Source organism: Thermoactinomyces sp. CICC 23799 (assembly GCF_016055145.1).
Classification (GTDB): domain Bacteria; phylum Bacillota; class Bacilli; order Thermoactinomycetales; family Thermoactinomycetaceae; genus Thermoactinomyces; species Thermoactinomyces intermedius.
In genome coordinates this window covers 173,015-230,685 of the sequence record NZ_JAECVV010000006.1, presented here as the reverse complement: position 1 = coordinate 230,685, position 57,671 = coordinate 173,015, and the positions used below count along the sequence as shown (strand labels likewise).

At 48.0% G+C, this 57,671-nt stretch carries 61 protein-coding genes and 1 riboswitch (2 of these 62 running past the window's edge); of the genes, 13 read left to right on the top strand and 48 right to left on the bottom strand.

Annotation, left to right across the window (positions count from 1 at the left end):
* From scpB to I8U21_RS10010, 26 genes are all read right to left on the bottom strand, one after another.
* On the bottom strand, window positions 1-258 hold the 5' end (the start) of the coding sequence (scpB, locus tag I8U21_RS10135; RefSeq protein ID WP_232337606.1) for an SMC-Scp complex subunit ScpB. Its footprint begins 354 nt before the window's first position; the window shows 258 of its 612 coding nt (coding positions 1-258); the start codon lies at window positions 256-258; the stop codon falls past the left edge of the window.
* Window positions 259-1,014, bottom strand: a complete 756-nt coding sequence (locus I8U21_RS10130; protein ID WP_198053828.1) for a segregation and condensation protein A — start codon at window positions 1,012-1,014, stop codon at window positions 259-261.
* A gap of 18 nt (window positions 1,015-1,032) precedes the next feature.
* Entirely contained in the window at window positions 1,033-1,503 is a 471-nt protein-coding gene (gene ribH / locus I8U21_RS10125; RefSeq protein ID WP_198053827.1) for a 6,7-dimethyl-8-ribityllumazine synthase, read from the bottom strand.
* 18 nt (window positions 1,504-1,521) lie between these two features.
* Window positions 1,522-2,718: a bifunctional 3,4-dihydroxy-2-butanone-4-phosphate synthase/GTP cyclohydrolase II gene (locus I8U21_RS10120; RefSeq protein ID WP_181731638.1), complete on the bottom strand. Its 1,197-nt coding sequence runs from the start codon at window positions 2,716-2,718 to the stop codon at window positions 1,522-1,524.
* Between the two features lie 11 nt (window positions 2,719-2,729).
* Window positions 2,730-3,377 carry a riboflavin synthase gene (gene ribE, locus I8U21_RS10115; protein ID WP_198053826.1) on the bottom strand — a complete coding sequence of 216 codons (648 nt, stop codon included), beginning with the start codon at window positions 3,375-3,377 and terminating at the stop codon, window positions 2,730-2,732.
* Window positions 3,378-3,392: 15 nt separating this feature from the next.
* The gene (gene ribD / locus I8U21_RS10110; protein WP_181731640.1) at window positions 3,393-4,508 is read right to left on the bottom strand and encodes a bifunctional diaminohydroxyphosphoribosylaminopyrimidine deaminase/5-amino-6-(5-phosphoribosylamino)uracil reductase RibD; all 1,116 of its coding nucleotides are present in this window, start codon (window positions 4,506-4,508) and stop codon (window positions 3,393-3,395) included.
* 169 nt (window positions 4,509-4,677) lie between these two features.
* A riboswitch (FMN riboswitch) is annotated at window positions 4,678-4,811 on the bottom strand.
* Window positions 4,812-4,927: 116 nt separating this feature from the next.
* The gene (locus I8U21_RS10105) at window positions 4,928-5,896 is read right to left on the bottom strand and encodes a COX15/CtaA family protein (protein WP_181731641.1); all 969 of its coding nucleotides are present in this window, start codon (window positions 5,894-5,896) and stop codon (window positions 4,928-4,930) included.
* 171 nt (window positions 5,897-6,067) lie between these two features.
* A complete protein-coding gene (spoVAE, locus tag I8U21_RS10100; protein WP_037997515.1) occupies window positions 6,068-6,421 on the bottom strand; it encodes a stage V sporulation protein AE in 354 nt (117 codons plus the stop codon).
* Between the two features lie 27 nt (window positions 6,422-6,448).
* A complete protein-coding gene (locus I8U21_RS10095; protein WP_181731642.1) occupies window positions 6,449-6,865 on the bottom strand; it encodes a stage V sporulation protein AB in 417 nt (138 codons plus the stop codon).
* Window positions 6,849-7,475 (bottom strand): stage V sporulation protein AA, encoded by a 627-nt coding sequence (locus I8U21_RS15220; RefSeq protein WP_181731643.1) that lies wholly within the window; start codon window positions 7,473-7,475, stop codon window positions 6,849-6,851. The genes I8U21_RS10095 and I8U21_RS15220 overlap by 17 nt, the downstream gene beginning before the upstream one ends.
* A 100-nt stretch (window positions 7,476-7,575) precedes the next feature.
* Window positions 7,576-8,346: an RNA polymerase sporulation sigma factor SigF gene (gene sigF / locus I8U21_RS10085; RefSeq protein WP_181731644.1), complete on the bottom strand. Its 771-nt coding sequence runs from the start codon at window positions 8,344-8,346 to the stop codon at window positions 7,576-7,578.
* 9 nt (window positions 8,347-8,355) lie between these two features.
* On the bottom strand, window positions 8,356-8,811 hold the full coding sequence (gene spoIIAB, locus I8U21_RS10080; protein ID WP_198053825.1) for an anti-sigma F factor: 456 nt from the start codon (window positions 8,809-8,811) through the stop codon (window positions 8,356-8,358).
* Window positions 8,808-9,161: an anti-sigma F factor antagonist gene (gene spoIIAA, locus I8U21_RS10075; protein ID WP_037997504.1), complete on the bottom strand. Its 354-nt coding sequence runs from the start codon at window positions 9,159-9,161 to the stop codon at window positions 8,808-8,810. The genes spoIIAB and spoIIAA overlap by 4 nt, the downstream gene beginning before the upstream one ends.
* 122 nt (window positions 9,162-9,283) lie before the next feature.
* Window positions 9,284-10,474 (bottom strand): D-alanyl-D-alanine carboxypeptidase family protein, encoded by a 1,191-nt coding sequence (locus I8U21_RS10070; RefSeq protein ID WP_181731646.1) that lies wholly within the window; start codon window positions 10,472-10,474, stop codon window positions 9,284-9,286.
* A gap of 116 nt (window positions 10,475-10,590) precedes the next feature.
* Window positions 10,591-12,858 carry an immune inhibitor A domain-containing protein gene (locus tag I8U21_RS10065; protein ID WP_198053824.1) on the bottom strand — a complete coding sequence of 756 codons (2,268 nt, stop codon included), beginning with the start codon at window positions 12,856-12,858 and terminating at the stop codon, window positions 10,591-10,593.
* 153 nt (window positions 12,859-13,011) lie between these two features.
* Window positions 13,012-13,836, bottom strand: a complete 825-nt coding sequence (locus I8U21_RS10060; RefSeq protein ID WP_309544789.1) for a purine-nucleoside phosphorylase — start codon at window positions 13,834-13,836, stop codon at window positions 13,012-13,014.
* A gap of 17 nt (window positions 13,837-13,853) precedes the next feature.
* Window positions 13,854-15,035, bottom strand: a complete 1,182-nt coding sequence (gene deoB / locus I8U21_RS10055) for a phosphopentomutase (protein ID WP_181731649.1) — start codon at window positions 15,033-15,035, stop codon at window positions 13,854-13,856.
* 66 nt (window positions 15,036-15,101) lie between these two features.
* Complete coding sequence (locus I8U21_RS10050; protein WP_181731650.1) at window positions 15,102-15,347, bottom strand: DUF4227 family protein; 246 nt, start codon at window positions 15,345-15,347, stop codon at window positions 15,102-15,104.
* An 85-nt stretch (window positions 15,348-15,432) separates the two neighbouring features.
* Window positions 15,433-16,554, bottom strand: a complete 1,122-nt coding sequence (gene ald / locus I8U21_RS10045; RefSeq protein WP_181731651.1) for an alanine dehydrogenase — start codon at window positions 16,552-16,554, stop codon at window positions 15,433-15,435.
* Between the two features lie 93 nt (window positions 16,555-16,647).
* Entirely contained in the window at window positions 16,648-17,127 is a 480-nt protein-coding gene (gene fur / locus I8U21_RS10040; RefSeq protein ID WP_037997491.1) for a ferric iron uptake transcriptional regulator, read from the bottom strand.
* Window positions 17,128-17,224: 97 nt separating this feature from the next.
* On the bottom strand, window positions 17,225-17,887 hold the full coding sequence (gene spoIIM / locus I8U21_RS10035; RefSeq protein WP_181731652.1) for a stage II sporulation protein M: 663 nt from the start codon (window positions 17,885-17,887) through the stop codon (window positions 17,225-17,227).
* Between the two features lie 90 nt (window positions 17,888-17,977).
* Window positions 17,978-18,430 (bottom strand): hypothetical protein, encoded by a 453-nt coding sequence (locus tag I8U21_RS10030; protein ID WP_181731653.1) that lies wholly within the window; start codon window positions 18,428-18,430, stop codon window positions 17,978-17,980.
* 108 nt (window positions 18,431-18,538) lie between these two features.
* Window positions 18,539-19,714 (bottom strand): endonuclease Q family protein, encoded by a 1,176-nt coding sequence (locus I8U21_RS10025; protein ID WP_181731654.1) that lies wholly within the window; start codon window positions 19,712-19,714, stop codon window positions 18,539-18,541.
* The gene (locus tag I8U21_RS10020) at window positions 19,707-20,258 is read right to left on the bottom strand and encodes an NUDIX hydrolase (protein ID WP_181731655.1); all 552 of its coding nucleotides are present in this window, start codon (window positions 20,256-20,258) and stop codon (window positions 19,707-19,709) included. Before I8U21_RS10020 ends, I8U21_RS10025 begins: the two co-directional genes overlap by 8 nt.
* Window positions 20,259-20,361: 103 nt before the next feature.
* Window positions 20,362-21,252 carry a manganese catalase family protein gene (locus tag I8U21_RS10015; protein WP_181731656.1) on the bottom strand — a complete coding sequence of 297 codons (891 nt, stop codon included), beginning with the start codon at window positions 21,250-21,252 and terminating at the stop codon, window positions 20,362-20,364.
* 57 nt (window positions 21,253-21,309) lie between these two features.
* Window positions 21,310-21,564: a DUF2642 domain-containing protein gene (locus tag I8U21_RS10010; RefSeq protein ID WP_232333871.1), complete on the bottom strand. Its 255-nt coding sequence runs from the start codon at window positions 21,562-21,564 to the stop codon at window positions 21,310-21,312.
* Window positions 21,565-21,884: 320 nt separating this feature from the next.
* On the opposite strand from I8U21_RS10010, the gene I8U21_RS10005 reads away from it, so the two are divergent.
* Genes I8U21_RS10005 through I8U21_RS09995 form a run of 3 tightly spaced genes read left to right on the top strand, consistent with a single transcriptional unit; the run spans window position 21,885 to window position 23,832 of the window.
* Window positions 21,885-22,040, top strand: a complete 156-nt coding sequence (locus tag I8U21_RS10005) for a Z-ring formation inhibitor MciZ (RefSeq protein WP_181731657.1) — start codon at window positions 21,885-21,887, stop codon at window positions 22,038-22,040.
* Between the two features lie 45 nt (window positions 22,041-22,085).
* Complete coding sequence (locus I8U21_RS10000) at window positions 22,086-22,955, top strand: fructosamine kinase family protein (RefSeq protein ID WP_181731658.1); 870 nt, start codon at window positions 22,086-22,088, stop codon at window positions 22,953-22,955.
* 31 nt (window positions 22,956-22,986) lie between these two features.
* Window positions 22,987-23,832, top strand: coding sequence for an EcsC family protein (locus I8U21_RS09995; protein WP_198053823.1), 846 nt, complete (start codon window positions 22,987-22,989; stop codon window positions 23,830-23,832).
* A 103-nt stretch (window positions 23,833-23,935) separates the two neighbouring features.
* On the opposite strand, the gene I8U21_RS09990 is transcribed toward I8U21_RS09995, so the two are convergent.
* The 5 genes from I8U21_RS09990 to I8U21_RS09970 all read right to left on the bottom strand — a co-directional run bounded on the left by I8U21_RS09990 (window position 23,936) and on the right by I8U21_RS09970 (window position 29,380).
* Complete coding sequence (locus tag I8U21_RS09990; RefSeq protein ID WP_181731660.1) at window positions 23,936-25,081, bottom strand: M20/M25/M40 family metallo-hydrolase; 1,146 nt, start codon at window positions 25,079-25,081, stop codon at window positions 23,936-23,938.
* Between the two features lie 253 nt (window positions 25,082-25,334).
* Window positions 25,335-26,876: an acyl-CoA carboxylase subunit beta gene (locus I8U21_RS09985; protein ID WP_181731836.1), complete on the bottom strand. Its 1,542-nt coding sequence runs from the start codon at window positions 26,874-26,876 to the stop codon at window positions 25,335-25,337.
* A 12-nt stretch (window positions 26,877-26,888) separates the two neighbouring features.
* Window positions 26,889-27,314: a methylmalonyl-CoA epimerase gene (mce, locus tag I8U21_RS09980; RefSeq protein ID WP_181731661.1), complete on the bottom strand. Its 426-nt coding sequence runs from the start codon at window positions 27,312-27,314 to the stop codon at window positions 26,889-26,891.
* Complete coding sequence (locus I8U21_RS09975) at window positions 27,307-27,723, bottom strand: cobalamin B12-binding domain-containing protein (protein WP_181731662.1); 417 nt, start codon at window positions 27,721-27,723, stop codon at window positions 27,307-27,309. Before I8U21_RS09975 ends, mce begins: the two co-directional genes overlap by 8 nt.
* Before the next feature lie 16 nt (window positions 27,724-27,739).
* Window positions 27,740-29,380 carry an acyl-CoA mutase large subunit family protein gene (locus I8U21_RS09970; RefSeq protein ID WP_198053822.1) on the bottom strand — a complete coding sequence of 547 codons (1,641 nt, stop codon included), beginning with the start codon at window positions 29,378-29,380 and terminating at the stop codon, window positions 27,740-27,742.
* 316 nt (window positions 29,381-29,696) lie between these two features.
* Here I8U21_RS09970 and I8U21_RS09965 point away from each other — a divergent pair, with 316 nt between their 5' ends.
* Entirely contained in the window at window positions 29,697-29,873 is a 177-nt protein-coding gene (locus I8U21_RS09965) for a hypothetical protein (RefSeq protein ID WP_156097763.1), read from the top strand.
* A gap of 99 nt (window positions 29,874-29,972) precedes the next feature.
* Here the strand turns inward: I8U21_RS09965 and I8U21_RS09960 are convergent, their stop codons facing one another.
* The 8 genes from I8U21_RS09960 to I8U21_RS09925 form a co-directional block, all read right to left on the bottom strand.
* Entirely contained in the window at window positions 29,973-31,277 is a 1,305-nt protein-coding gene (locus tag I8U21_RS09960; protein ID WP_181731664.1) for a dihydrolipoamide acetyltransferase family protein, read from the bottom strand.
* A 24-nt stretch (window positions 31,278-31,301) separates the two neighbouring features.
* A complete protein-coding gene (locus I8U21_RS09955; RefSeq protein ID WP_181731665.1) occupies window positions 31,302-32,288 on the bottom strand; it encodes an alpha-ketoacid dehydrogenase subunit beta in 987 nt (328 codons plus the stop codon).
* 20 nt (window positions 32,289-32,308) lie between these two features.
* On the bottom strand, window positions 32,309-33,298 hold the full coding sequence (locus tag I8U21_RS09950; RefSeq protein ID WP_037997459.1) for a thiamine pyrophosphate-dependent dehydrogenase E1 component subunit alpha: 990 nt from the start codon (window positions 33,296-33,298) through the stop codon (window positions 32,309-32,311).
* An 18-nt stretch (window positions 33,299-33,316) separates the two neighbouring features.
* Entirely contained in the window at window positions 33,317-34,744 is a 1,428-nt protein-coding gene (gene lpdA / locus I8U21_RS09945; protein WP_181731666.1) for a dihydrolipoyl dehydrogenase, read from the bottom strand.
* Window positions 34,737-35,849 carry a butyrate kinase gene (gene buk / locus I8U21_RS09940; RefSeq protein ID WP_181731837.1) on the bottom strand — a complete coding sequence of 371 codons (1,113 nt, stop codon included), beginning with the start codon at window positions 35,847-35,849 and terminating at the stop codon, window positions 34,737-34,739. The genes lpdA and buk overlap by 8 nt, the downstream gene beginning before the upstream one ends.
* A gap of 35 nt (window positions 35,850-35,884) precedes the next feature.
* Window positions 35,885-36,985 (bottom strand): Leu/Phe/Val dehydrogenase, encoded by a 1,101-nt coding sequence (locus I8U21_RS09935; protein WP_181731667.1) that lies wholly within the window; start codon window positions 36,983-36,985, stop codon window positions 35,885-35,887.
* A 22-nt stretch (window positions 36,986-37,007) separates the two neighbouring features.
* Window positions 37,008-37,913 carry a phosphate butyryltransferase gene (gene ptb, locus I8U21_RS09930; RefSeq protein WP_198053821.1) on the bottom strand — a complete coding sequence of 302 codons (906 nt, stop codon included), beginning with the start codon at window positions 37,911-37,913 and terminating at the stop codon, window positions 37,008-37,010.
* A gap of 227 nt (window positions 37,914-38,140) precedes the next feature.
* Window positions 38,141-40,201, bottom strand: coding sequence for a sigma-54 interaction domain-containing protein (locus I8U21_RS09925; RefSeq protein WP_181731669.1), 2,061 nt, complete (start codon window positions 40,199-40,201; stop codon window positions 38,141-38,143).
* A gap of 124 nt (window positions 40,202-40,325) precedes the next feature.
* Between I8U21_RS09925 and I8U21_RS09920 the strand changes: the two genes are divergently transcribed.
* Complete coding sequence (locus tag I8U21_RS09920) at window positions 40,326-40,586, top strand: DUF2627 domain-containing protein (protein ID WP_181731670.1); 261 nt, start codon at window positions 40,326-40,328, stop codon at window positions 40,584-40,586.
* Window positions 40,587-40,661: 75 nt separating this feature from the next.
* On the opposite strand, the gene I8U21_RS09915 is transcribed toward I8U21_RS09920, so the two are convergent.
* On the bottom strand, window positions 40,662-42,815 hold the full coding sequence (locus I8U21_RS09915) for an MMPL family transporter (RefSeq protein WP_198053820.1): 2,154 nt from the start codon (window positions 42,813-42,815) through the stop codon (window positions 40,662-40,664).
* Between the two features lie 133 nt (window positions 42,816-42,948).
* Window positions 42,949-43,515: a TetR/AcrR family transcriptional regulator gene (locus I8U21_RS09910; RefSeq protein ID WP_198053819.1), complete on the bottom strand. Its 567-nt coding sequence runs from the start codon at window positions 43,513-43,515 to the stop codon at window positions 42,949-42,951.
* 149 nt (window positions 43,516-43,664) lie between these two features.
* On the opposite strand from I8U21_RS09910, the gene I8U21_RS09905 reads away from it, so the two are divergent.
* Window positions 43,665-44,606 carry a superoxide dismutase gene (locus I8U21_RS09905; RefSeq protein WP_232337604.1) on the top strand — a complete coding sequence of 314 codons (942 nt, stop codon included), beginning with the start codon at window positions 43,665-43,667 and terminating at the stop codon, window positions 44,604-44,606.
* Window positions 44,607-44,624: 18 nt separating this feature from the next.
* Window positions 44,625-44,864 carry a hypothetical protein gene (locus I8U21_RS09900; RefSeq protein ID WP_181731674.1) on the top strand — a complete coding sequence of 80 codons (240 nt, stop codon included), beginning with the start codon at window positions 44,625-44,627 and terminating at the stop codon, window positions 44,862-44,864.
* Window positions 44,865-44,893: 29 nt separating this feature from the next.
* Here the strand turns inward: I8U21_RS09900 and spo0A are convergent, their stop codons facing one another.
* On the bottom strand, window positions 44,894-45,694 hold the full coding sequence (spo0A, locus tag I8U21_RS09895; RefSeq protein ID WP_181731675.1) for a sporulation transcription factor Spo0A: 801 nt from the start codon (window positions 45,692-45,694) through the stop codon (window positions 44,894-44,896).
* Window positions 45,695-45,884: 190 nt separating this feature from the next.
* Here spo0A and I8U21_RS09890 point away from each other — a divergent pair, with 190 nt between their 5' ends.
* The 6 genes from I8U21_RS09890 to I8U21_RS09865 all read left to right on the top strand — a co-directional run bounded on the left by I8U21_RS09890 (window position 45,885) and on the right by I8U21_RS09865 (window position 51,329).
* Complete coding sequence (locus tag I8U21_RS09890) at window positions 45,885-46,022, top strand: hypothetical protein (RefSeq protein WP_181731852.1); 138 nt, start codon at window positions 45,885-45,887, stop codon at window positions 46,020-46,022.
* Between the two features lie 217 nt (window positions 46,023-46,239).
* Entirely contained in the window at window positions 46,240-47,511 is a 1,272-nt protein-coding gene (gltP, locus tag I8U21_RS09885) for a glutamate/aspartate:proton symporter GltP (RefSeq protein WP_198053817.1), read from the top strand.
* 609 nt (window positions 47,512-48,120) lie between these two features.
* Window positions 48,121-49,095, top strand: coding sequence for a hypothetical protein (locus I8U21_RS09880; RefSeq protein WP_198053816.1), 975 nt, complete (start codon window positions 48,121-48,123; stop codon window positions 49,093-49,095).
* Between the two features lie 19 nt (window positions 49,096-49,114).
* Window positions 49,115-49,942 carry a BAR domain-containing protein gene (locus I8U21_RS09875; RefSeq protein WP_121874033.1) on the top strand — a complete coding sequence of 276 codons (828 nt, stop codon included), beginning with the start codon at window positions 49,115-49,117 and terminating at the stop codon, window positions 49,940-49,942.
* A gap of 18 nt (window positions 49,943-49,960) precedes the next feature.
* Window positions 49,961-50,641, top strand: coding sequence for a DUF7847 domain-containing protein (locus I8U21_RS09870; RefSeq protein ID WP_198053815.1), 681 nt, complete (start codon window positions 49,961-49,963; stop codon window positions 50,639-50,641).
* A 175-nt stretch (window positions 50,642-50,816) separates the two neighbouring features.
* Entirely contained in the window at window positions 50,817-51,329 is a 513-nt protein-coding gene (locus I8U21_RS09865; RefSeq protein ID WP_049719950.1) for a M57 family metalloprotease, read from the top strand.
* 371 nt (window positions 51,330-51,700) lie between these two features.
* Here I8U21_RS09865 and spoIVB read toward each other — a convergent pair whose 3' ends face one another.
* The 6 genes from spoIVB to I8U21_RS09835 form a co-directional block, all read right to left on the bottom strand.
* A complete protein-coding gene (spoIVB, locus tag I8U21_RS09860; protein ID WP_370527062.1) occupies window positions 51,701-53,242 on the bottom strand; it encodes a SpoIVB peptidase in 1,542 nt (513 codons plus the stop codon).
* Between the two features lie 180 nt (window positions 53,243-53,422).
* A complete protein-coding gene (recN, locus tag I8U21_RS09855; protein ID WP_198053813.1) occupies window positions 53,423-55,129 on the bottom strand; it encodes a DNA repair protein RecN in 1,707 nt (568 codons plus the stop codon).
* Window positions 55,130-55,142: 13 nt separating this feature from the next.
* Window positions 55,143-55,592: a transcriptional regulator AhrC/ArgR gene (gene ahrC, locus I8U21_RS09850; protein ID WP_181731682.1), complete on the bottom strand. Its 450-nt coding sequence runs from the start codon at window positions 55,590-55,592 to the stop codon at window positions 55,143-55,145.
* Entirely contained in the window at window positions 55,570-56,472 is a 903-nt protein-coding gene (locus tag I8U21_RS09845; RefSeq protein ID WP_181731683.1) for an NAD(+)/NADH kinase, read from the bottom strand. The genes ahrC and I8U21_RS09845 overlap by 23 nt, the downstream gene beginning before the upstream one ends.
* A 29-nt stretch (window positions 56,473-56,501) precedes the next feature.
* Window positions 56,502-57,017, bottom strand: a complete 516-nt coding sequence (locus tag I8U21_RS09840) for a hypothetical protein (RefSeq protein ID WP_181731684.1) — start codon at window positions 57,015-57,017, stop codon at window positions 56,502-56,504.
* 58 nt (window positions 57,018-57,075) lie between these two features.
* Window positions 57,076-57,671, bottom strand: the 3' portion of a protein-coding gene (locus I8U21_RS09835) for a TlyA family RNA methyltransferase (protein ID WP_181731685.1). Its footprint extends 217 nt past the window's final position; the window shows 596 of its 813 coding nt (coding positions 218-813); its start codon lies off the right edge, out of view — the gene reads right to left on this strand; its stop codon occupies window positions 57,076-57,078.

Sequence of the window (57,671 nt, the reverse complement as noted above, 5' to 3'; positions counted from 1 at the left end):
CGAACGGTTCGGGGCTTGGGCCATCTTTTCAAAGTAAGGCGCATGTTCGGGCAATGTGGTCATTTGGTAAACCTGGGCCACTTTGACGATCTGAATACCTCTTTGCTGTTCCTTATAGTCGACCCTGAGGTCATGCAAACATTGTTCCACTTCGTGTTTTTCCAAGCCGGTCACATCGGCCAGTTCTTTAATGCTCATTCCTTCTTCTCCGGCTGCAAACAAAAGACCTTCCATCACTGCTTTCATATCCCGGCTCATCTAAGGCTGCACCTCCGACTGCAGTCGTTCCACCCGGATATCCCCGAACATATGCTCCTGATAACAAACGATCCTTTTTAATTTCATCAGTTCCAGAAGTGCCAAAAAGGTCGTGATCACCCGTTCTTTGGTGGCGGTTTTCCAATCAATCAGTTTGGAAAAAAGCAATTGCCCTTTTTCTGTCAAAAGCGCATCAATTTCATTCATCCGGTCACTGACCGAAATCTCTTCCCGGGTCAACTTGGCTTCCGGCTCATGGGTTTCCCGGTTTTTCAGCGCTTCAACAAATGCCTGCAACAAATCGTCCGGAGTCAGCCCTTCAACCGGATTGACTTCCGGCGTGTAGGACGTCAGATCCATCGCCGGACGGGAGTAAATTTTGCTTCTTTCTTCTTCCCGCTGGCGCAACACTTCCCCCAACCGTTTATATTTCTTGTATTCCAGCAACCGTTCGACCAGTTCCGTCCGGGGATCTTCAAACCATTCATCCTCTTCCATCATAAAATCTTCTTCCAAAACCTCTTGCTTGGGCAGAAGCATTCTGCTCTTGATGGCCAAAAGCGTTGCCGCCATGACCAAAAACTCACTGGCCACATCCAGCTTTCTCTCTTTGGCTTCGTTTAACACTTGCATGTATTGTTCGGTGATTTGCGCAATCGGAACCTCATAAATATCCACTTCCGAGGTTTCGATTAAATGCAACAACAAATCAAGAGGCCCTTCAAACATATCCAGCTTAATTTTTACTTCTTCCATATGATAATAGTTACCCCATCAACGATTTAACTGTTTCATCAAATCAGCCATTTCGATGGCCGCCAGTGCACTTTCCCATCCTTTGTTTCCGGCTTTGGTGCCGGCTCTTTCAATGGCTTGCTCAATGTTTTCGGTAGTGATCACTCCAAAAATCACCGGAAGTTGATGGCGCACACCTGCCGCCGCCACTCCTTTCGAAACTTCATTGCATACATAATCATAATGGGTGGTGGCGCCGCGGATCACACAGCCCAACGCAATCACCGCATCGTATTTTTTCGATGCAGCCAATTGATCGGCGATCAGCGGAATTTCAAACGCTCCCGGCACCCAAACAATGTCAATGGCATCGTCTTCGGCTCCATGACGTTTCAAACCGTCTACAGCTCCATTCACCAATTTGCCGGTGATAAATTCGTTAAACCGTCCGGCGACAATCGCAAACCGCATTCCTGTTGCCACAAGTCTTCCTTCATATACATTCGGCATTCTTGTTTCCTCCTCTTTTTACAAATGCAACATGTGACCCAATTTTTCCTTTTTCGTTTCCATATAACGACGATTATTTTTGTTGGCGGGGATTTCCAGAGGAACCACCTCTGTCACTTCCAACCCGTAACCTTTTAAACCGGTGATTTTCCGCGGGTTATTGGTCATCAGGCGCATTTTCCCCACGCCCAAATCGCGCAGGATTTGCGCGCCAATCCCGTATTCACGCAAATCATCGCGGAATCCGAGACGCAGGTTGGCTTCCACCGTATCCAAGCCTTCTTCCTGCAGTTTGTATGCTTTTAATTTATTGATCAACCCGATTCCGCGCCCTTCTTGCCGCATATAGAGAAGCACTCCTTGTCCGGCTTCTTCGATTTTCCGCAGCGCGGCATGCAACTGGGGTCCGCAGTCGCATCGTTTGGATCCGAAAACATCTCCCGTCAAGCATTCGGAATGAACGCGGACCAAGACGGGTTGTTCCGGATCAATCTCTCCTTTGACAAAGGCGACGTGTTCTTTTTCGTCAATTTCATTGGTGTAACCGATCATTTGAAACTCGCCGTATTCAGTCGGCATCCGGACCGACACGACGCGCTCGATCAATGTTTCTTTTTGCCGCCGGTAACGGATGAGATCTTGAATGGTAATCATTTTCAATCCAAATTTCCGGCTCATTTCCTTCAAATCGGGCACACGGGCCATGGTTCCGTCTTCTTTGATCACTTCACAAATCACTCCGGCCGGATATGCCCCGCACAACCGCGCCAAATCAACGGCTGCCTCGGTGTGGCCTGCACGGCGCAACACACCGCCTTCACGGGCAATCAGCGGGAAAATGTGTCCCGGGCGACGGAAGTCTTGGGCTCCCCGATTGGGATCGATCAATTGCATCACGGTAAGTGACCTTTCAAAAGCCGAGATCCCGGTCGAGGTTTCCATGGCGTCCACCGACACGGTAAAGGCCGTTCCGTGCCGGTCTGTATTGTGATGGACCATAAGCGGCAAATCCAATTCCCGTGCACGTTCTTCCGTCATCGGCACACACACCAGACCCCGTCCGTGGGTGATCATAAAATTAATGGCCTCCGGCGTCGCTTTCTCGGCGAGCACCACCAAATCCCCTTCATTTTCGCGGTCTTCGTCATCCACGACAATGATGATTTCTCCTTTTTTCAAAGCAGACAGAGCTTCTTCAATCGTATCAAAAGACATGGTATCCCCCCTTATCCGATAAATCCGTGTTCCTTCAGCATCTCCCGGGTGATCGGCGAACCGGAACCGGTTTTATTCTCAAACCACTTGTGCAGGTATTTTCCGATCATATCCACTTCGATATTCACCATGTCTCCCTGCTTTGCGTCACGCAATTGGGTGTGCTTGTAAGTATGCGGGATCAAGGAAACCGTAAAGTCATGGTCACGGACTTCCACAAGCGTCAAACTGATGCCATTGACGGCCACGGATCCCTTTTCAATCATGTATCGGGTCAATTGCTGGCTGGTTTCAATCCGGTACACGACGGCATTTTCATAAGGGGTCTTCGACAGGATGGTACCGACTCCGTCCACATGCCCCTGAACAAAATGGCCGCCCATTCGCTGCCCGGCGGCAACCGCCCGCTCCAAATTGACCGGATCCGACACATTCAACTTGCCGAGATTGGTCCGTTTCATGGTTTCCGGCATGGCATCGGCCATAAAATAGTCACTGCCCAGCCGGGTAACCGTCAAACAAACCCCGTTGACGGCGATGCTGTCGCCCAGTTGGGTGCCCTCCAAAACCTTCCGGCACTGAATGGTCAATTCCATGGTCAGCGGATTTTTCCGCAATTGCTTGATCCGTCCCACTTCTTCAATGATTCCTGTAAACACATTGACGCCCCCCTTTTAACCTTGTGCCGGCTTTTCATCAGAAATATATCCCGTGAGCAGGAAATCTTCCCCAAAGCGCCGGATCTCCGTGTGTTTCAAAGAAACAGCCTCCTGCATCCGTTCGGGATTGTCTCCCGCAATGGCACTTTTGCTGTCTTTGCCGCCCAATAATTTGGGGGCCAGATAAGCCATCACCTTTTGCACGTGGCCGCCCCGCAAAAAGGATGCATTGACCTGGCTGCCTCCTTCCACGATCAACGATAAAATCCCCTGCTGCCCCAAGTAAACCAACACTTCATCGATATCAACCCGGTCTTCGCTTTGGGTCACGATCACTTTGACCCCTTTTTCAATCAACCGGTCCACTTTGCTCCGGTCACAGCGGGGCGTTGTAAAAATCCAGGTCGGAGCATCTTCCGTGTTCACGATTTGCGCATCCAGCGGGGTGCGAAGCCGGCTGTCCAACACGATCCGCACCGGTTGCCGGACCGGCTCTCCGTCGATCCGTGCGGTCAATTGCGGGTCATCTGCCAAAACCGTTCCCACGCCCACAAGGATCGCATCGCTTTTTTTGCGGATTTGATGCACATGCGCCCTCGACTCACGACCTGTGACCCACCGGCTATCCCCGTTGTATGCCGCGATCTTACCGTCCAAGGTGGTTGCCATCTTGAGCGTGACAAAAGGTTTTTTGGTTTTCCGGTGGTGAAAGTATGCTTCATTCAACCGCAAACATTCTTCACGCAAGATCCCTTCCACCACTTCGATTCCGGACTCGCGCAGCCGCTTGATCCCCTCGCCGGACACTTTTTCATCCGGGTCCACACACCCCACGACCACACGCCGGACCCCGGCTTCGATGATGCGCCCGGTGCAAGGCGGCGTGCGCCCGTAATGATTGCACGGCTCCAATGTCACATAAAGCGTGCTGCCTCTGGCATCATCCCCGGCCATGTTTAATGCATGGACTTCAGCGTGCGGTGTGCCGGCCTTTAAATGGGCTCCGGATCCGACAATCTGCCCGTCCTTGACCACGACGGCCCCGACCATCGGATTTGGGGAAGTTTGGCCCTCCGCCGCTTCAGCCAGTTGCAATGCCAAACGCATCCAGGTTTCGTGTGTCGTCAGCATCCTTCTCTCCTTATTCTTTATTGTCGAAGCAAATAAAAAACCTCGAATCTTTAATAATTCGAGGCAGTCACGGAAGAAACAGCTGTGTATCCTGAATGTAATAATTTTGCATACGGAAATAAGCCTTTAACAAATGTGAAAAAATTCACAGGTTAAAGGTACACATCTGTTCATCCTTCTCCCATCCAGACTTTCACTGTCGGTTTCGGAATTGCACCGAATCCACCGCCAAAGCGGGTCACGGACTGAGGCAAACGAGCCATCACCGCCGGTCGGGAATTTCACCCTGCCCCGAAGGATGTGAAAAATCCATATCCAATTTTCACACCTTACCAATGAGTATAGCTTATCTTCATCAGATTGTCGATATCTCTTCTTTTTAAACAAAAAAGAATGAAGGTAAATTCCACCTTCATTCTTTAGCTTGTCTGCCCGACTTCCGTCGACACATCGGGCAAATGCGTTTTTTTGCTCCAGGGCAAGCCGATTTGCATGCACATATACGAAAGGACGGCAAAGAACCCTGAAATAATGGTGGTATGCAACAACTCGGCCATTAATTTTCCGCCTGTCCAGACAATAATCGCACCGCTTAATGCCTGGAGCGTGATCAAAAGAAACGCAAGCCAACCCCCGCGCACCAAATCTTTCCGGTCCCGATGCTTCTTCAAAATGAAAATCAATGTGCCAAGGACAAGGAAAAAGAGCAAAAAGGCAAAATAACGGTGAAGCAAATGAATCTCCGCCAGGGAAGAAAAGCCGGGGAAAACGGTCGGGCCGCACAACGGGAAGGAATAGCCGCATCCCATCGTCGCCTCGGAATGGCGCACCAAAGCTCCCGTATACACCACGATATAAGTGTAGGCAGCCAAGCCCCAAAGCCATTTGGCAAGCGGGGTGTTTCGCATATCCATGAGCCCGTTCTTCTTTTCGGGATTGGACAATTGAAACAGATAAACCGTCAGCAAAATGACACTGGCAAAAGAAATAAGGGAAAAGCCGAAATGCAAAGCCAGCGAGAAGTTTTTGGCAAACGTGCCTTCAAAAACAACCGTCAATGCTCCGAGAACTCCTTGAAACACGACAAAAAACAAGCTTAAAAAACCCAAAACCTTTACTCGTTTATTCTCTTTAAACGCCATCCAGGACCAGACCGTCAAAATCAGGATCAACAACCCGTCCACTCCCGAGACGATCCGGTGGCTGTATTCAATCACGGTCTCCATCGGCAAACTTTCAGGGATCAGTTTTCCATGACAAAACGGCCAGGTGTTGCCGCAACCTTTCCCTGATTCCGTAGCGCTTACAATGGCTCCGATTGCCAACATGAAGTAAGCACCAATCGAAGTGATGATTCCGAATATCTGCAATGCGCGCAGTTGCTTCATCTGTTGATTCCCTCCCTCCGATGAGGAAAAATGTTCACAACTGATCATACCACAAATTTTGGTGAAAAGCCGCACAGGGACAAAAACGGCAAAAACTTATCACAACTCCGTAAAAAAAAGAGTGGAAACCCCCACTCATTTATGATTAGAATATACTTTTATGTGTTTTTATCATCCTTTGGGTTTAAAAATCGCCGCCGTCAAAAAGCCAAAGATGATGGCCGCAGAAATACCGGAACTCGTGATTTGAAAAATCCCTGACAACACCCCGATAAATCCGTTGCGATGCGCTTCCGACAATGCCCCGTGCACCAATGAATTGCCAAAGCTTGTAATCGGAACCGTTGCGCCGGCTCCGGCAAACTGGATCAACGGATCGTACAATCCGAATCCGTCCAACACCGCACCGGCCACCACCAATAAACTGAGGACGTGCGCCGGCGTCAAATTGGTTAAATCAATCAACAACTGTCCAATCACGCAAATTAATCCACCCACCAGAAAAGCAGCCCAATAAGAACCCATATTGCATACATCCTTTCTTGATCAATATCAAAAAAACATCCATTCCACAATGGAACCGGCCACTTTGCCGAGTGCCATTGCCAACAGAAAATAAACCATATAACCTTCCAGGTTCAAACGCCTTGCCATAATCGGGATGACGTTGACCACCTCTGTCAGCGCCGCCGCCAAAAGGCCGACAAACACCCCCATGAAAAGGCCGACGATCAGGGTGAAACCGCCGGGCATCGAAAGCGACAGCGAACGAAAGTCCAACCAGGTAAAAAACAAAACGCCAAGTCCGATGCTGTACTCATAGAGGGCGATCATTTGCGGGGTCCTGGTCACTTGCGCCAGTCTCGGAACAATGTCAAGCACTGTGATAAAGGCGACAAAACCGCCACCGACCACCGTCCCTCCCGCCAGACCGATGAGGATGAGAAGCAAGTCATGGAACAGATTCATGACGACCGGAATCCTCTTTCCGCTTTTCATGATCGATCATGTATTGTTCAATGTTTTCCTGATACATGAACATCTCCAGTTCCAACGGACTTGGTTCTTCCTTCAACCGTTTTTTGATCAGGCGGTTAAAAAATACAAAAATGCCGATCCCGATTCCCAACGAATAAGGAATTTGCATGATCAAGGGGGATGATTTGTGTTCCCCGGTCACCAGATAATAAATACGTTCATGAACTTGTGGCATGCTGACGTCCATGTGGAAATTCATGATGGCCAATCCGGAACCGATAAATAAAAGAATCATCACCAACAGGACAAGAATAACCGAAGGCGGGCGGGAATGGCCGGAGATCTCAACCAATGTTTGCGGCGGCCCCGCATGGCGAACATCCAGTTCCGGAAAATGTTTGTGGATGATGTTCATGACATCCACCACATCGATCACATAAAAATTCCCATGCTGTACCTGCGGGTCATAAATGATCAAATCTTTGACTTTGCATGCAATTTCCTCTTTAGAATCCAACCGGGAAATATCTTTCAGATACAATGGTTGCCCGGGTTTTGTAACGGCCTTCTTTTTGAGGCGGATGGTTAACATGTCTTTCATCAGCGGGCAACTCCTTTAAACATCACTTAAGGTCATCCGTTAGTATGTGCAGAACCGGTCAAATATAAAAAAGCACCGTCAAGGTGCTTGAAGCCTGAAATTACCGGTTTTCTTTCTGGATATCCAGCTCCTGTCGCATTTTGGCAATAATTTTTTTTTCCAACCGCGAGACCTGAACTTGGGAAATGCCCAACCGGTTTGCCACTTCGGACTGTGTCTGGTCTTTGTAATAACGAAGATAAACGATTAACTTTTCACGATCGCTCAAACGGTGAATCGCTTCTTTGATGGCCAGCTTGTCAAACCAGGTGGTCACCGGCTCGTCGGCAATCTGGTCCATCAAGGTAATCGGGTCGCCGTCGTTTTCATATACCGTTTCGTGGATCGAAGCTGGAGCCCGGTTGGCTTCCTGAGCAAAAACAATCTCCTCGGGATCCACTCCCATCTCATTGGCGATTTCCTGAATGGTGGGCAAACGCCCGTATTTTTTGGACAAATGGTCTTTCGTTTTGCGGACGCGATTGGCCATCTCCTTTAACGACCGACTCACTTTCACCATGCCATCATCGCGTAAAAATCGCTGTATTTCGCCAATAATCATCGGAACGGCATAAGTGGAAAATTTCACGTCATAGTTTAAGTCAAATTTATCCACCGCTTTCAACAAACCGATACAACCGATCTGGAACAAATCCTCCGCCTCGTATCCGCGGTTCAAAAATCGTTGCACCACCGACCAAACCAACCGAATATTATGACGAATCAAACGGTTCCGGGACTCCATGTCCCCGTTTTGACTGGCCTGAATCAGTTCTTTCACTTCTTCATCCGACAAATGGCTGTGCCTGTTGTTGTATACATCCGGTTCCATAGGCATCCCTCAATGAGCCAACGTCTGCTGACGGCTTTTCAAGTATTTCACCATGTGAACGGTTGTGCCTTTTCCCGGTTTGGAATGAATCATCACTTCATCCATGAAATTTTCCATGATCGTAAATCCCATGCCCGACCGTTCCAATTCCGGTTTAGATGTGTAAAGCGGTTGTCTGGCTTCGTTGATATCTTCAATGCCGATACCCTGATCGGAGATGGTGATGCTGACCTTTTGTCCCTCGATATCCGTCCGGATATAGATGATCCCATCCTCTTTTTCTTCATATCCGTGAATCACCGCATTGGTCACCGCTTCGGAAACCACCGTCTTGATCTCGGTCAATTCCTCCACCGTCGGATCCAATTGAGAGATAAACGAAGCCACCGTCACTCTGGCAAACGCTTCATTTTCCGAACGACTGCTGAATTTCAGTTCCATGAAATTTTTTCCTGTTTCGCTCATGACGCCACCCCGCAAGCTGAAATTGCATGCTTTTCATTTTCGTATGTAGGCAAAATTTTAAATAACCCCGACATTTCCATCAAGCGGTATACCGGCGGCTGAATGGAACAAAGAATCATTTTTCCCCCCAACTGGGAAACTTTTTTATAACGTCCCAAAATCACACCCAATCCCGAACTGTCCATAAATTCCAAACGGGCCAGATTCAACACCAGGTGGCGAAACTCCCCTTTTTCCAATTCCGCTTCAATCGAAGCACGCACTTTTTCGGCATGATGATGGTCAAGCTCTCCGGCCAGCCGGACAATCAAAACCTGACGGTCGGAATCCATTTGCAGGGATAAACTCATCTCTCCCGCCCCTTTCTTTTTTTCCCATATCTTCTATGATTTTTCGGCCCTTTCCTTCTGTCTGCAAAAAATAACCAAAAAATGAGGATTCCTGACAAGATTGTCCAGAATCCCCTTTTCTTTTACATCTGTGTATTCACATTATCCGGCAAAAAAAGCATTTCTTTCACACTTCGTTTCACAGAGGTCCAGAGATTTGCCTTTTGGATCTCCATGTTGCTGATCAAATTCCACTCGGCAACGACTTTTCCGTCCTTTACAATCTGCAATTTTCCAAGGCGGTCTCCTTTTTTGACGGGAGCCTTTAAATCCTCCCAAATCCATTTCTTTTGATAATCGCGGATGGATTCTCCTTTTTTTATCAACATGTCGATCGGCTGTTTGGCTTCAATGCGGATTTTGTCCGGATTTCCCTTATCGATCCGTTTTTCCGCGATCAAATCCCCTTTGTTGTAAATCCGTTGGCTTGTGTAATGGTTAAAGGCATGATCCAGCATCGAAGAAACTTCCTGGTTCCGCTTCTTGACATCCGGTTCTCCCATCACCACGGCGATAAACCGGAGATTGTTCCTTTTGGCCGTGGCCGTCAAGCAATATTTCGCTTCGGAAGTGAATCCGGTTTTCAGCCCGTCCATTCCCGGATAAAACCGGACCAATTTGTTGGTATTGACCAGCCAGAACGGTTTTTTCGAATCTTTCCTCAGGTAATCTTCGTACAGTCCCGTATAGTTGGTCACTTTGGGATAAGAGAGAAGTTCCCTGGACATCACGGCAATGTCATAAGCTGAAGAGTAATGACGTGATGCCGGCAAGCCGTTGCAATTTTCAAAATGTGTATTTTTCAGTCCCAATTCCCTGGCTTTGTCATTCATCATTTTCACAAAACGCTCTTCCGTGCCTCCCAAATATTCCGCCAGTGCCACTGCCGCATCATTGGCTGATGAAATGGCCATCGCCTTAAACAAGTCATGGACGGTCATTTGTTCTCCCGGTTCGAGGAAAATCTGGCTCCCGCCCATGGAAGCGGCATGTTCACTGACACGCACCGGATCCGACCAGGAAATTTTCCCCTGATCGATCGCCTCCATGACCAGTAACATGGTCATCACTTTGGTGATGCTTGCAGGCGGCAACGGTTGATGGCTGTTTTTTTCGTACAACACTTTCCCCGTCCCGGCATCCAGCAAAATGGCAGAAACGGCTTCCGGCGCCAGATCGGTTTCCGACCCTTCGGCCGAAACCGGTTGTGACGGAATCAATGAAACGGCCATCAAGCCGAGCGGCAGAATTAAACAGCTGAGCTTTTTCAGCATTCCAATTCCCTCCCCAGTAGCAGTATCTATAGTTTGAACCATGAACCGGATAATTATGCCAAAAAAGAAAAGACTTTACCGCTAACAGCAGTAAAGTCTTTATCGATCATTGTTTTTTATTTTTTGGACACTTCCACAATCACTTCTTTTTCCCCTTTTTTCACTTTTTTCAAAGCGATTTCGATTCCGTAATGGGGCAGGATCTTGCCTCCGTCCGGATTAAACGGGCTGGTGTAGTCGTGTCCGTCATAAAACTTCGGAATTCCCGGCAACGAATCATATTTCATGTAGGCTCCGTTGAATTCGATATCAATGGGGGAAGTCTTTTTGAATCCGAAAGCCGCATCATTGATTTGATACCGGGTGTCCGCCACGGTTCCGTCATTCCAGTAATGCCCGCGTTGATGGGCGTCAACCACGCCGAGGAACCCTTCTCCCGGATGGAGGCCCGTCATGTTATCTTCTCCCCAGCGGGCATCATAAAACCAGACCACCATGCCGGGGTCATAACTCAACATGGTTTGTCCGCGGCGAAGATGTTTCAGGGCAAGGTCCATTCCATGATGGGTACGCCATTCCACCAGATAATATTGTTCAAAGGGAATTTTGGATCCGTCAAATACTTTGAACCCATCCAACGCGAATTTCGGATCCCCTTCCGCATCATCGGAAAAGACCGTTTTTCCGTCTGCGGTGACAGCAATATTGTCCACATAGAATCCTTCCATCATCAATCCGATATCCGTGACGTAATTAAATTCGATTTTGATTTTTTTGCCGGTATACGGGGTCAAGTCCAACTCTTCTTCAACCCACTTGCCGTTGGTGTCATCATCGTATTGCCGGATGGTTTCCTTTTGTCCGTCGGCATAAACATTGACATACAAGAAATCATAACCGGCCTCAATCTGACGCCACGATTCAAATTGCAATTTTGCTTCCGAAGCCTGCGTCAAATCAATCTCCGCCGATGTCAGCTTGGTGTTCAGCATATTCCCCTTGTCAGAGAAATACGATTTCTTTCCTTTGGGCTGGGTCGGCGGATTCACCAGTTGTTCCGGCAGGTTGATTTTCAGGACTTTTCCTTTGCTGGATTGCGCCACCGCTTCTTTTAACACCGCCGCTCTTTTTTTGTGCAGGCGGTCGTAATCAATGACCGTGGCGGTCGGCCAGGTTCCGCCGTAGGTTTCCTGGAAATACAGTTTCGCCCACGGGCTGAATCCGGTCGGTTCGGTGCCCGGGATTTTCCCCGTCCAACTGCCGTAGGACATTAAGGACCAGGCTTCGATCGGGGAACCGGCACCGGTATAGCCGGTGTCATATTCATCCGGCAATCCGAGATTATGGCCGTATTCATGGGCAAAAACACCGGCCGCACCGTCTTCCGGCTGAATGATATAGTCAAAAGCCTTTAAACGGGTTCCAGGAATCGGAACCGGCTCCGAACCGATCACCGACCGGTGGGACCAAATCGCGTCCTCACCCAAATCGCCGCCCCCTGCTTCTTCGCCTTCACCGGAATGGACAATGAACAGGTTGTCCAACAAACCGTCCGGTTCCATGACATTGCCGTCATTGTCGAGATCGTACGGATCCCGTTGGTCATACAAGTCCTCTTTCCCGGCAATTTGTTGGCCGACGGAAGCCAAGGTTTCCATCACCAACTCACGGGGCCGGGCATCTTTTAATTCATAATCCCCTTGATCCTGGTGTCCTCCATAATATTTCGCTTCATGCTTTGCTTGAACCCAAGAGGTCACTTCGCCAACCACATTCCAGTACCCGACGGATTGTTCAAGATAATACTGGCGCAGGGATGGAATTTTCTCCCCGTCATCCATGGTAAATCCATCGCGGTTGAACAACAGCTGTTCATAATGTTCCGGATTAAAATCTTTTACCCAAAACTGGTTCTCTTTCTTTTTGATGGAATTGTGCGTAAAATCAGGAAATTCAATCAAGGCCACCACCGCGCGGTCATTAAAAGATTGTTTGCTCTCTTTCAGTGCTTGCACGGTATTTTCATCGATTTTGCTGATTTTGTCGAATACTTTTTGCTGAATCTTTTTCTTCCCTTTGTATGCTTTTTCACCAAATTTGGAAGAAGTGTCGATCCCTTCGGTTTGGCTGAAAGGAACTCTTCCATCCATCACGTATTCTTTCACGGCTTGATTGATTTCCTCAGGGCTTGCATCCTGATCCAGTTTCCCCTTCTCTTTCAAATGCCGAATCAGTGCATTTTCATTCACCAATGACCAGTCAACCCGTGTTTCCGCTTCTTTTGCTTCCACTTTTTTCGTCCATCCCGCCACCGGCGACATGACGATGGATCCGAGCAAAAGTGAAGAAGAAAGAAGGGCAAACACCTTTTTCGTTTTCTTCATCGGTTTCCCCCTTTGATATAAACATAAAAACACATCTATTATTATAAATTATGTTAATTTTTTTTCAACATGGATCTACTCTGTTTATCCCAAAAAACACCATAAAAAAGATGAAACCATGAAAAACCATGGTTCCATCTCCTTCCCTTCCGATTAATCCAACTGTCGCAAAATCCCTTTCACCAGTTTGATAAATTTCCCTTTGACCCGGTTGCCGGTTTCGATCACTTCTTCATGCGAAAGCGGTTGTGGCAAAATGCCCGCCGCCATGTTTGAAATGCAAGAAATACCCAAAACCCGGATTCCCGCATGCCGGGCTGCAATCACTTCCGGCACCGTCGACATGCCGACCGCATCTCCGCCCAGTGTCCGAATCATGCGAATTTCGGCCGGAGTTTCATAAGACGGGCCCAACACGCCGGCATAAACGCCTTCCTGCAGGGAGAATCCTTGTTCTTTCGCGACCTGATGGGCCAACTTGCGCAATTGTTCATCATAGGCCACCGACATATCCGGAAAGCGGTCGCCGAGTTCCGGATCATTCGGACCGACCAAAGGATTCCGGAACATCAGATTAATGTGGTCGCGGATCACCATCAAGTCCCCCGGTTCATAAGACTGGTTGACTCCTCCGGCCGCGTTGGTGACCAAAAGCGTTTCCACTCCCAGCTCTTTCATTACACGGATGGGGAACACCACCGAAGACGGGTCATGTCCTTCATACAAATGGAATCGTCCGGCCATGACCATCACATTTTTATTCTCCAATTTCCCGGAAATCAACTCTCCCGCATGCCCTTCCACCGTGGAAACCGGGAAATGCGGGATATCTTGATAACGACTGGTGACCGGTTCTTGAATTTCCTCGGCCAACACACCCAGTCCGGACCCCAAAATCAATCCGACCTGCGGCTTTTCCTTTATTTGTCCGCGAATTGATTCTGCGGCTTCTTTAATTTGTTCTTTCGTCACACTCACGGTTTCACCGACTCCTTTTATTTCAATTCTTTCAAAAAGCTTTTTCCGATTTTCGGCATGGCCACATCGAAGTTTTCTGCAATGGTGGCTCCCACATCTGCGAAACATTCCCGCACGCCCAACGATTGTCCGGGCTGGGCCAAACGTTTTCCATACACCCAAAGCGGCGTGTATTCCCGGGTGTGATCGGTTCCATGATGGGTTGGATCGTTACCGTGGTCAGCGGTGATGATCAATAAATCATCGTCTTGGAGCGAAGCCAAAATCTCCGGCACCCGCGCATCAAACTCTTCCAACGCTTGTTGGTAACCTTCCGGATCCCGGCGATGGCCATATTTGGCATCAAAGTCCACCAAATTCACAAACGCCAGTCCGTGAAAATCCTCTTTCATGATGTTGAGGAATTGATCCACGCCATCCATATTGGATTTGGTTTTGAGGGAATATGTAATTCCTTCACCGGCATAAATGTCGGAAATCTTCCCTATGGCAATCACATCTTTTCCCGCTTCTTTCAAATGGTTCAACACGGTTTTTTCCGGCGGTTTGACCGAATAGTCCCTGCGGTTGGCCGTCCGGGTGAAGTTTCCGGGTTGCCCCACAAACGGCCGGGCAATCACGCGAATGACGGAATATTTTTCATCCAGGGTCAATTCACGGGCGATTTCACAAATCCGGTACAATTCCTCCAGCGGCACCACTTCTTCATGGGCGGCAATCTGAAACACGCTGTCGGCAGAAGTATAGACAATCAAGGCCCCGGTTTTCATGTGCTCTTCGCCCAATTCTTTGATGATTTCCGTTCCGGAAGCCGGTTTGTTCCCGATCACTTTGCGTCCGGTTCTTTCCTCAAACGCTTGAATCAATTCCGCGGGAAATCCATCCGGATAGGTTTTAAAGGGCTTGTCCGTATAAATCCCCATAAACTCCCAGTGTCCGGTGGTTGTATCTTTTCCTCTGGAGATTTCTTTCATTTTCCCGTACCAGGCCCCCGGTTCGGCAACTGGTTCAATCCCTTTCAAAGTTTCGATATTTCCCAACCCGAGGCTTTGCAGATTCGGCATCTTGAGCCCGTCTCCGTATTCAGCAATATGCCCCAGCGTATGCGCACCTTCATCATTAAATTCACCGGCATCCGGCAAAGCCCCGATTCCGACACTGTCCAGTACAATCAAGGCGACACGTTTAAATCGATTCATCTCTTCATCTCCTTCCGATTCCCATTATAATCAATGAGAAAAAAAAAGAACGCCCACCGTTCTTTTTCATTCCCCCATCCAGTAAAACAAAAGCAACCGTTCTTTCATTTCTTCCAGCATGGATGGGGATTCATGGGTATCTATATTTTGTGCAATCACTTTCACCGCTCCGCCGGATGGCTCTTCATACAAAAAATCCGGTTGGAAATAAGGAGCCAGGATCATGAAAAGCTGATACAACAAAAGCGTAAATAAGGTAAATAATAACAAAAATTTCACCCATTGTTTTACCTTACGCAAAGAAATTACCATAAAAGATCGTCCCTTTTCAAACATTTTTATAAACATTATGTGAAAGACGATCTTTTATGACATCATACGGGAGCAGAACCTCCCTTTATCCCATCAACTCATCAAGCGGCGTATAAGGCAGGTTCAGGCTTTCCGCCACGGCTTTGTAGGTCACGTGCCCGCGGATCACGTTGACTCCTTTGGCAAGCGCCTTATTCTCTTTAATGGCCTGCTCCAACCCTTTATCGGCAATTTCCTTGGCATACGGCATGGTGACATTGGTCAAGGCCATGGTGGAAGTCCGGGGAACCGCACCGGGAATATTGGGAACGGCATAGTGTACCACCCCGTGTTTCTCATAAACGGGATTACTGTGTGTGGTAATCCGGTCGACCGTTTCGATGGATCCACCCTGGTCCACCGCCACGTCGACAATCACGGAACCTTCTTTCATCGTTTGCACCATCTCTTCCGTAACCAGCTTGGGTGCCCGTCTTCCCGGAATCAGAACCGCCCCGATCAATAAATCGGCCTGTTTGACGGCTTCGGCAATATTGAACCGGTTGGACATCAGCGTTTGAATCCGTTGTCCTGCAAACAAATCATCCAGCTGTCTGAGCCGTTCCGCATTAATGTCCAGGATCGTCACATTGGCGCCCATACCCAAGGCCATCTTGGCTGCTTGGGTTCCGACCGTTCCTCCTCCGATAATCACCACATTGCCAGGGGCCACACCGGGCACTCCGCCCAATAACACGCCTGCACCGCTTTGCGGTTTTTCCAAAAAGCGCGCTCCGATTTGCACAGACATCCGGCCGGCCACTTCACTCATCGGGGTTAAAAGCGGCAGGGACCCGTTATCCAATTGCACCGTTTCATAGGCAACGGCGGAAACTTTTTGATCCATCAGCGCCTTCGTCAATTCCGGCTCCGGCGCAAGATGCAAATAAGTAAATAAAATTAAATCCTCGCGAAAATATTGGAACTCCTCTTTCAACGGCTCTTTTACTTTTAAAATCATATCCGCTTTGCCCCACACATCGGCTGCGGAAGGAAGAATGTGGGCACCATGCTCCAAAAATTCTTCATCCTTGAATCCGCTGCCCTCGCCGGCGCCTGACTCCACCATGACTTCATGCCCGGCTTGCACCAAATGGTCGACACCTGCGGGCGTGATGGCGACACGATTCTCATTGTTTTTGATCTCCTTGGGAATTCCGACTTTCAAGATTCAACACCCTCCTTCGGTTTGATCTTCCATTTATAGGATGGAATATATCCCGGATTTTAAACATAAAAAAACGTGAGATCTTCACAGATCTCACGTCACTTTGGATCCCACCAGTTTTTTCAAGTTGGATACTTTTCCTTTACAACGATGGCAAATTCCATGGAATGTCAACCGATGATCCACAATCTGAAAATCAAAATCTTTCTCCACCTGTTCCTCAATCGGGCCTAACAAATCCTCCGTAATTTCATCGACTGTACCACAATGGAGACAGATGAGGTGATGGTGGTGATGTTCCGCCCCTTCAGCTCGAAATTCATATCGTGTTACACCATCTCCGAAATTCAACTTATGGATAATCTGCAATTCACTTAAAAGCTCCAGCGTCCGATACACGGTCGCCAACCCGATTTCCGGAGCTTTTTCCTTCACCAACAGGTAGACATCCTCCGCGCTCAAATGATCTTCCTCATTTTCCAAAAGCACACGGACCGTCGCTTCCCGTTGGGGGGTCAATTTATAGTTATGGGCGGATAATTGTTGTTTAATTTGATTCACCCGATCTTCCAATAACGACACCCCCCTGTCTGTCTTACACCATTATATTTGACCAGAGCAGAGGAGTCAATCCAATCGAGAAATATTATCAGCTAATAATAATTTTAAATTAAAAATTCTGATTCAGAGTGATGTCGGTTGGCACAACCTCTTTCATCATCACCGGGGAAACATAAGCTTCAAAGGCGGAAGAAACCAACATGACCACCGCCATGCCCGTCACCAACAGCGAAAAAGAGACAAAATGCGGATAAATGGCTCCGCGGTGATGAATCAAACGATTTTTGATCAGGGTGATGGAAAACCGGATGCCGGCCATGGTGATGATAATCATCGAGGGAATGATCAGCAAATTTTGCGGCACAATGGAAACAAACGCAAACCACAGCCCCTGCCAGGACAATTTTGAAAAAAGAAACCCCACCGTAAACCCGATAACCAGGCCTTTTAAAAACAAGAGAACCAACAAAACAGGAATCCCGATGACCGACAATCCCAAAATCCACATCAAACCGATCGTTTTCAAATGGTCTCCCAAGGAATGTTGGAAAGCAACCTCCGGCTCGGCAATGGTCCCGTCTTTTAACCCCTGAAAGAAATATCCCAGATAATGCAGCAACCCTTCTTTCTGAGACGGATCCAGGGAGTTGACCAAAACGGCGCCAAAAATCACTCCCATCATAAACAGGGTCGTGACGAAAATATATAACGACTTTTGACTTTGAAAATGGGACCTGAGCGTATGCTCGAGGGGACCCGGTCTTCTTTTCATGTTTTCCGCCTCCTTTGTCCATCACTATGAAACTATGACGGACAAGGCCGAAATATACGAAAAGATTCTGTAGATTTGCCTGCTTCCGATTCATTTGCCCGAATCCCGGTTCCGCTCCGGCAACCCCTCTTCCCCCCACCAGCTTTCAATCACCCAGCCGTCTTTGGAACCACCGGCTGCCTCGGGATGGGTCCGGGTGGCTTTTAATCCCAACATTCCCCGTACGGGGCCGATCCAGAACAAAACCGCCAGACCAAATATGATCAAAGTCATGCCAATCTCCCGGACCGGGTCCCCAAATGACGGATAAATCAGAAATTGATAAATAAATATACAGATCAAACCATAGTAAAGGATAAAAAAGACAGCCCAAATCCCTTTAAAGCAAGCAATGAAAACCGATAATTTTTTGTTTCGGAGAAGGAAAATCAATCCTTTGAACAAGATTAAAAGAATCACACATACAAGAACCCACGACCCGCTCATTTTCAACAACTTCTGAGACCAATCCAAATAAGCCATTCCCATCACTCCAAATTCCATTCCAATCCCTTCTTCACCTTTCATCGCTCAGACAAAACCGGTGCAGATGTTAAATCCATTATACTACGATCTCCTTCTAATAAAAAAAGCCGGCCACCATTTATGTGGTCAGCTTGGTTTCACCCGTCCGTATATGCCTCCCCCTCCTTCTTCGAAAGCCAGTTTTTGTTCCCGGGCCATGAGAATGTGACGGGCGATGTGACTCCCCGCCACGCGTTCAATCGCTTCGACGGGAACTTCATGAAGAATGTTCATTTCGGTGCCAAATGCATCCAGCAGTTTTTCCAGTGTCCTTTTCCCCAGTTTCGGAATAAATTCCAAGGGAACTTGATATTGGTACGGAGGACGGAATGACGGATGGCGGCAGGATTGGTCACTGATTTCCAAAATCCGGTCCAAAACGCCTTTGACTCTTTTTTTGCTTCCGCAATGCAGGCAAACCGGCGTTTCCTCATGAGTCCAAAGCTCACCGCACTCCAAACACCGGGTCCGGTAATATTTTCCCAGCCGCGGGTTCAACCCGTAGTTTTTAAGGATTTTGCGGCCGTCCGTCCCGTTCAACGCCTTGCGGAATTCTTCAAAACTGGCTTCTTTCACCAAAAGCTGGTTGTACTCCCGTCCGATTTTGGGCAGGGAGTGCGCATCCGAATTCGTTAAAAACGGAAATGCATTCAACTCCGAAATCCGGTCCGCCAATTCTGAGTCGGAGCTCAGCCCCAATTCGACTGCAGCCACTTTCTTCAAATCAAAAAGCTCTCCCATGGAATCGGCGGCACTGCCGTAAATGCTTTTAAACGGCGTAAAAATGTGAGCGGGAATGAACAGCCCGTCCAGCTCTTCCACTTTTTCCTGCAACTCTGAAACCGGCTGATAAAGCCTTTGGGTGCTCAACCGGACGTTTTTCATCGACTTTTTCAGCCAAGCCGTCAATTGCTGCATCTTCTCCAATGTCTTGACAAACACCAGCACATGGGCCGGGCCCGCGCCCGGTTCCCGGATCTCAATTTCGGCTCCGAGCAAACAGGTCGTCTCTTTGTAAACGATGCCCCCGTCCGGATGCTCCCGGAAACATCCGGATCGAAGCCCGTCGAGAATATCCTCCTGCACTGGCGGGGACTGGCTGTCAATCACGCCGATCATGCCGAGCCCCTTGCGATGGTGTGCCTCTTTGACGATGTTTTCAAAGGTCATGTTTCGGGCCGCGGTAATCTTTACCGGATGATTGCGGCTGGTTCTCCCGATATGAATATGAAAATCGGCATAAAGGGTCTTCAGTTCACTCATTGCCGGCTTCCACCCGGTTTTTCCAATAATAAACGGCAAAAATCGTTTTGGCGTCGCAGATTTCTCCGTTTTCAATCCGCTTGAAACATTCTTCCATGGTCAGCTCGACCAGCTCCACAAATTCGTCTTCATCCGGATTGCGGGTTCCTTTTTGCAGCCCGGTTGCCCAGTACAAATGGATTTTCTCATCCGCAAAACCGGGGGAGGTGTAAAACGAGACCACTTCTTCCAGACGGCCGGCCTGGTAACCGGTTTCTTCCTCCAACTCCCGCCGGGCACTGTCCATCGGATCTTCGCCTTTTTCCAGCTTTCCCGCCGGTATTTCCAAAATCGTTTTTTCCAACGCTTTGCGGAATTGCCGTACAAGCACGAGCTTGTCTTCTTCAGTGAGCGCCATGACCGCCACGGCGCCGGGGTGTGTCACAATTTCCCGTTTGGAGACGTTTCCGTTGGGAAGCAGGACATCATCCACTTGTAAATCAATCACTTTTCCGGTGAATATTTTTTGGGTGGCAATCGTCTTTTCTTCCAAATTTTGTTTCATGACCAGTCACTCCTGTTTGGGATGTCCACTCCATTATAACGCAGGAAACCGGATCAAAAAAAAGAAAACAGCCCAACCGGGCCGGTCTGTGGCTGTCAGCCGTTTACATATAAAATTTCAATTTATTTAACACCCATTCATAATGATCTTTGTCAAGGCCCGGGGCAAACTCTTCCGGTTTTTTCTCCAAATCCGGCACAGGGGCTCCTTTCGGCGTTCCCTTCACCACACGGAGCGGTGCACCCGTTTCCGGATTTTCCCCTCTCCAGATCTTGTCGATGTCACGGTAGTCATGGTCACTCCAAGTGTAAAGAATGTTGTCCAGTCCTTGTTCAATGTATTTTCTGGCATGATCAAATTTGGAGTTGTCAAGACTCGGAATGGGCAGCATACGGGTCACATCGACACCGGTCAGGATTTCGAGCGCCTTGGCATAGGCAACGATATGCACACCTCCCCGCACCAAAAGATAACCGATCATCTCCCGGGCCACCGGTGCATCGGTCATTTCATAAACCCTCATTTTGTGGGTGCGGGCACCGATCTCCAAGAAAAAGTTGTGCAGAAAATCTTCAATCAAATTGCCGCTGTTAAACACATAAGTTCCGTTCCATGGATTGCCCATCGAATCGGCAGGAAACGAAGTCTGAGCCGTTGCGATAAAGTAATAGGAATTTCGGGCATCCAGCCCGTTTCTTAACGGGGTGGTGTCCGGATCCCCCGGACGGGTAAGGCCGGTGGATAATAAATTGATGGCCGCACTGACAAGTTCCACATGGCCGAATTCCTCGGCCGTAATGCTGGCAACCAGATCGTAAAAGGGTTTCAGTTTCTTTTTGGAACGAAAATTGAAAGATTGGAACATATAGTTGTTCAGGGTGGACATTTCCCCGAAACGTCCGCCGAGCAATTCCTGAACAGCTGCCGCCGCATTGGCATCCCCGTGTTCGGGTACGGGCAATTCGATCAACATCCGGTTCAACCGCTTAAACATCTTTTCCCCTCCCTTGGTACATGCATCAGAAACCGGATTTAATTTCAGGACCTGTCATCAATAAGGCAGCGGAGGAGACATCGGTTGTCTTTTGCTTTTGGTAACCGGCACGACCCAAAGGATTTGTTGCATGCGAATAAAAAAAGGAGCCCCGCCGGATTGAACCACGACATGATCACTTTGAACATGTGTGAGCCTTCCTGTTACACTGCCGCGGATTGTTTGCACGGAAACCTTCCGTCTCATGAACGGATACAAGCTGGAATGGAAGGTGGCATCATACATGCTCCCGCAGGGTGACCAAGGGTGCATTGAAATCCCTCCTTATGATCTGAGGAAACTTCCTCTTGATAACAGCAAACCGAAGAAGCAACTGTCCCTTTCAAACCCGTTCAGCAAACCAGATTATGCGGAGAAAGAACCTCCGTAAAAGTATATATGCATCCGGATTCCCAATATAAATTGTCCAATCAAATTGCATATGTTTTCCGCCTAAATGTTTGCACCCTCCATGGCTGATCCCCGGCTTTTTTTCTCCTTCCGCGCCGGTCTTTGAAGCACCGGCGGATGTATAAGTTCACTTGCACTGACGTAAAAAAGAATTAAACACTTTGTTACCGGAGGCGTGCAAGATGGAATTCAAAGCCGGTTCGCACGGCATTCTTTTGACGGGAACCGCCGGGCAAATCCGTTCCTGTTTAAAGAAAATGGCCGTCCATCCATTAACGGTCAAGCAATATCTTGAAAAATGCCATCCCCAACATCCCTATTTAGTCAAAATGAAATAATTGTTAAAATAAATCCGGATACTTTTTGCACAGGAGGATCCGGACATGAAAACCATCCTTCAAAAAGCGCTCCGCCAACTTTTGGATGAAAAGGATCCCCCCGTAATTCACCCGGTTTCCGGCGGGAGCATCAATCAAACCTTCCGGATCGACACGGCAAAGCGGTCTTATTTCGTCAAAATCAACCGCCCGGTTCCGGAAACCTTTTTCCAAAAGGAAATCAACGGATTAAACGCGATTAAAGAGACAAACACCTTATCCGTTCCTGACGTTTACGGAGCCTTCCATGAAAAAGAAACCCAAACTGCCCTGCTCCTGTTGGAATGGATTGAAGGAACCGAAACCCCGGAGACCATTCCACAGCTGGGAAGAGGACTGGCCCGTCTTCATCAGGTGCGCGGACAAGCCTTCGGATTTCATGAAGACAATTTGATCGGAACTCTCCCGCAACAAAATGCCTGGATGACCGACTGGCTCTCCTTTTATCGCGATCAACGCTTAAAAGTTCAATATGAATTGGGAATAAAACGGCACACAATCACCGGAACACGAAGAAAAAAACTGGAAGCGCTGATGAATCAACTGGAACGTTGGATTCCGGGGCAAGTGCAACCTTCACTGATCCATGGCGATTTATGGGGTGGCAATTGGATCACCGGCCCGGACGGCTCTCCCTTTTTGATTGATCCGGCCGTCTTCTTTGCCCATCATGAACTGGAAATCGCGTTTACGGAATTATTCGGGGGATTTCCTGCATCTTTTTATGATTACTATCAAGAAGTTTACCCGCTTTCTCCATCCTATCCGGAGCGGAAACCGCTCTATCAATTGTATTATTTATTGGTTCACTTGAATGTGTTCGGTGAATCTTACGGCCGTTCGGTGGACCGCATTTTAAACCGGTACGTCGGGTGACTTCCCGTGATGAAAAGAGGGGATCAGTCAAATGAAACATTTTTCACAGGACAGCAAGGAATTCTTGTTTAGTGAATTGGAAAAAGTCCGCCAATGGGAAAAAGATCAAAAAGATTTGTGGTTTTGGGAAAAAATCGGACGGCTCCCTTTTACGCTGCTGGATAAAATCACGCCTCAAGCCGTCCATCACGTGCTGGGGAAATTTTTTGATGAATTGGGGAGTTATATCCAAACCGGCGGTGAGTATTTGATTCAGGAACACCAAACCGTGTCAGACATCGCCGCGAAAGCGGGAAAGCCCGGTTCATCCCTTTCACCGGAAGAAATCGGTCAACTCCCGTTATCCCTGTTAAACGAGGTTGCCGAAACCGCCGTGCAAAAACATAAGCAACTCGCCACCATGCAAGGGGCCACCACCGGATTTGGCGGAATCTTCACTCTGGCCATTGACATTCCCGCTTTGCTCGGCATTTCACTCCACGCCCTGCAAGAAATGGCCATAATTTACGGGTATCAACCCAAAGAAAAATCAGAACGAATCTTTATAGTCAAATGTTTGCAGTTTGCTTCCGCCGACTATGTCGGCAAACAATCCATTCTCAAACAGCTTGCAGAAACCGGTTCCGAAAAAAGCCAACGGGAAGCCATTTCCGAATTTCAGAGATGGCGGGAAGTGATTGCAACGTACCGTGACAATTTCGGTTGGAAAAAACTTTTTCAAATCGTGCCGGTCATCGGCATTCTTTTCGGAGCCTTCATCAACCGGTCCACGGTCGAAGAAGTGGCGGAAGCCGGCATGATGTTATACCGCAAACGACGGATCATGGATAAATTAAAAAAACTGGATTCAAACTTCCGCACCGACACGTCATCCTGATTTTTCGCGACCGGGGCACCGGGGATTGCATGCATAGTTTCCGAAGAAAAACCGCAAACTGATGTATGTGTCCAAAAAAGAAAGAACCCCCCGGCCGGGGTTCTTATGATTGAATACCTTGCGGCACCGGAACTTTGGCGCACTCCTGAACCAATGCCACAACCAGTTCGGCTGCTTTGATCAATTCCTGAACCGGCATCCGTTCACTGGTGGTATGGATGTTTTCGTAACCGATTCCCAGATTCACTGTCGGGATGTTGTATCCGGCGATGACATTGGCATCACTTCCTCCGCCGCTCACATCCAATTTCGGTTTCCGGCCGACCCGTTCCACCGCCGCCATGGCTTTTTGCACGACCAAATCTTCCTCAGTGAATTTAAATGAGGGATAAAGCACCTTTGTTTCGACTTCGGCACGGGCCCCGAGCTCGTCTGCCGCTTCTTTAAATGCCTGGACCATATGCTTGACTTGTGCTTTTAATTTGATGTCATTGCGACTGCGGGCTTCGGCAATGATCTCCACTTTTTCCGGAACCACATTGCTGGCCGTCCCGCCGTGAAATGAACCGATATTGGCGGTGGTTTCACTGTCGATCCGGCCCAGGCGCATTTTGGAAATCGCCCGGCTGGCCACCTGGATAGCGCTGATTCCGTCTTCCGGATTCACTCCGGCGTGAGCCGCTTTTCCGTAAATCGTCGCAATGATTTTCACTTGGGACGGGGCGGAAGTGATGATTTCGCCCACCGGTCCGTTGGAATCGAGGGCAAAACCGAAATCGGCATCCACCAAACTCAAGTCTAAATGGCGCGAACCGATTAATCCCGATTCTTCGCCGGCGGTAATGATAAATTGAATTTTTCCGTGCGGGATGTTTTGTTCCTTCATCAGGCGGATTCCTTCCATCAACGCTGCCAGTCCCGCTTTGTCGTCGCTTCCCAAAATCGTCGTTCCATCCGATTGGATATATCCATCTTTCATGACAGGCCGAATCCCTTTTCCGGGGGCAACGGTATCCATGTGGCAGGTAAAATAGATTTTCGGTGCATCTTCCAACGTTCCGTCTAACGTTGCCACGATATTTCCGGCACCGTGTCCGGTTTTTTCGTTGGAATGATCCTCTTTCACATCAAAACCGAGGTTGGTCAACTTCTCCTTCAATAAATCACAAATAACCCGTTCATCCCCTGTTTCACTGTCCGTTGTGACAAGTTCAATGAATTCATCAATCAGCCGTTGTTGGTTAACCAATGGTAATCCTTCCTCCATTCGATGCAAAAAATTTTTTCTTATTGTAACACCATCATTTAGAATTGGATAACAAAAATTGGTACAAGCTCCATTTTTCGAGCCATATTTTATCATACCACTTTCTTATTTTTTTCACCTCCTTATTCCCCTATCATCCCCTTTTCCCATTTTTTTCATCCGGATCAAAAATATTGCCTCAAGGAAAAAGTGGAAACCCTTTCGGATTCCCACTTTTCGCATCCTTCTCCTGGCCTTACAACGGAATATTCCCGTGCTTTTTGGCCGGGCGGCTTTCTTTTTTGTTTTCCAACATCTTTAAAGCTTGTTTTAATTTCTGTCTGGTTTCCCGCGGATCGATGACATCATCCACCATGCCGTGGCTGGCCGCAATGTAAGGATTGGAAAACTTCTCTTTGTATTCCCGGATTTTTTCCTGCCGGGTTTGTTCCGGATTTTCGCTCTCTTGGATTGTGCGGGAAAAAATAATGTTGGCCGCTCCTTCCGCCCCCATGACGGCAATTTCCGCACTCGGCCAGGCAAATACCAGATCCGCGCCGATCGCCTTGCTGTTTAAGGCCACATAAGCCCCTCCGAAAGCTTTGCGCAAAATGACCGTGATTTTGGGGACAGTTGCTTCGGAGTAAGCATATAAAATTTTGGCTCCATGCCGGATAATCCCGCGATGCTCCTGGTTGACCCCCGGGAAAAAGCCGGTCACATCCTCAAAGGTGATGATGGGGATGTTAAAGCTGTCGCAAAACCGGATAAACCGGCTTAATTTATCTGATGAATCGATATCCAGACTGCCTGCCATCACTTTGGGCTGATTGGCGGCAATTCCCACCGTCCGGCCGGCAATGCGGCCGAAACCAACCACCAGATTGCGCGCGAATGATTCATGGACTTCCATAAAATCGCCGCCATCGACGATGTATTCAATCACTTTCCGGACATCATACACTTTGGTCTCTTCCACCGGGACGATCTCCGCCAGTTCTTCAATCCAGTCATCCTCATCCTGGTACGGAACCACAGGCGGTTTTTCGCGGTGGTTTTGCGGGAGAAACTGCATGAGGCGGCGGACCTGCTCCAAAACTTCCGGCTCGCTCGGCGCGGTGAAATGGGCATTTCCGCTCACACCGGCATGCACTTTCGCCCCGCCCAGTGCTTCCGGACTGATTTGTTCTCTGGTGACGGCTTCAATCACTTTTGGTCCGGTAATAAACATTTGGCTGGTTTTTTCCACCATAAACACAAAATCGGTAATGGCCGGCGAGTAGACGGCCCCTCCGGCGCAAGGCCCCATTATGACTGAAATCTGGGGAATCACCCCGGAATAAATGGAATTGCGATAAAAAATATGGCCGTATCCATCCAGCGAAACCACGCCTTCCTGAATCCTTGCCCCTCCCGAGTCATTCAAGCCGATGACCGGGGCCCCGTTCTTGGCGGCCAAATCCATCAAGCGCGCAATTTTGAGTGCATGCATTTCGCCCAATGCCCCGCCAAATACGGTAAAATCCTGGGCAAAGACATAAACGTCCCGTCCGTGAATTTTTCCGTAACCGGTCACCACCCCTTCCCCCGGTGCTTGTTTTTGATCCATGCCAAAATGCACCGCCCGGTGTTCCACAAACGTGTTCAACTCGACAAAACTGTCATCATCCAGCAGCAAATCAATCCGTTCGCGGGCCGTTAATTTCCCCTTGTCATGTTGGGACCGGATCTTTTTTTCCCCGCCGCCCATTTCCACTTTGCGGCGCTTTTCATAAAGCTGGTCAATCTTTTGGTACATATTCATGGTGGTTTACTCCTCTCTTTCTCGAGGTTCACAAAGCTCGTATAATACACCGCCGGTTGCTTTCGGATGCAAAAAAGAGATATTCATTTGATGGGCTCCGGGTTTCGGCTGTTCATGAATCAACCGGATCCCTTTCTCTTTTAATTCCGACAGCCGCTGATTTAAATTACTGACCTCCAGGGCGATGTGATGAATCCCTTCCCCTTTCTTTTGCAAATATTTGTAAATTGCGCTGCTTTCTGACAATGGTTCCAATAATTCAATCCGGCTTTCTCCGATCTTAAAAAAAGCCACGCGAACCTGCTCGCTGTCCACCACTTCTTCCCCTTCGTATTCCAACCCGAAAATATCCCGGTACAAAGGAACGGCTTCCTTCAGACTGCGAACGGCAATTCCGATATGGCTGATTTTTTTGGTTTTCCCTTCACTCATGCTGTTGACGCTCCTTTTCGGCAACCAGTTTCCGGATAAAATCCGCTGTCTGTTTCGTCGGGGTCCCCGGTGTAAACACTTCGGCAATGCCTTGCTGTTTCAAAAACTCCACATCTTTTTGCGGGATCACCCCGCCTGCAATGACCGGAATATCTCCAGCGCCTTGTTCTTTTAACAGACGCACCACTTCGGGAAACAATTCGTTATGAGCCCCCGACAAACAAGACAAGCCGACGACATCCACGTCTTCTTGAATCGCCTGGGCAACAATCTGCTCCGGCGTTTGGCGCAAACCGGTATAAATCACTTCCATCCCTTCGTCTCTCAACGCTTGTGCAATAATGAGCGCCCCCCGGTCATGGCCGTCCAACCCGGGTTTGGCGATCAACACACGAATCGTCCGCTTCATTTCAATTTCCCCCTTTTTATCCCGCTCGGTATTCGCCAAAAACTTCCCGCAACACATGACAAATCTCGCCGATCGTACAATACGCTTTGACGGCGTTCAGAATATGAGGCATCAGGTTTTCCGTCCCTTGCGCCGCTTTTTTCAACCGGTTTAACTTTTCCTCCACTTCCATTGCGTTCCGGTTGGCTTTTAATTCCCTCAATTGTTCCACTTGTTGTTTGGCAATGGCCGGATCCACCCGCAACAATTGTGGTTCGGTTTCTTGTTCCAACCGGTAACGGTTCACACCGACCACCACTTGTTTGCCGGACTCGATTTCTCTTTGGGTGGACAAGGCAGCCCGATGGATTTCCTGCTGCATGTACCCTTCCTCCACGGCACGGACCGCCCCGCCCATTTTGTCAATTTTTTCAATATAGCGCCAAGCTTCTTTTTCGATCCGGTCGGTTAACGCTTCGATATAATACGATCCTCCGAGCGGATCCACCGTGTCGGCAACACCGCTTTCATGCGCAATGATCTGCTGTGTCCGCAAGGCGATTCTTGCCGACTCTTCCGTGGGCAGGGCCAATGCTTCATCCCGGGAGTTGGTGTGTAAACTTTGGGTTCCGCCCAGAACCGCCGCCAATGCTTGCAAGGTCACCCGCACAATGTTGTTGTCCGGTTGTTGGGCCGTCAGCGTGGATCCACCTGTTTGCGTATGGAAACGCAATTGTAACGAGCGCTCGTTCGACGCGTTGAAACGCTCTTTCATAATTTTGGCCCAAATGCGCCGGGCTGCACGGAATTTGGCAATTTCCTCAAAAAAGTGGTTATGCGCATTGAAGAAAAAGGACAAACGGGGTGCAAACTGATCCACTTCCAAACCCGCTTCCAGTGCGGCTTCCACGTAAGCGATGCCGTCGGACAAAGTGAATGCAATCTCCTGAACCGCAGTGGAACCGGCCTCCCGGATGTGATATCCGCTGATGCTGATGGTATTCCACTTGGGAACATGTTCCGCACAATATTGGAACACATCCGTAATCAAGCGCATGGACGGTTTCGGCGGGAAGATGTAAGTTCCACGGGCAATATATTCTTTCAAAATATCATTTTGAATGGTTCCTCTCAGCTTTTCGGAAGGCACTCCTTGTTTTTCCGCAACGGCAATGTACATCGCCAGCAATACGCTGGCCGGTGCATTGATGGTCATGGAAGTGCTGACCTGATCCAACGGGATGCCCGCAAACAACCTTTCCATGTCCTTCAGGGAGTCAATGGCCACCCCGACTTTCCCCACTTCCCCTTGCGACATGGGATCATCCGAATCATAGCCGATCTGGGTGGGAAGGTCGAAAGCGACACTGAGTCCGGTTTGCCCCTGTTCCAACAGATAACGAAACCGTTTGTTGGTTTCTCCGGCGGACCCGAAACCGGCGTATTGCCGCATGGTCCAAAGCCGGCTGCGATACATGGTGGGATAAATCCCGCGTGTATAGGGAAACTCTCCCGGCAACCCCGGATCTTCCGGTACATCCGCTTCTGTATAAAGGCGTTTCACTTCAATCTCCGAGGATGTATGAAATTTCTCTTTTCTTTCCGGCGTTTTTTGGAGGAGCCGATCGGTTTTTTCTTGCCAAATTTTCAATTTTTCTTGCTTGGATGATTTATTCATTATTGACAGTCTCCTCTCAAGATATGATAAAACGCTTTCACTTCTTAATATAACAAATATTTATCATCTTTGAATGATTTTTTACGATCGGAAAGAACATGGACATTGGTGACAATGTTGGTTACAATGTAACCTGAGGTAAATTATTTTACAAACGGCCTGAGTTCAAGCCAGGTTTACTTCATTGTTACTCTGGTTGCAGCTTCCATTTGCACCAGTATGTTTTAATTCTGATTTCCATATACTAACGGTTAATGAATCATTCTCAGGTTTATACTGAAATCGACTGGAGTTTGAGAAAGTAGGTGGAATGACGATGGATTACTTTATGGTACCGCTTTTGGTCATCATCAGTATTCTTGCCGTACGCGGAGCATGGTACAACAAAAAAACCGGAAACAAACCCGGCTTTGTGATCGGTGGCATCTTTACATTGGGAGTCGTTGGAGTGACTTTGCTTGCTTTGTATGATTTCTTTATCGGACTCCAATAAAAGCGGTAACAAGGTTTTCATCGGCCCTGGTGAGAACCTTGTTTTTTTGTTCCATCCGAAAAAAAGGCACCCGGAAATGGGTGCCTTTTTTGGTCAACGTCAAATTTGCGTGTCGGGGCCATAGGATTCCAAGCGTTCTTTGACGCGATTCAAGAAACGTCCTGCCACTAGGCCGTCGAGAATCCGATGGTCGAGGGACAAGCAAATGTTCATCATGTCCCGGACGGCAATCATGTTGTTATAGATCACCGGGCGCTTCACGATCGCTTCAAAGGACAGGATGGCTGCCTGCGGCGCATTGATAATGGGTTGCGACTGGATCGAACCGAATGAACCGGTATTGTTCACCGTAAACGTTCCGCCCTGCATGTCGGCCAGTTCCAATTTTCCGTTCCGTGTTTTTTCGGCCAGGTTTTGTACGGCTTTGGCCAGTCCCAGAATGCTCTTTTCATCCGCATCATGAATCACCGGTACATACAAGGCATCATCGGTGGCCGTGGCCATCGAAATATTGATGCGTTTCTTCAGGATGATTTTGTCGTCCGCCCAAACCGAATTGAGGATCGGGTATTCTTTGAGCGCATCCACAACCGCTTTGATGAAGAAAGGCATAAAGGTCAACTTGACGCCTTCGCGTTTTTGGAAGTCATGTTTGATGCGGTTGCGCAATTCCACAAGCCCCGTTACATCCACTTCCATCATCGTCCAGGCATGGGGTGCTTCATGCTTGCTTTGCACCATGCGGTTGGCAATGGTACGGCGCACGCTGGAGACAGGAATCTCGGTATCGCCATTTTCCAGCACAATGCCGGAACCGGATGCCGGTTTGGCAGCGGGTTTGTCTGCCGCGGCTTTGGGTTCGGCCGCTTTTTCCGGAGCCGGTGCTGCCGGTTGAGACGGTTGAGCCGGAGCAGCGGCCCTTCCGGTTCCTTCTTCAATCGCTTTCAGGACATCTTTACGGGTGATCCGTCCCCCTTTTCCGGTTCCGGTCAATTGCGTCAAATCGATGTTATTTTCCTGGGCCAAGCGCATGACGGCCGGAGAATAGCGATGTTTGTTGGAATCCTCTTTTTGTGCGGCCGGTTTTGGTTCCGGTGCTTTGGCTTCTTCCCGGGCGGGAGCGGAAGCTTCTTCTTTGGCCGGTACTTCCGTGCCGCCTTCTTCGCCTGCCACTTCGATGCGGCAAATGAGTTGCCCGACTTCGACGGTTTCGCCTTCTTCAGCAATGATTTCCGCCATTGTTCCTTCATAAGTTGACGGAACTTCGGCATTCACTTTGTCTGTGGACACTTCACAAATCGGTTCATATTTGGCTACAGGATCTCCTGGTTTTTTCAGCCATTTTGCAATGGTGCCTTCGGTTACACTTTCCCCGAGCTGAGGCATTAAAATATCGGTCGCCATTTTGGGAAGAACCTCCTCATCTGGTTAGAATTCTGCTAATTCGCGAATGGCATTTGCAATTTTTTCCGGATTCAACATAAATTCTTTTTCAAGCGGCGGGCTGTACGGCATGGCAGGTACATCCGGACCGCAAAGACGTTTGATGGGGGCATCCAATTCAAATAAGGCTTCTTCGGCAATGACCGCAGAAACTTCCCCGGCAAATCCTCCTGTTTTATTATCCTCATGAATCACGATCACTTTTCCGGTCTTTTTCACCGCATCGAGAACCGCTTCTTTATCCAGCGGGACCAATGTGCGCAAATCCAGGACATGGGTGCTGATTCCTTCTTCTTTTTCCAATTTTTCAGCAGCCTGCAAAGCGTAATGAACCATCAGACCGTAGGTGATCACAGTGACATCGGATCCTTCCCGCTTCACTTCAGCCTTTCCGATCGGAACGGTATAATCCTCTTCCGGAACTTCTCCTTTAATCAACCGGTAACAACGTTTGTGCTCAAAGAACAACACCGGGTCGTCATCGCGGATCGCCGATTTTAATAACCCTTTGACATCATAAGGAGTGGATGGCATCACAATTTTCAATCCGGGAACACCGGTGAACAGCTTTTCCACGCTTTGTGAATGGTACAATGCACCGTGAACGCCTCCGCCGTACGGAGCACGAATCACCATGGGCACATGCCAGGTGCCGTTGGAGCGGTAACGAATCCGCGCCGCTTCACTGACAATTTGGTTATACGCCGGCATGATGAAATCCGCAAACTGGATTTCAGCCACCGGACGCATCCCGTAAGCCGCTGCGCCAATCCCGACTCCGACAATCGCAGATTCCGTCAGGGGCGTGTCCAGCACCCGTTCCGGCCCAAACTGTTCATACAGGCCGTCGGTTGCCCGGAAAACACCGCCGCGCACCCCCACATCTTCTCCAAGCACGAAAACACGTGAATCACGTTCCATTTCTTCCTTCAGTGCTTGTGTCACCGCATCAATATATGAAATGACCGGCATATTCATTCCCTCCTGCTCGATTAGGCATATACATGATCATGAATGGTTTCAGGTTCCGGATAAGGTGCTTTTTCCGCATAATCCGTGGCATCATTCACCTCTTTGGCGATTTGATCCTGAATTTCTTTTTCTTTCTCCTCGGTCAACACACCTTGATCCATCAGGTAATTTTTAAAGACGACCAATGAGTCTTTTTTCTTTGCTTCTTCCACTTCTTCCCGTGCCCGGTAAGTACGGTCATCATCATCACTGGAGTGCGGAACCAAACGGTAGGAAACGGCTTCGATCAATGTGGGGCCTTCTCCCTTCCGGCCACGTTCAGCTGCTTCTTTGACCGCTTTGTAAACTTCAAGCGGATTGTTTCCGTCCACTTTGATGCCGGGGAATCCGTATCCCTCTGCCCGTTTCCACACTTCGCCCCCGGCCACTTGCTTGGAGAGCGGCACGGAAATGGCATATTTGTTGTTTTCCACCATAAAGATCACAGGCAGTTTATGAACCCCCGCAAAGTTGCATGCCTCATGCCAATCCCCCTGGTTGCTGGAACCTTCCCCGCAAGTGGTGAGGACCACATGATCTTTGTTTTCCAGTTTTCCGGCATAAGCGATTCCCACCGCATGAAGCACTTGGGTCGTCACCGGGCTGGAACCGGTTAAAATGCGGAAACGGTGATCTCCATAGTGTCCGGGCATCTGGCGTCCGCCGCTGTTTGGATCTTCTGCTTTGGCAAAGGCAGACAGCATTTGGTCTCTGGCGGTTTGCCCAAATACCAGCATCATGCCCAAATCACGGTAATAAGGGCAGAGCCAGTCTTTTTCGCGATCCAATGCAAACGTAGCCCCCACCTGGATGGCTTCCTGACCTTGACAAGAGATCACGAAGGGAATTTTACCGGCCCGATTCAAAAGCCACATGCGCTCATCCACTTTGCGCGCCAAAAGCATGTAACGGTACATATCCAACACTTGGTCATCGCTTAATCCCAATTCCCGATGGTTCAATTCGCTCATCAAAAAACGCCCCTTTCGTTAACCATGGATCGGTTTTCCGTCAACAGCCATCGCTGCTTCGGCATAAACCTCGGATAATGTCGGATGCGGGTGAATGGTATGGGCAATTTCCCAAGCCGTTGCATCCAATACTTTCGCCAGCCCGGCTTCCGAAATCATATCGGTTGCATGGGGACCGATGATATGCACACCCAGCAAGTCATCAGTTTTCTTGTCGGAGATGATTTTTATGAATCCGTCCATTTCTCCGAATACCAATGATTTTCCGACGGCCCGGAACGGAAACTTGCCGACTTTGACTTCATAGCCTTTCTCTTTGGCCTGTGCCTCGGTCAAACCGATGCTTCCCACTTCCGGACGGCTGTATGTGCATCGCGGAATGGTGAGCGGATCAATCGGATAAACTTCTTTGCCGGCCATGTGTTCCACTGCCAAAATTCCTTCATGCGAAGCCACATGAGCCAACTGATATCCGCCGATGACATCACCAATGGCGTAAATGTGGCTTTCTTCCGTCTGCATGAATTCATTGACTTGAATGACACCTTTTTCCACTTTGATCGAGGTGTTTTGCAAGCCAATGTCATCGATGTTGGCTTCACGCCCGACGGATACAAGGGTGCGGTCGGCCTCCAGTGTTGTCACTTCCCCGCCTTTTTCCACCTGCATGGTCACTTTTCCATCCTGAGCAGTGACGGTTTCCGGCAGCACTTTGGCACCGGTCAGGATTTTTACTTTTCTCTTCTTCAGAAGACGGGCCATCTCCTTACTGACATCCTCATCTTCCAAAGGCAAAATCCGGTCCATATACTCCACAATGGTGACATCCACACCAAAGTCGCTCAGCATGGAAGCCCACTCAACCCCGATAACGCCGCCTCCGATGATAATCATGGATTTCGGAAGCTCTTCCATTTGCAAGGCATGGTCCGAGTTCATGACAAATTGACCGTCAACTTCGAGCCCCGGCAGTGTTCGGGGTCTGGAACCCGTTGCAATCAACACGTTTTTGGGAACCAACATCGTCGGTTCTTCACTGCTGTCCGCGTGCTCCACGGAAATGGTCCCGGGCATCGGCGAGAAAATGGACGGGCCCAAAATGCGGCCGGTTCCGTAATAAACATCCACTTTATTTTTCTTGAGAAGTCCTTCGACTCCTTTATGCAAGGTGTCGACCACTTTTTGTTTTCTTTTTTGCACCCGGTTAAATTCCAGACTGACATCCCCGACAGTGATTCCAAATTCTTCGCTGTTTTTCATGTTATGGTAAAGCTCGGCGCTTCTCAACAAAGTTTTGGTCGGGATGCATCCTTTATTTAAGCAGACGCCTCCCAAGCGTTCCTTTTCGACAACAGCCACTTTCATTCCCAGTTGGGCGGCACGGGCAGCGGCGACATAACCGCCGGGCCCGGCCCCCAATACGACGAGATCATAGTTCTCAGCCATGGACTACCTCGACTCCTTTTTCTATCGGTGGATAATGCTTGGCCTCTTCTTCGCCGCGAACCACACGCAACGTTCCTTCGACCAATGCTTGCAATTCATTTTCTCCAGGGACCACATGCACAGGGGCAATCCAATCCACACGATCTTGGATCATTTTGGTGAAAGATTTCCCGTAGGCCAGACCGCCCGTCAAAATGATGGCATCCACTTGTCCGTTTAACACCGTGGAATAAGCTCCGATTTCTTTGGCCACTTGATAAGCCATCGCTTCATAAATCAAAGCCGCCTTTTCATCCCCGTTTTCAATCATCTTTTCTACTTCGCGGGCATCCGTCGTTCCCAGATAACCCATGAGTCCGCCTTTCCCGACAACCATGCGCATAATTTCACTGGCAAAGTATTTGCCGGAAAAACAGAGAGAAATCAAATCGCCAACCGGCACCGTCCCCGCACGTTCGGGCGAAAACGGTCCTTCTCCGTTCAATCCGTTGTTGACATCAATCACCCGGCCTTCCAGATGCGCACCCACCGTGATGCCGCCTCCCATATGCACAACAATAAAACGGCTTTTTTCATAGGTCATCCCCAATTTTTGAGCAACGCGCCGGGCCACTGCTTTTTGGTTCAAAGCATGGAAAATGCTTCTCCGCTCAATTTCAGGAATCCCGGAAATCCGTGCAACCGGTTGCAATTCATCCACCACCACCGGGTCCACGATGAATGCCGGAATATTCAATTGATCCGCAATTTCTTGGGCAATGATGGCACCCAGGTTGGAAGCATGTGTGCCATATTCCGCTGAACGCAGATCAGCGATCATTTCTTCATTCACTTTGTAAGTTCCGCCCGGAATCGGTCTCAACAACCCTCCGCGTGCGACCACGGCGTCCAGTTTGTTCAAGTTGATCCCTTCGCGATCCAAGGTGTCCAGAATCACCTGTTTGCGAAACGGATATTGGTCAAACATGTCTTTAAACTTTGCTATTTCATTTGGATCATGGCGCAATGTTTCTTCCAAAATCGGTTTTTCGTCCGCAAACACACCGATTTTCGTCGAAGTTGATCCAGGGTTAATTGCCAGAACCCGAATCGGCTCCACCTTCAACACTCCATTCTAATCTGCCTGCAATTTTCCATCCCTTATTTGTTGTTAAAATTGATCAGGTTGCGTTGATCTTGCAAAAATGTGCTTCTTGTTTTGCGCATCATTTCAATCCGTTCTTCCGCCATGCGGTCTGCTGCGAGATAGCTCGGAATGCCGTCCCGTTTTGCGATCTCAAACACTTTCAGGATTTTGTCGTAAATGCCTTCCACTTTTTTCATCGCACGCTCACGGTTATAACCCAGCAATTCATCGGCGACATTGATCACGCCTCCGGCATTGATCACATAATCCGGCGCATAGACGATTCCTTTTTCTTCAAGCATTTTTCCATGGCGCTCTTCTTTCAGCTGATTGTTTGCCGAACCGGCCACCACTTTGCATTTCAAGCGTTCAATGGTTTCGTCATTAATGATCGCCCCGAGCGCACAAGGAGCAAAAATGTCGCATTCCACATCATAGATTTTGTCCGGATGAACAAATTCGGCACCAAATTCTTGCACGGCACGGTCTGCATTTTCTTTGTTGATGTCGGTCACAATCAATTTGGCCCCTTCATTATGCAAGTGCTTACATAATTCGTAAGCAACATGTCCCACTCCTTGAACAGCCACCACTTTGCCTTCGAGTGAGTCATCGCCGAAAGCTTCTTTTGCAGCCGCTTTCATTCCACGGTATACGCCGTAAGCCGTCACCGGTGAAGGGTTGCCGCTGGAACCGAAAGCGGGCGATACGCCTGTCACGTAACGGGTTTCCTCATGAATGATATCCATGTCTTCCACAGTGGTTCCCACGTCTTCCGCCGTGATGTACCGTCCGTTCAATCCTTGGATAAAGCGTCCCAAAGCACGGAACATGGCTTCGTTTTTGTCTTTTCTCGGATCGCCGATGATCACCGTTTTTCCGCCGCCGAGGTTTAAGCCGGCAGCTGCATTTTTGTAAGTCATCCCTCTTCCCAGGCGCAGCGCATCCTCAATGGCTTCTTCTTCCGAAGCGTAAGTCCACATGCGCATACCACCCAGAGCCGGCCCCAGGGTGGTATCATGGATACAAATGATGGCTTTGAGGCCGGACTCTTTATCTTGGCACATGACGAGTTGTTCATAATCATATTTTTCCATGTAATCGAAGATTTTCATCTTTCATTCCTCCTCAATCAGATCATTGGGCTGCTGCTTGCAACACGGCAAGCGCAATCGAATACAGTTTGGATTCCGGCGAATCCGCACGGGAAGTCAATACCACCGGAGCGGCAGCTCCCAGAACAACGGCACCGATTTTACTGTTGGCAAAATACACCATGGATTTGTACAGCATGTTTCCTGCCTCAATGTCCGGCACCAACAAAACATCCGCACGTCCGGCAACAGGACTCTCAATTCCTTTATGTTCCGCTGCTCTCACGGACACCGCATTGTCCAAAGCAAACGGCCCGTCCACCAAAGCGCCTTTGATTTGGCCGCGGCGGTTCATTTGCGCGAGAGCGGCAGCATGAAGTGTCGCGTCCATATTGGGATTTACCACTTCCACTGCACCCAGGACCGCGACTTTCGGTTCGGTATTTCCGAGCGTGTGACAATACCGGATCACATTTTGGGCAATTTGGGTTTTTTCTTTCAGATCCGGAGCCACATTCAATGCCGGGTCGGTGACATGAATCAAGTGGTCATATCCCGGAACTTCAAACGTGGCCACATGGCTCAATACAGCGCCGGTTCTCAAGCCTTTTTCTTTATTTAAGACGGCCCGCAAAAAGTCAGCCGTTTGAACCATCCCTTTCATCACCACATCGGCTTGTTGGTCACGAACGGCGGATACTGCCATTTTTGAAGCTTGCGCGGGGGAATCCGCATGAAAGATTTGCCCGTCATTGATATCAAGACCGATTTGTCGGCTGATCTCCCGGATCTTGGCTTCGTCCCCAAACAACAGGAATTCGGCAATTCCATGTTGCATGGCATCACGAACAGCCTCCAACACATCCTGATCATCGGCTGCTGCGACGGCAACCTTGACGGACGGCAACGATTCTGCTTTTTTTAGTATTTCTCCAAAAGATCTCAACATACTTAAACACCTCTTCATTCCGGCTATTGTTTGAGTCGTCCTTTCCATTCGTCAATGATAGTTTTTACGATTTCGCCGGCCGCCATACTGATATGCAAATGGCGTGCCAACCCCGTCAAAAAATGAAAATCCCGCGATTTTATCAGCGGCTTTTGTTATTTTAGATTTTTTTCGTTTGCAAAAGTGTGCAGATAAAGGAAATTTTTTTCATGCAATTTTTTGCAAAATCAAATCAGATCGTATTTCTCCAGCTTGTAATAAAGGCTTCGGACGGAGATTCCCAGCGCTTTGGCCGTCTCCGTTTTGTTCTTGTTGGTTTTTTCATACACTTTTTTTAAATAATTTTTTTCAAATTGTTGTATAACATCTTTCAACGGTTGAATATCTGTATCACTTTCCAACCGGCCATTTAAGTCTTGTCCCTCTTTTGCCCGGGATAAATCCAAAGGCGGCAAATGTTTTTTCTTCATGACCCTTTCGTTAAACTCCATATTGATCATGGCCCGCCCCAAAACGTTTTCCAATTCGCGGACGTTTCCCGGCCAGGAATATTGATGCAAGGTTTGGATCGCTTCCAGATCAATCTCTTCCACATTCCGTCCATATTCCTGGTTAAACTTTTTAATCAAATGCCGGGCCAAATCCACCAGGTCTTCCTTCCGCATGCGAAGCGGGGGAATATGAATCGGCAATACGTTCAGGCGGTAATACAAGTCCTCCCGGAAGCGTTTTTCCTGAATGGCCTTTTCCAAATACACATTGGTTGCCGCAATCACCCGGACATCAATCGGAATCGATTTGGTACCGCCCACCCGCAAAACTTCTTTTTCCTGCAGCACTCTGAGCAGTTTTGCTTGGGTGCTCGGCTTCAGCTCGCCGATCTCATCCAGAAAAATGGTGCCGCCGTTGGCTTCTTCAAAAAGGCCTTTTTTTCCGCCGCGCCTTGCTCCGGTAAACGCTCCTTCTTCGTAGCCGAACAACTCGCTTTCCAACAAGGATTCGGACAAGGCGGCACAATTCACCCGGACAAACTGGTTGTATTTGCGGTCACTGGCATTGTGAATGGCATGAGCAAACAGTTCCTTCCCGGTTCCCGATTCCCCTCTCAACAAGACGGTCGCTCTGGTTTCTGCCGCTTGCCTGGCCTGTTCGATGCTGTATTTCATCGTTTCGGAACTTCCGATAATGTCATCAAATGTATATTTGGCTTCCAGGTTACGGATAATCCGGCGCGCCCGTTCGAGATCCCGGTTCAGCCGTTTGATCTCGGAAACATCGTGAATAATTCCCACACTGCCTTTCAATTCCCCTTCCATCATGATCGGAGCCACATTGACCAATACTTCTTTCCGATGGGGACCCACTTTTAATTGGACGCCGCGCACCGGCTTTTTGGTCCGGAGCACCTTCATATGCATGCTTTCCCCTTCGGAGATATCCGTATCCGCCGGCTTCCCGATGATGTCTTCCGGTTTCAGTCCGGTTAATCGGGTGTAGGCCGGATTGATCAGTATTCCCATTCCGTTGGTGTCCACGACGGAAATGGCATCTTCCGAGGAATCGATGATGGCCTGCAGCAAGCTTTTCATGCTTTCCAAGTCGATGATTTGTTGGGACATGTTCTTCAGCTCGCTGATGTCCCGGAATACAGAAACCGCTCCGATCACCTTTCCGTCTTGCCCCTTTACCGGCACACGGTTGGTCAATATCTCCATTCCGCTGGGAAGTTTAAACTTTTGATTCAATTCCGCCTTTCCGTTGTTTAAGACCCACTCCAAACGGGATTTGGGGATCACATCTTCGATTTTTTTCCCCAGCACATTGGCGGCCGAGGTTCCGATCATCTTTTCCGCCGCCCGGTTAAACAACGTGATCCGGGCTTCTTTATTCACCGCAATCATTCCGTCATGGGTGGAATCCAAAATCGTTTCCAACTCTTGTTGCCGGCGCTTGTAAGCCATGAACCACTTCTTTTTTTCTTCCACCAGCCGGATCAACAGATCGACCACCGCGCCTGAAATCAACAAGGTGTCTTCATGTTTCAATTCCCCCAGCCGGTCATAAACTTTCGGATCTCCCGTCACTTCCAATACCACATCCGGCGCCGGATCCAGGAAAGGTTCGAATTGTCTTCCTGTGGGAATCCCATGTTTCTCAGCTTCTGAAATCGCAGGAGCGTCAGGATTTACATCAACCACTCCGATCACTTTGACAAAATCAATGGACAACAAGGTTTGCAAGATGGCAATCCCGCCCTGACCGCCTCCCACAATAAGAAACGTTTTCATCGGAATTCCTCCTTCCTCCTTCGCCATTCATCTTATCATATTGTTTCTCTGAAAAGCGGGTGGTAATATCCGCTAACCTGCGCTACTATGTTTAAAGAAGATACAGAAAGGACGGACCGGATTGATGAAACCATCAAAACCTGTGTATGAACGTATCTTGGCCATCATTATCATGTGCATTCCGGGAGCATCGGCCGCATACAGTTGGAAATGGATGCGCGACATATTCCATGATTTTCTGTCCGGCCAACCCTTTGCCTGGCTGCCGTTTACAGGTTCCCTCATCTTATTTCTGGCCAGCATCGCCTTTCTGGGTGGTTTCATTTTTCACCATGACAAAAAAAGAAACCGGCTCAAAAGTCAAAAAGGCAAAATTTCCTCTTAACCTTTTTTGACTGCACAAAAAAGAGGATGAAGGGATTCTTCCCCATCCTCTTTTTGATTTCTGTCCGCCGCATCTTCAGGCTTTATCCAAAAGCCCGGCGGTGGAAGCAGGCTCCTTCTCTTTCTCTTCCATTTTTTTGGACGCTTTGTCTTTTTCAAATAATGCAATCATGCCCGGCAACAGCATGCCCCGGATCAAAAAAGTGTCCAACAAAATGCCCACAGCCACAATGAAACCAAAGACAAACAGAAGCTGTATCGGCTGGGTCATCAATACCGCAAAGGTTGCGGCCAAAATGACTCCGGCGGAGGAAATGACCCCTCCCGTGCTGGCCACGGCATATTCGACCGCTTGCTTGACCGGGTGTTTTTTCCGCTCTTCCTGGAACCTGGACATCAGCATGATGTTATAGTCGATGCCCAGTGCCACCAAGAACACAAACGAATACAACGGAACCCGGTTGCTGATGGAATCAATGCCGAAGAACCACTTGGTCAACAGCATTCCCAGCCCCAACGCGGCCAAAAACGATATCAAAATGGTTCCCATCATGTATACCGGCATTTTAAAAGACCGGGTCAAAACAATCAGGAGCAAGAAAATCAAAATGGTTTCCAACAGGACAATGAGCCACGTGTCCCGGTTATTGATGATACGGTCATCCACTTTGTTGGCGGTTTCCCCGGCAAAGTACAAGTTGCCTTTCAATCCGCTCTCTTTTAAAATCTGCCCCGAATGGTTGACCATTTGTTCCATGGCATCCATGGTTTTCACCGCATAGGGATTTTCGTCAAAAGTCAGCTGAAAACGGACCACTTTTCCGGATTCGTCCGTTCCATTGGGGCGCACCTGGCTGACGAGCGGCTGTTTTTCCAACGTCTGTTGCAAGGAATCCATCTGCGTTTTGGTAACCTTCTCCTCCGCTTCCAACAAAACGGTGGTCGGTGCCAAATCCCCTTTGGCAAACTTTTGCTCCAGCACTTCATACCCTTGGCGCGAAGGCATATCTTCCGGGAACGATTTCATCGTGTCAAACTCATAGTTCAAGTTCGTCAAATAGCTTGCCGACAAAAGGAGAAAAATCCCGATGGCCGCCACAAAAACCCCCGGTTTCTTGACGACCGTATGCCCGATCCGGCTCCAAACGGCGTTGTTTTTGATATTTGCTTCCCCGACCCGGGGCACTTTGGGCCAAAATGCCTTTCTTCCGAAAGCCGCAAACAAAGCAGGAATCAAGGTCACGGATGCCAGCATGACCACCGCCATCGCCGTGGAAAAAGTCGGGGCAAAGTTCCGGTAATCCCCAAACTGAGCAAAGAACAAAACAAGCATGGCGGCCAAAACCGTTCCACCCGAGAAGAAGACCGGCATCCCCGTGCCTCTCATGGCCGATTTCATGGCGGCAAATTTGTCCTCATGCACTTTCAGTTCTTCCCGGAAACGGGAAAAGACGAACAAAGAATAATCCGTGATGGTTGCAAACAAAAGAATTGACATAATCGAAACCGTCTGATTACTGTATACCAGCCCGGCTTTCCCCATCAACCCCAGAATCTGCATCACAGCCTCATAAACAAATGCCGCGGCGATCAGCGGAATCAGGGCCAACAATGGAGAACGATAAATCACAATTAAAAGAACAAGGATTAACCCGATTGTTGAGAAAAGAAGCACCAGATCTGCTCTGGAGAAAAGATCCAGTGTGTCCGCGGCAATTCCGGCCGGACCGGTCACATAAAGCTGAATTTCCGGATGATTCCCGACGGTCTCCAAAACCTGATCCCTTACCTCTTTGATCTCTTTCGTTTCCAGCGATTCATCAAACATGTAAGGAAGGACGGCGGTTGTCTTGTCATCCGAGAAAAATCCCATCATTGCCTGGGGAGGCAGGTTTTGCAGGGGAACGGCAGATTTCAGCCCCTTCAGATCTGCTCCCTCAATTTTCTTCAACAACTCCAAAAGCGTTTCGGCTTTCAATTCACCGTGTTTGGACTGAAAAACAAAAATGGCGGGTGTTCCGTCCTGACGAAAGTACTGATCCAGTTTCTTTTGGGCAATGACCGATTGGGCTTCACCCGGGAGAGAGTCCACTTGGCTCACTTCATAATCTTTTGCCCCCGGAGCAAAAAGGGCGAGCAGAACCACGGCAATCAGCCATACGGCCAACGTGATCCAAACTCCCTTCTTCGTAGTCACACGATCCGTCACTGCTTGCAGAACCTTGTGCATCGCTTATCTGATTTCCCCTTTCCACGAAAAGTAACAACACTGTCACTTTGAATTTAAATTGACACAAGTGTCACTTAAGATCATAAACATTGGTGACACTTGTGTCAATCAAAAAACAATATACGAATTCTTCTCAACGTTTAACCATTCCATAAAAGATGATTTCCTTGATGCTCTTGACCCATTGATCCCATGGAACTTCACTGCGTGGAATGGCCACAGAGTTAAAAATAAATCCCAAGATCAGTTCATCCGGAATTTCCTCTTTCAATACCTGTTCTTTGCGCCCCAATTGGATTAATTGTTGCAAGCGGTCATAAATCATTAAATGGAGTCGGCTTAATTCTTCTTTTTTCTCTTTGACCTTGTTCGTACTTGCTGAAATTTGCTGTCCGATCTCCATAAGTTGATCAATATTTTCGTTTTCAAATAAAAGGTGCAACAGAAATTCAAACTGGGCGAAAAAACCTTGCCTGCTTTCCATTTCATTCAGTTTCATAAGAAACCGATTCATTTCATCAATCATATAAGCCGTAATTAATTCATCTTTATTCTCATAATATTTGTAAATGGTCCCGCGTGATACATTCAAACATTCTGCCAACCGGCTGAGGGTAAAAGCGTCATAACCTTTACATTGAAGAATTTGTTTGGTTTCACGAAACAATTCATCTGTTGAAAACTTGCGTTCCCGAGCCACCCTGTCGCCTCCAATCCATTTTCAATGTCTGATGCAACCATTTATTTTAACATGATTTCGGCCCTTCTCCGTTTTTTCTTTTTCATTCACTGTTTTGGGCGTTTATACATAATGTGGAAAAAAAGCAATTGCGGAGGAGAATGGAGCTTATGTCACTTCCAAATCCGAATTGGTTCAGCCATTGGCACAGGCAATCGCTCATCCCCTTGTTTCAATATTACCGCACCCGGCTGGAGGAGCAATTGCAAGCCACTGCCGACCCCCACAAGAAACAAGCGGGACGGAAGTTGTGGAAGCAAATCTGCAATTTGGAAAAGCAAGTACCTTTTAAAGACCCTTATACCCTTTACCAAACTTTACAGCAACTCATCGCACGATTCCAAAACCTTTCCACGCCCATCACAATTTCTTTTGCTGAAGAAACACCGAAACCGCCGGAATCCCCCAAACCATTGCAAGAACCCCGCGTTCCCGTCGGACAACATCAACTGCCTCCGCTTCCCTATCCCTATGATGCGCTGGAACCGTATATTGATGCGGAAACCATGCAACTGCATCACGACAAACATCATCAAAGCTATGTGGACGGACTGAACCGGGCTGAAAAAATGATCCAAACCGCCCGTCTGGAAGGGGATTTTACTTTGTTGAAGCATTGGGAACGGGAAGCCGCCTTCCACGGTGCCGGCCACTATTTGCACACCATCTTTTGGGAAATCATGAATCCGGAAGGAGGCGGGGAACCGTCCGGCTCTCTCCGAAACCAAATCAATACGGATTTTGGCAGCTTCGAACGGTTTCAGGAACACTTCTCCCGCGCGGCGGAACAGGTGGAAGGAAGCGGTTGGGCCATTTTGGTCTGGAGCCCGAGGGCCCATCGCCTGGAAATTTTGCAAGCGGAAAAACACCAAAACCTTTCCCAGCAAGATGTGATTCCTTTGCTGCCCCTGGATGTTTGGGAACACGCTTATTATTTGAAATATAAAAATAATCGCAAAGCATACATCGACAACTGGTGGAATGTGGTTTATTGGCCGGAAGTAAAAAAACGTTTTTCAACCGTCAGGAAAGTGACCTGGTCCCCTGCTTAAAAAAGGAGGCAATGACTGATGGGCAAAAAAAGAATACATTCGACAAACCGGCAGGAACAACGTCCTGCCAAACCCAAATACACTTCCCGTGCAAACCTTTTTCATCAACAAGTGGTGGCACCGCTGGAAAAAAGATTTCGCCAAGCTTTAAAAGCCCGCCGATATGAAGAAGCCGAATCCCTTTACCGGGAAATCACCGAAGCGAGAAAAGAACACCGGTTATGGATTGACCGTTCCGAAAAAGTACGAATCCGCTGATGAAAAAACCGCCACGATCCAGTGGCGGCTTACCCGACTTTATGTTCAATGCGTAATTTATCGGCAACCATGGCGATAAATTCACTGTTTGTCGGTTTTGCTTTGGTCACGTTAATCGTATAACCGAACAGCTCCCGGATGGAATCCATGTTCCCACGGCTCCAAGCCACTTCGATCGCATGGCGGATCGCCCGTTCCACACGGCTCGGAGTCGTGTTGTATTTTTTGGCAATCCGGGGATACAGCGACTTGGTGATCGCCCCGAGCAACTCCACTTCATTGTAAACCATGGAAATGGCTTCACGTAAATACAGATACCCCTTGATATGGGCCGGGACACCGATCTCATGAATCACATTGGTGATATTGGCATCCAAATTATTGACTTTTTGTCCGGAGGACGCTTTTCCCGACGGGGCGGAAGAGCCGGATTTCACCAGTGCCGGCTTGGAAGCAATGCCTTTCATCTGCCGGATCCGGTGGGTCAACACATCCAGATCAAACGGCTTTAATATGTAATAGGAAGCTCCCAGTTCCACTGCCCGGTGCGTGATGTTCTCCTGGCCAAATGCCGTGAGCATGATCACTTTCGGATCAAACTCCAGATCCATTTGCTGGAGCTGTTCCAATACGCCAAGTCCGTCCAAATGAGGCATGATAATATCCAAGATCAAAACATCGGGAATTTCCTGTTTCAACATTTCAATGACTTCGCCCCCGTGGTGGGCCACACCGATCACTTCAATATCTCCCTGTCCGTTCAAATGTTCTTTAAGCAAATCGGCAAATTCCCGATTATCATCCGCTAGGATCACTCGGATTTTATTCAATGGAAGACCCTCCCAATCGTCCAAAACAGTTTATTTTTTCCATTCGACAAAGAATCAAAACTTCCTGCATTCCGTCTTTTGCTGAGGGCATAATTTTTAAGAAAATAAAAAAATATACAGTTTCATAAAACGAATTCGGTGTAAAACCACGAAAAAGTTGCATATTAAAATTAGAAAGGAGTGAACCGCTTTGAAAAAAACGTCCAACTCCAGCTTGGAACAAAAGAAAAAAGCCGGGAAAACCAAACAGCAAAACAAAACCGAAACCGAATTTGCCGCCGGCTTTGGAAACAAAAAGCTGGAAGGGCCGGACCGTCCGTCAACTTAATTCACTCACCGAAAAACTGGGATTTATCTTCCCGGTTTTTTTTATTTCCAAACTTATAGATTGAAAAACAAGTATATTCAAATAAATACAATTATTGTTATAAAGATTGATTCATCTTTAAATTTCTTTTAACATATTATTTGTCGTTTATTTACTAGATCAATTAATAAATAGTCATAAACATTTATAATCATGTCAATTTTTGCGAGGTGATTGAATGAAAAAGGTCAAAATCAGTCTGGCATGGCAAATATTTATCGGGCTTATCTTGGGAATCATTGTCGGAGCCGTTTTCTTCGGCAATCCGAATATCGAAAAATATCTGCAACCCATTGGCGACATTTTCTTGCGCCTCATTAAAATGATTGTCATCCCCATTGTCATTTCCAGCATCATTGTCGGCGTTGCCGGTGTCGGTGACATCAAAAAACTGGGGAAACTCGGTGGAAAAACCATTCTTTATTTCGAAATCATCACCACCATCGCCCTGCTGGTTGGTTTGCTCGCCGCCAATGTGTTTCAACCGGGTAAGGGCATTGACATGCAATCCATCGAGCAAACCGATATCAGCCAATATCAAGAAACCACGAAAGAAACAGAAGAACACGGGTTCATTGACACCATCGTCCAAATCGTCCCGGAAAACTTGTTTGCGGACATTGTGGAAGGCGACATGTTGGCCATCATCTTCTTCTCCGTCATGTTTGGCCTCGGGATCGCCGCGATCGGTGAAAAAGGAAAACCCGTGCTCAAGTTTTTCCAAGGAACCGCCGATGCCATGTTTTATGTCACCAATACCGTCATGAAATTTGCTCCATTTGGCGTCTTTGCCCTGATCGGGGTCACGGTTTCCAAATTTGGAATCGAATCCTTGATTCCTTTGAGCAAACTGGTGATCTTGGTTTATGCGGCCATGATTTTTTTCATTGTCGTTGTCTTGGGGCTTACCGCGAAAATCGTCGGGGTCAACATTTTCCATTTGGTCAAGATCCTAAAAGACGAATTGATTCTGGCTTACTCCACTTCCAGCTCGGAAGCCGTTTTGCCAAAATTGATGGAGAAAATGGAGCGGTTTGGCTGCCCGAAAGCGATCACTTCGTTTGTCATTCCAACCGGTTATTCGTTTAATCTGGATGGTTCCACGCTGTATCAAGCCATTGCCGCCATTTTCATCGCCCAGATGTATGGCATTGATTTAACCATCACCCAACAGGTCACCCTTTTGCTCACACTCATGATAACCTCCAAAGGAATTGCCGGAGTTCCGGGAGTTTCCTTCGTGGTCTTGTTAGCCACCTTGCATGTTGTCGGCATCCCGGCAGAAGGATTGGCATTCATCGCCGGCGTCGACCGCATTATGGACATGATGCGTACGGTTGTCAACGTCATGGGCAATTCTTTGGCATCGGTCGTCATGTCCAAATGGGAAAAACAATTTAACGAACAAAAAGCCAAAGACTATCTGGAAGAAATCAAAAATGCCGCCTGAGACTGCTGCGTTTCAAACAGCAGTCTTTCTCATTGATTGAAACGACTCATAACATAACACCTTCCCCTCCCCCTTGCAATCTCCATCCGACAGCATCTGACCGTAAAAGATGCAATTTAAACTCCATGGAATGAAATTATGAATGACTTTATCTGATTTACTCCTTTTTTATAGATTTCCTTCCTGATTTCTTCGCTCATCACTACCCTTCCAAGACAAAATATACTAATATAAAAAAATATGTTGAAAAAAATTTGTATTTTTCCCTTAAACCATCCATTTCAAGCGCCTTTAAAAAAGAATTAACAATATAGACAAGATTGCGTTAAATCGAATATTACAAAAACAAGTATAATTGGCTATGATTTATGATTATTTACATAGGTTGTAAACCGTAAACCGGTTTGCAAATAAATCGAAATATTGCTTAAACAGAGTGAACCCCCGGGTTCATTCTGTCTGTTATGACAGCCATGAAATCACATCCAAAGAAAGGAAGGTGAATCTGTTACGGAAAACAAATCACATACATAGCTTGCGTCAGGGGAAGGAAATGGTTTAAAGCCAGACCTTCTGCTTTTGTTTTCCGTAACCGTGTGTATGCGTCACATGCGAAAAAACATGACCCACCGCCTCCTGATGGCAATCATCTGCATGATGATCGGAATGGTCATTCCATTGTCACCGGCGATTTCCCACGCTGAAGGAGGCGGCATCAACGTTCCTTCGGTCGATGACCATTTTTACAAGCCGAAGGAAGGGCCGAAACCGGAAGAGCAAAAAAAGATCAACGATGAAAACACCAAAGTGGAAACACCGGAGCAAAAACAACAACCGCAATCCAAAAACGAAAAGAAAAACGACGGTCCGGATCCCTGGACAGTCATGAAATTTGTGATCAATGACTTTTTCAAAGAACAAGCCGCTTCCATTGAACCTTATATATACAATCCAATTGATGAAATCTCCCCCAAAGGAGCCGTTTACGGCAACATAGTGAAAATCCCGCGGTCAGCCATGGGAAACTTGGTTTTTAAAGATGGGTCCGCCGGGAAAATCTTTATTGATACTTGGGATGGGGCAGAAAAGGGCAAAGAAGTTTGGGATAAATATAAAGATTTGAGAACCATTCAAAGTTTAGAAAGACAATTAGTTTCAGCAAATACATCTTTAACACAGGCTGCAGAAATTCAAAGTCAAATCGGGAAACTCAGTTCCGTTTCTAAATTGTCCAAAGGTCTCGGCTGGGTTGGCATTGGTGTTGCCGCTATCGATACAGGAAATAATCTGATTGACACCTACAAAAATTGGAAAGCCGGCAAAGGTGCCGAAGCCCGGGATGCAGCCATCAAAGCTGTGGGAAGTTTCGGTGAAGGTCTGATTTCGGCAGGAGCCTTGATGGGACCCACTCCTTGGGGAATCGGTTTAGCCGCTGCCGGTACGGTATTATGGGCTGGAAGTGCCATTTGGACCCATCGGGAAGGCATCAAAAAGATGGCACAAGGAGCCGTTGATTTGGCGAAAAAAGGGGTTAACGCCGTGAAGAATGGTGTAAAATCGGCTTGGAACAAACTTTTCGGTTAAACAAAGGAGGGCTAAAACAATGAATTTGGAAGAATTAAAAGGCAGACCCAATCCGGAACCACCGGAATTGATTAAAACTGTGGCAAAAGGCTACTTAAAAGATGGAGAACAATTTAATATATTCCCCCAAAAGGCGGTTATAAATGATGAAGCATTCTATTTTGCAACTTACAGCTATTCTAAAGAAAATATAACTGGCTTTTTAATTGTTAAAGAAGATGGTACTTTACCTCTTCATAAGGATTGTATAGATGTTTATCTTTATCTTTCCGGAGTTGAAACCGGACTGACAAATGTTCTTGCCTATGGCTCCGACTGGTCCAAAAGACCGATGGGGGTGTGGAAAAAGTTGCAATCCCTGTTGGATTCTTTTGCAGATACGGTCCATGCTTCCAATGATCCCGCTTTTCAAAAGGGATATGATGTCTTTTGTTCCATCCCCAATACCATGTTTGAAACACAGGATCAGCTGAAAGAAGTCGTGGAAAACGCAAAAAAATATTACACTGAATTGACGACAGATTATGTTGTTACAAAAGAATTCCACGATAAAGTGGACGAAAATTACCGTCTTATGATGGAGAATATGAAAAAACAATTTGAAGTGCAGATTGAAACGGAAGAAGAACGGACAAAATTCATGAAGCAACTAAAAGCATCCATTTCTTTTCTGGATCTCTCGAAAAAATTTTCCTATATGCGGCTGAATAAACTGCATAAATGGCTGAATGCCGATCAAGCAACAATGATGGAGTACGAAAAATTCAAAGCAGATGTTTCAAGAGAAAAATCCAGTGAATCAAAAAGGAAAGAACAAATAGAAAGTATTCGCAACCCCAGAGACTAAATGTTGAAGGAGGACAAAATGCTCATTCGGGATTCGTTTCAACTGTATCGCGAAGAATTTGGCAAGATTTTAATGCTGGGTTTGATCGTGATCGTTCCAATCCAGTTTCTGTGTATACTCATCAACAACTATTTATATTTCTATTATTGGTTACCTCAGATTCATATCGCTGATTTGTTCTACGGCATCAATATGTTGATTGCCGGATCACTGGTCCAAATTCCCTTTATCAAGATCTTGGACAGTTACCGGAAACGGGAATACATTGAGTTTTCGAGTGCATACGGGAGCTTTTGGCAATATGGTTTTGTCGTTTTTGTGATGTCCGTTCTCTATACTTTGGGAGTGGTCACCGGAACTATCCTTCTGCTTATCCCGGGATTTGTTTTGATGGTTCTGTTTAATGCCTTCCCGTTTGCCGTGGTCCTGGACGAAAAAAAATGGTGGGAAGGCTTCAAGCAAGCCTTTCAATTTGGCAAAAGCAATTTCTGGAAACTGTGTGGTATTATTTTTGGCTTCTTGATCGTGGAGCTGGCTGTCGAGTGGATCGTCCAATCGATCACATTCTTATTCACCGACCGCTACCTCGTGGTGGCATCCGTGGTCATGCTGGTCAATATGTTGTTTGTTCCGCTTGTCACTTTTGCCACCGGCTTGTTATACCAAGATTGGAAAGAACAACCCGACTCAGCAATTTGAAGCCAAATTCAAAGGCAAGATTCCGAAAATGGATTCTTGCCTTTTTTTTCTTGTTGGTTTGCTCTTTGTTTGTATAAAAGTATTTTGAATTAGAATTTTTTTATATAAAAAAGCAGGTTTTCCCTCCTTTGTAGCCAATTATATAGTCAGAATATTTTTATAAGGAGGGTTTTTCTTGGCCAAAAAATTGGTAGTCCTCAGTTTGTTTGTGGTCACCCTGCTGGCATGGACTCCGGCCTTTGCTTACAATTTGTGGGGTTACAGATGGTCAAGCAGCAATATTACGTATGAATGCGATATGGGAGGCGACTATACGACACAGTGCGAAAACGGCGCTGCGGAATGGAGCAGCCGGACGGATGTAAATCTCAGTTACGGAGGGTCCAGTGCCGGGATTCGCACGGAGGCCGGCAATTATGGAAATGTTTCCTGGAGCGGCCTTTGCACCGTTACTTCCGCTTCAGGCAGCACGGTTTACCAAATGGATATTTCCATCAACCGTTATTATACCGACAGTTATTCCTCTCAGGTTCGAAAAGGAGTCATCACGCACGAACTGGGGCATGCGATCGGTCTTGCCCATGAAGACCGGCTGGGACCCGGTGGAGCAGTCATGTACAGCAATGACGGGAGAACGGTTTATTCCCCGACCCAGGATGACATCAGCGGAGTGAATGCCATTTATTAATTTTTAAGGAGGTTTATTTATGCTGAGGAAGTCCAAACACCTTCTTTATTCCATCGGGATCACAAGTCTTGCTTTGTTGACGGCGGCCGGGATCTATGTTTCTTTCTTCCAACCGAAAGAGGTGGAAGTGGGTGTGTCCTTGAACAAAATGTATTCCAGTGTGAAAGAAATGCAGCAAGAAGCTGATTTAATCGTGGAGGGCAAGGCTCTTTCCGGGCAAAAAAGTTTTTTCTATGACCGGGTTCCGTTTACCCTGACTTCGTTCCAAATTGATCAGGTCTATGAAGGGAACGCTCCGCAAAAAGTCATATCCATTTTGGAAACCGGTGGTGTACAGAAAAATATGAATTTTACCGTGGAAGGAAATGAAGTCATGGATGCGGATGACTCGTATGTTTTGTTATTGAAAAAATACGAAGGTCCGGTGACAAATGATCCCAGTTACGTGATCGTGGGCGCTTATCAAGGGAAATTTGCTTTGGATGGAAACCGGGTTTCTGCTGCTGAGCAAGTGGATGCGGCCCTTCAACAAATTCAGACGAAAGATCAACTTTTAAAACAACTGGATCGATCCTGAAGAGAAAAAAGCGGCTACGATGTGTAGCCGCTGTTGATTGAATCACCCCTGCATCTTGCAACATCCATTCGATAAAAGTTCCATATCCCGAAGTTGGATCATTGACAAACACGTGAGTTACTGCCCCAATTAATTTTCCGTTTTGAATGATCGGGCTTCCACTCATTCCCTGGACAATGCCGCCGGTTTTTTTCAATAACCGGGGATCCGTCACTTTGATGATCAATCCTTTGGTCGCCGGAAATTTTTGTTTGATGGCATGCACGATTTCAATGTTGTATTCCTCCACTTTTTGCCCCTCAACCACCGTCAGGATTTTGGCAGGGCCCTCTTTCACTTCATCAGCGAGAGCAACCGGAATCGGTTTTTGGTATTTTCCGTTAGCCGGGGCCTCATTCATCTGCCCGAAAATCCCGAACGGTGTATTCTGGCGGATGTTCCCCAACACTTGATTTTCCCTGAAGAAAATGGCTCTTTTTTCACCCGGTTCACCAGATTCCCCTTTTTGAATCGAGGTCACATTGGATTGGACAATCTTTCCTTCCCCCACACGAATCGGCAGTCCGGTATCCACGTCTGTCACGACATGTCCCAATGCCCCGTACACATGTTTTTCAGGATCATAAAAGGTCAGCGTTCCCATCCCGGCCGCGGAGTCGCGGATATAAATCCCCAAGCGGTAACGGTTTTCCCTGGCATCTTTTTGTGCCTGAATGGTGGTGTTTTTTTGTTTTCCTTCCCGTATCAGTGTGACCCGGATCGGTTTATCCTCCGATTTTTCGACTTCTTTGGCCACATCCTGCACCCGGTTGACCGGCTTTCCGTTCATGGCCACAATATAATCGCCGATCCGGATGTCAGCTTTTTCAGCCGGTGAATCCACCTTTTCATCGCTGGTCTGGATACGATGGTGGCCGACGACAATCACTCCTTTGGAATAAACCTTCACTCCAATGGATTGTCCGCCGGGGATCACCTTTAACCGGGGATAAACATTCACTTGGACTTTTTTAATCGGGAATGCACCAAATAAGTTCAGGGTCAGCCAAGTCTTTCCGGCTGCGTTGGTAAATAAAGTGACAGGCTTTTTGAGATCCACCGGAACCTCAGCTTGACGGAATCCGTTCACATGGAGAATACGGGGATCGGATACACTGGCAGTAGCGGTGGCAGGCATGGATAAAGGAAGCTGTTTTGATTCACCCTGAAAAAGGCGGATCTCATGTGGAAATTGGATCCATTGCTGAAAGACACTTGTAGTACTTCCCAACATCAGGAGAAGCACCAGGAGAAATCCCAACCATTTTCGTTTCCCTTTGCTTTGCAATCTTACCACTCTCCTGAGCTTCCCGCCTTCCCTTTCGCCAATTTTGAAAGGTGCAGCTTACTAATCTTAAGGTAACCGCTTCGCCGGCCTTTTATGTCCTTCAAAACATTCCTGCTCATGAACATGTTCCCTGAAAAACCAAATGCACTGTAAAAACAAAAAAGCCTTTAACACCTGGGTTAAAGGCACTCACCTCACATATTGTTTCTTTTGTTCTTCAGCCAGCCGGATCATTTCCCGGGCGTGACTCCGGGTCGTACTGGTCACTTCCACGCCGCCCAGCATGCGCGCCAATTCAATCGTGCGACCTTCCATGTCCAGCTTCTTCACTTTTGTCCTTGTTTTGGATTGCAACACTTCTTTTGCAATGTACATATGGCAATCCGCCATACAAGCCACTTGGGGCAAATGCGTCACGCACAGGACTTGATGCCTGTTCGACAAAAACGCAATTTTTTCCGCAATGGCCTGCGCTGCGCGGCCGCTCACTCCCGTGTCAATTTCGTCAAAGACCAATGTATCATTCCGGTTCACTTCGGTAAAAATACACTTGAGCGCCAGCATCAGCCGGGACAATTCTCCCCCGGAAGCGATTTTGGCAAGCGGCTTTAACGGTTCGCCAGGGTTGGGGGCAATCTGAAACTCAATTTGATCCTGCCCGTGAGCATAAAAAACGTCATGTCGGTAAGGCTCCGGGAAAAAGGCGACATGAAAAACGGTCGACCCCATGTTTAAATCCTTCAATTCCTGCTCCACTCTGGTTTCCAATGCGGATGCGGCTTTTTTCCGTTTCGATGTCAGTTTTTGCGCCAATTCTTTCAATTGCTCTGTATATTGGCGGCATTTTGCGCTGAGTTCCGCTTCAATTTCCTCATGATTTTCCAGTTCATGCAGTTCCTGATCCACTTGTTCTTTATAAGCCAAAATCTCCTCAATGCTGTCCCCGTATTTGCGTTTTAATTGGTGAATCAAATGGATTCTTTCTTCCACTTCGTACAAGCGTTTGGGATCGAACTCAAAATTGTCCTGATAGCGGGCAATTTCATGAGCCGCTTCTTCCAGTTGATAACAGGCCGACCGGGCCAGTTCCGCCACATTTTCCAAAGACTCGTCCACTTCCGCAATCTGGCTTAAATGGGATATCGCCTCCTGCACGAGGCTGATGCCTCCCTGTTCCCCGTTTAAGTATTCATATGCCTTCGCACTGTGGACCATCAGTTTCTCGGCGGAAGCCAACCGTTTATGTTCCGATTCCAAAGCTTCTTCTTCCCCGGGGGTCAACTGTGCCGCTTCAATTTCATCGGCTTGGAAACGGAGCAAATCCAAACGCCGGTCCAAATCCCTCTGATTTTTTCGCAATTGTTCCAATTGGCGCTTGACTTTATCGTAAGAAACATAGATCTCTTCATACTGCCGGCGCAATGAAAGAATTTCCTCGCCGCCGAAATGGTCCAGCCACTCCAAATGTTCCTCCGTTTTCAGCAACGATTGGTGCTCGTGCTGTCCGGAGATGTCAATCAAGCGGGGGCCGACTTGTTTGAGCAAAGACAGCGTGACCACTCTTCCATTGATCCGGCAGGTGCTTTTCCCTTGTGCGGTGATCTCCCTGCGGATGATGATTTGATCCAACTCTTCCTCATCAAATCCCCACTCCACCAGCGGAGCCCGTGCAGCGTGCTCCGGATCCAGTTCAAACACCGCTTCGATTTCGGCTTTTCCTTCTCCATGGCGGACAAAATCCGCGGATGCCCTGCCGCCGGCAACCAAGCCCAGCGCATCAATCAAAATGGATTTCCCGGCGCCCGTTTCGCCTGTTAACACATGAAACCCATGGTCAAACGCGATATGCACCTCTTCGATGATGGCAAAGTGGCGAATAACGAGTTCCTTCAGCATCCCGACCGCCTCCTTACAGCAAATCCAGGAAGCGCTGCATTAATTGAGGTGCTTGGGCTTTGGTCCGGGAAATGATCAATATGGTGTCATCCCCTGCAATCGTTCCCATCATTTCTTCCCAATCCAAATGATCCAACAAAGCAGCCACGGCTTGGGCATTACCGGGCAAGGTTTTGAGCAAAACCAGGTTTTCGCTGTAATCGATGCTCACAAAAGATTCCTGAAGGGTCCGCTTTAATTTTCTTAACGGATCAAAACGTTTTTCCCCGGTGGGAAGCGAATATTTGTATGCCCCACTGGCTGTCGGAACTTTCACCAGATGCAATTCTTTAATGTCCCTGGAGACGGTTGCCTGTGTCACATTGAAACCCGCTTTTTTCAATTCTGCGACCAAATCGTCTTGCGTTTCAATCTCCTTACTTGAAATGATTTCACGGATTTTAATATGGCGCTGTGCCTTCATGTTCTCCACCTACCCTGCTAACATCCACACTCTCGCCTTGCAGTTTTTGGCGTACCACCTCAAAAAATGAACGGTCCTGCCATTTGATCAGCAAAGCGGAGTGCTTATAACGCTTAACCCGGACAATATCTCCTTCCTTCAAACAATAGCCGATCTGCCCGTCGATGGTGATTCCCATCTCCCGGTGAACGGCCGAAACATGGATATCGATGACCGATTCAGACGGAAGCACCATGGGTCTGGAAGTCAATGTGTGCGAACAAATCGGCGTCAAAAGCAATGCCCGGATTCCCGGATAAACAATCGGCCCTCCGCAGGACAAGGAATATGCGGTCGAACCGGTCGGCGTGGAAATAATGACCCCATCGCCTGTATAGGTTCCGAGAAAATTCCCGTCCATATACGCCGTGCATGTGATCATCCGGCCGAAAGAGCCTTTGGCGATCCCCACATCATTGAGCGCAACCCCAGATTCAATCACACGGCCGTTGCGGATGACTTCCGCTTTCAGCATCAGGCGGCATTCGATCACATAATCCCCGGAAAGCACCCGTTCAATCGCTTCGGACAGACCGCCGGTTTCCGCTTCGGACAAAAAGCCCAGATTTCCCAAATTAAAACCGAGAATCGGGATTTGGTACCGGGCTAACTGTCTGGCCACCCCCAGCAAGGTTCCGTCGCCGCCCAGGACAAAGACAAGTTCGACACGGCTGGCGAATTCCTCCAAAGGAAGCCCCAATTCTGGATATCCCAAGTCAGCGGCAATATCCGGCTCGAAACAGACAGCAACCCCTCTGGTTTCCAATTCCCGTTTCATTTTCTCTGCAACCGCAAAAGCTTTCGGTTTGGATCGATTTACTTTAATCCCGATTGTTTTCAACCATTTCCACCCCAATAACCACGTTGCAATCATAATAATATAAACACAGCGGCGAACAAGATCAATAGCACCGGTGCCAAATAAAACAAAACATGTTTATTCTTTTGAAAGGAGACATCCGGTATGTCAAATTCGATCTCCTTGATCGTTCCCTGCTCGCGGTCCACATACAAAATGGCATCCGGACGGTACAACAAATAATACGGCAGGAAAAAGTCCCTCAATCCGGCTCCGGATTCCCGGACCGGTTTGCGCGATCTTGCGACAATCACAATATACCATGCATCCTCGCGGCGGGCGAAATAATCGATGAACAACCGGCTGGCATACTGGCGACCGCCGTAACCGATGTCAAACAGAATCCTTTCTTTCTCCCCCACCACTTCATAGCCGTGTTGCCGCAACAAGTCCGGAACTTCCCCCTCAATCTCTTCATCCGGTTCTTTCGTTGTCGGGTATAAATCCAATAACTTTTTCCAAATCAAATAAAAGATGACTCCGATTAGCAGAAAAAGTACAAGGGTATCGCCCGGTCGGGTCACCATTCCCCCCTCCTTTACCTACTAATTCGAAGTCATGCGGGTGAACCCTTTTTTCAATTCATCAAAACCGCTTGTGCGCTTCATCCACCACTTCTTTTATCTTTGCTGCCCAATCGGTGTTGCTTTCCCGGGTTTTCGGGAAAGTGAGGTATCCCAGAAATTCAATGTTTCCTTCCCCACCCTGAATCGGGGATGGCGTGATTCCTTCCACCTGGTAATTCAGGGATTCGGCCAGTTGCACGGTATTCATCAAAACTTTCCGGTGCACTTTGGGATCTTTGACAATTCCTTTTTTGCCGACTTCTTCTTTGCCCGCTTCAAATTGGGGCTTGATCAAAGCCACCACTTCCCCGCCGCGGCTGAGCAGATCCCTCAAATTGGGAAAGATATGCTTTAAGGAAATAAATGAAACATCTATCACGGCAAAGTCAGGGATATCCCCTGTCAAATGTTCCGGTTTGACATACCGGAAGTTCGTCCGCTCCATCACGATCACCCGCGGATCTTGCCGCAATTTCCAAGCGAGTTGCCCATAGCCGACATCAATGGCATACACCTGTTTTGCACCGTTTTGCAGCGCACAATCGGTAAATCCCCCGGTGGAAGCCCCGATATCCAAAAGGACGCGGTTTTTCAAATCGATGCCAAATGTTTTCA

Coding starts and splice junctions, on each gene's coding strand:
- I8U21_RS09840 (WP_181731684.1), bottom strand. CDS start 57,017: ATGGTGACCCGACCGGGCGATACCCTTGTACTTTTTCTGCTAATCGGA.
- I8U21_RS09935 (WP_181731667.1), bottom strand. CDS start 36,985: ATGAAAATCTTCGATTACATGGAAAAATATGATTATGAACAACTCGTC.
- I8U21_RS10105 (WP_181731641.1), bottom strand. CDS start 5,896: ATGAAGCAACTGCGCGCATTGCAGATATTCGGAATCATCACTTCGATT.
- I8U21_RS09995 (WP_198053823.1), top strand. CDS start 22,987: ATGAAACATTTTTCACAGGACAGCAAGGAATTCTTGTTTAGTGAATTG.
- I8U21_RS09960 (WP_181731664.1), bottom strand. CDS start 31,277: ATGGCGACCGATATTTTAATGCCTCAGCTCGGGGAAAGTGTAACCGAA.
- gltP (WP_198053817.1), top strand. CDS start 46,240: ATGAAAAAGGTCAAAATCAGTCTGGCATGGCAAATATTTATCGGGCTT.
- I8U21_RS09905 (WP_232337604.1), top strand. CDS start 43,665: ATGTCACTTCCAAATCCGAATTGGTTCAGCCATTGGCACAGGCAATCG.
- I8U21_RS10130 (WP_198053828.1), bottom strand. CDS start 1,014: ATGGAAGAAGTAAAAATTAAGCTGGATATGTTTGAAGGGCCTCTTGAT.
- I8U21_RS09915 (WP_198053820.1), bottom strand. CDS start 42,815: ATGCACAAGGTTCTGCAAGCAGTGACGGATCGTGTGACTACGAAGAAG.
- spoVAE (WP_037997515.1), bottom strand. CDS start 6,421: ATGGGTTCTTATTGGGCTGCTTTTCTGGTGGGTGGATTAATTTGCGTG.
- I8U21_RS15220 (WP_181731643.1), bottom strand. CDS start 7,475: ATGAAAGACATGTTAACCATCCGCCTCAAAAAGAAGGCCGTTACAAAA.
- I8U21_RS10120 (WP_181731638.1), bottom strand. CDS start 2,718: ATGTCTTTTGATACGATTGAAGAAGCTCTGTCTGCTTTGAAAAAAGGA.
- I8U21_RS09925 (WP_181731669.1), bottom strand. CDS start 40,201: ATGAAAACGTTTCTTATTGTGGGAGGCGGTCAGGGCGGGATTGCCATC.
- I8U21_RS09985 (WP_181731836.1), bottom strand. CDS start 26,876: ATGTACCAAAAGATTGACCAGCTTTATGAAAAGCGCCGCAAAGTGGAA.
- I8U21_RS10030 (WP_181731653.1), bottom strand. CDS start 18,430: ATGGAATTTGGAGTGATGGGAATGGCTTATTTGGATTGGTCTCAGAAG.
- I8U21_RS10025 (WP_181731654.1), bottom strand. CDS start 19,714: ATGAGTGAACTGAAGACCCTTTATGCCGATTTTCATATTCATATCGGG.
- ahrC (WP_181731682.1), bottom strand. CDS start 55,592: ATGAAGGCACAGCGCCATATTAAAATCCGTGAAATCATTTCAAGTAAG.
- ribD (WP_181731640.1), bottom strand. CDS start 4,508: ATGCTGACGACACACGAAACCTGGATGCGTTTGGCATTGCAACTGGCT.
- mce (WP_181731661.1), bottom strand. CDS start 27,314: ATGAGTGAAGGGAAAACCAAAAAAATCAGCCATATCGGAATTGCCGTT.
- I8U21_RS10050 (WP_181731650.1), bottom strand. CDS start 15,347: ATGGTAATTTCTTTGCGTAAGGTAAAACAATGGGTGAAATTTTTGTTA.
- I8U21_RS10005 (WP_181731657.1), top strand. CDS start 21,885: ATGGAATTCAAAGCCGGTTCGCACGGCATTCTTTTGACGGGAACCGCC.
- I8U21_RS10095 (WP_181731642.1), bottom strand. CDS start 6,865: ATGAATCTGTTCCATGACTTGCTTCTCATCCTCATCGGTCTGGCGGGA.
- ribH (WP_198053827.1), bottom strand. CDS start 1,503: ATGCCGAATGTATATGAAGGAAGACTTGTGGCAACAGGAATGCGGTTT.
- spoIIAB (WP_198053825.1), bottom strand. CDS start 8,811: ATGAGCGAAACAGGAAAAAATTTCATGGAACTGAAATTCAGCAGTCGT.
- spoIIM (WP_181731652.1), bottom strand. CDS start 17,887: ATGAAAAGAAGACCGGGTCCCCTCGAGCATACGCTCAGGTCCCATTTT.
- I8U21_RS09875 (WP_121874033.1), top strand. CDS start 49,115: ATGAATTTGGAAGAATTAAAAGGCAGACCCAATCCGGAACCACCGGAA.
- I8U21_RS09880 (WP_198053816.1), top strand. CDS start 48,121: ATGCGAAAAAACATGACCCACCGCCTCCTGATGGCAATCATCTGCATG.
- I8U21_RS10010 (WP_232333871.1), bottom strand. CDS start 21,564: ATGCACCCTTGGTCACCCTGCGGGAGCATGTATGATGCCACCTTCCAT.
- I8U21_RS09955 (WP_181731665.1), bottom strand. CDS start 32,288: ATGCCGGTCATTTCATATATTGATGCGGTGACACAAGCACTGAAGGAA.
- I8U21_RS09950 (WP_037997459.1), bottom strand. CDS start 33,298: ATGAGCGAATTGAACCATCGGGAATTGGGATTAAGCGATGACCAAGTG.
- recN (WP_198053813.1), bottom strand. CDS start 55,129: ATGCTGAAGGAACTCGTTATTCGCCACTTTGCCATCATCGAAGAGGTG.
- I8U21_RS09900 (WP_181731674.1), top strand. CDS start 44,625: ATGGGCAAAAAAAGAATACATTCGACAAACCGGCAGGAACAACGTCCT.
- I8U21_RS10015 (WP_181731656.1), bottom strand. CDS start 21,252: ATGTTTAAGCGGTTGAACCGGATGTTGATCGAATTGCCCGTACCCGAA.
- lpdA (WP_181731666.1), bottom strand. CDS start 34,744: ATGGCTGAGAACTATGATCTCGTCGTATTGGGGGCCGGGCCCGGCGGT.
- I8U21_RS09975 (WP_181731662.1), bottom strand. CDS start 27,723: ATGAAGCGGACGATTCGTGTGTTGATCGCCAAACCCGGGTTGGACGGC.
- I8U21_RS09920 (WP_181731670.1), top strand. CDS start 40,326: ATGAAACCATCAAAACCTGTGTATGAACGTATCTTGGCCATCATTATC.
- sigF (WP_181731644.1), bottom strand. CDS start 8,346: ATGGAACCGGATGTATACAACAACAGGCACAGCCATTTGTCGGATGAA.
- I8U21_RS10065 (WP_198053824.1), bottom strand. CDS start 12,858: ATGAAGAAAACGAAAAAGGTGTTTGCCCTTCTTTCTTCTTCACTTTTG.
- I8U21_RS09970 (WP_198053822.1), bottom strand. CDS start 29,380: ATGAATAAATCATCCAAGCAAGAAAAATTGAAAATTTGGCAAGAAAAA.
- spoIIAA (WP_037997504.1), bottom strand. CDS start 9,161: ATGAGTTTATCCCTGCAAATGGATTCCGACCGTCAGGTTTTGATTGTC.
- I8U21_RS10020 (WP_181731655.1), bottom strand. CDS start 20,258: ATGAAACAAAATTTGGAAGAAAAGACGATTGCCACCCAAAAAATATTC.
- deoB (WP_181731649.1), bottom strand. CDS start 15,035: ATGAATCGATTTAAACGTGTCGCCTTGATTGTACTGGACAGTGTCGGA.
- I8U21_RS09965 (WP_156097763.1), top strand. CDS start 29,697: ATGGATTACTTTATGGTACCGCTTTTGGTCATCATCAGTATTCTTGCC.
- I8U21_RS10070 (WP_181731646.1), bottom strand. CDS start 10,474: ATGCTGAAAAAGCTCAGCTGTTTAATTCTGCCGCTCGGCTTGATGGCC.
- I8U21_RS10000 (WP_181731658.1), top strand. CDS start 22,086: ATGAAAACCATCCTTCAAAAAGCGCTCCGCCAACTTTTGGATGAAAAG.
- ptb (WP_198053821.1), bottom strand. CDS start 37,913: ATGTTGAGATCTTTTGGAGAAATACTAAAAAAAGCAGAATCGTTGCCG.
- I8U21_RS09870 (WP_198053815.1), top strand. CDS start 49,961: ATGCTCATTCGGGATTCGTTTCAACTGTATCGCGAAGAATTTGGCAAG.